Raw genomic sequence first — 54,596 nt, forward strand, 5'->3', positions numbered from 1 at the left:
ACTACATCTCCGACGCGCTGGCGGCTATCGTGGGCGGCATCGGCATCGCGCCCGGTGCCAACATCAACTACGTAACCGGCCACGCCATCTTTGAAGCTACCCACGGCACCGCGCCCAAGTACGCCAACCAGGACAAGGTGAACCCCGGTTCGGTAATCCTCTCCGGCGTAATGATGCTCGAGCACATGGGCTGGAAAGAAGCCGCTGCCCTCATCAACAAAGGCCTCGAAGCCGCCATCGCCAAGAAGCACGTGACCTACGACTTTGAACGCCAGATGGAAGGCGCTACGCTGCTCAAAACGAGCGAGTTCGGCCAGGAAGTTGTGAACAATATGTAGTAGCTTGGCAGCTGCCTAAGCAACAATAGAAACCCCCGCGTCTGCTTTGGCTGGCGCGGGGGTTTTGTTTTAAAATTTGACAGAAAGGCTTATTTAATTATTTTAGCGTCATGCTCTTGCCGCTCAAAATCGGGCGATTCTGTTCAACTGCTTTTCTTCGCCCATGCGTGTCAACGACAAAGGGTTCTGGTTGCTTGTGCTAGTGGCGGTTTGCTTAATAACTAGCGCTTGGCTTCCGGCTCACTACAAGCTCCTATTTGTTCAGGAAACCGGTAACGTTGGGCACAGCCAGACAACGAACGTGGTCCTAATTCTGATGTTGTTTACGCGGTGGCGGTACGCTCTCACGCTCACTATGTTTGTCAGCGGCCTCAGGTTTTTGTTTGGATGCGGTGTGCTGTGGTCTGCATGGAAATATGGAGGTCCACTGTTGGGCTACAGCTTGACAACGCTGCTGCATTTAATTGTGCTGAAAGTGCTGAATGACTCTACTTCCATAGAAGTGTTTTTGAAGCAGCATCCCGCTGATAACCTAGGCAAGCAGCAAATTTGAAGCAACACACGCGAGCCTGGGTTTTGGCACAATTTCCCCAAATGACGCGCGTTACGCGGCGCTAAACTCGCGCCAATACAAGCGGCCGGTATACTCTTACCTCCCGCCGCGCTTCAAATCCCGGAACACGTTATTCAACCCTTCAGCCCAAGTTGGGTGGGCGAAAATCATTTCCTGTAGCTGCTGATACTTAAGCCGCCCGGCCATGGCTACTTCGAGGATGGCCATGATTTCGCCGGCTTCGGAGCCGAGCAGGGTGGCGCCCAGCAGCCGGTCGTCGTTGCCGACGAGTACTTTCCAGAAGCCGCGTGTTTCGCTGGTGTGCTGGGCGCGGCCTATTGCGCGCACCGGCATGGTGGCCACGCGGTAGGGCACGTTCTGTTCCTGGGCCTGGCCTTCGCTCAGGCCAATACGGGCCATGGGCGGGTCGGTAAACACCACGTAGGGGAGGGGCCGCTGGCGGGCCGAGCGTTTGCGGCCGTGCAGCAGGGCGTCGCGCACGATGCGGTAGTCGTCGTAGGCGAGGTGCGTGAACTGCGGGCCGGGGTGAATGTCGCCCAGGGCGTACACGCCGCGCACGTTCGTTTGCAGGTTGTTATTGACCAGGATGTAGCCTTGCTCGTCGGTTTTGATGCCCGCATAGCCCAAGCCCAGCTTGTCCGAATTGGGCTGGCGGCCGGTGGCTACCAGCAAATGGGTGCCGCGCAGGCGCCGCTCGCCCTGGCTGGTATGGGCCGAGAGGGTGAGCTGGCCATCGGCGCCGCGGCTCACGCGGTGGGCGTGCGCGCCCATCACAAACTCGATGCCTTCCTGGCTCAAGACCTCCTGCAGGCCGCGGCAGGCGTCGTCGTCTTCGTGCTCAAGCAGCCGCATTCCTGCTTCCACTACGGTAACTCGGCTGCCGAAACGGCGAAACATCTGGCTGAACTCCAGCCCAATGTAGCCCCCGCCCAGAATGAGCAGGTGCTCGGGCAGTTCCTGAAGGTCGAGCAGCTCGGTGGTGGTGAGGTAGCCGGCCTCGGCCAGCCCTTCCAAGTTGGGCACAGCGGGGCGCGTGCCGGCATTGATAAAAACGAGCGGGGCCGTGAGGTCCTGGGCAGTGCCGTCGGCCAGGGCCACGTGCAGGGTGCGCGGCCCGGTGAAGGCGGCGTGGCCACCGAGCACGGTGATGTTGTCGTGCTTCCTGGTCAGGTTGGCCCGGGTGCCGTTGCGCATGGCGCGCACCACCACGTCTTTGCGGGCCACCGCTGCGGCCATGTCCACCCGAAGGCTGGCGGCATTGGGCACCTTCGGGGCCGCTACGGTGGCAGCAGTGCGGAGCTGGTGCAGGCGCTCGGCGGTGGCAATGAGCGTTTTGGTGGGCGCGCAGCCATAGTTTATGCAGGAGCCGCCCAGGTGGTTTTCTTCGATGAGCACCACGCGGCGGCCGGCATCGGCCAGGGCCGTGGCCAGTGGGTTGCCAGCTTGGCCAGAACCGATGATAATGGCGTCGAAAGCAGTAGCGGACATGAGCACGGCGATAGGTGAATCTCCTAGCTTACATACGGTTCGGCTTGCCTGCGTGGCTAGCCCACTACCAAAATGAGCGGTAATGTCCGGTTTAAACACGAAATTGCGGTATCAGGCGTTGGCTTGCCTATTCTTTACCTATCCCTATTCTATGAAGCACCTGTTGCGCCTTACCCTATTACCTGTCCTCTCGGGCCTCACAGGATGTGCTTCGCTCTACTTTCCGCCGCCGCCGCATGCGCCGCTGCTCACGCACGAAGGCGAGTTCTACGGCGCGGTGAGCACCAACCAGCACAATAACTACGCCATGCAGGGCGCCTACGCCCTCACCAACCACTTGGGCGTGGCCGGCACGTTTTCGTCGCTGCACCGCAACAAGTCGGCTAAAACCGAGAACATTGATTTTGGCGAAGTAAGCCTGGGCTACTTCACGCGCTTGCCCGATAAGCGCGTGCTGGAGGTGTACGTGGGCGGCGGCGGCGGCAGCACCGAGCGCATCGAGCGCGACAACGACCAGGTGACCACCAAAAAGCTGAATGGCAGTCTCTCCAAGGTATTTGCCCAGGTGAATTACGCCCGCAAAAAGAACGACAACCTGCACCTGTTCAAGCACGACTTCCCGCTGACGTATGGCGCTGCGCTGCGTATGAGCTATATGCAGCTCAACGACTTCCACATCAACGACCAGCTGGCTCCGGGCGAAAACAACCTGTTTTTTGAGCCCATCACCTTCACCCGCGTGCAGATAGGCGGCCCCGTGCAATTGCAGCTAATCAGCGGCCAGATTTTCGGCTTCCGTAGCAACAAGTACCTCAAGGCCGCCAACTCGGTTTTCCAAGTGGGCATTGTGGTGAACCTGGGCGGCGACAGCTCGGGGGACAACTAGCCCACAGCTTGAAAACAACCTGATTGGCCATGTAGAGACGCGACACTTCGCGTCTCGGCATCAACGCCGTTATAGAATCGTTCAACTGTCATCGCTCAACGCCGAGACGCGAAGTGTCGCGTCTCTACAAAGGGCAGGTGTAAAAACCACTGAGCGTACCGCACAAAATTGAATAAAAAAGCCCCGGCGTTGGCCGGGGCTTTTTTATTCAATTTTGTGCGGTTGAGCTAACTACGCTACCACAGCCGCTTCCTTGCCGCTCAATACGCGCAGCATGGTTTCTCCGATTTCGGCTGGCGAATCCACCACGTGGATGCCGCACTCGCGCATGATGGCCATTTTAGCGGCAGCCGTGTCGTCGGCACCGCCTACGATGGCACCGGCGTGGCCCATGCGACGGCCGGGAGGTGCAGTCTGGCCGGCGATGAAGCCTACTACGGGCTTCATATTGCCGGTGTCCTTAATCCAGCGGGCGGCTTCGGCTTCCATGCCGCCGCCGATTTCGCCAATCATAACGATGCCCTCGGTTTCGGGGTCGTTCATCAGCATTTCAATGGCCTGCTTGGTGGTGGTCCCGATGATGGGGTCGCCGCCGATGCCGATGGCCGTGGTCTGGCCCAGGCCGGCTTTGGTGAGCTGGTCTACGGCCTCGTAGGTGAGGGTACCCGACTTGCTGACGATGCCGATTTTGCCTTTCTGGAAGATAAAGCCGGGCATGATGCCCACTTTGCACTCGCCGGCGGTCATTACGCCGGGGCAGTTTGGCCCAACCATCGTGATGCCCTGCCGGTCTTTCAGGTAGTGCTTCACGGCAATCATGTCCTTGGTGGGGATGCCTTCGGTGATGGTGATGATGACGCGGATGCCGGCATCGGCCGCTTCCATGATTGCGTCGGCGGCGAAAGCCGGGGGCACGAAAATGATGCTGGTGTCGGCGCCGGCTTTTTCCACGGCTTCGGCCACGGTGTTGAACACGGGACGGCCCAGGTGCTCGGTGCCGCCTTTGCCGGGCGTTACGCCGCCCACCACGTTGGTGCCGTAGTCCATCATCTGCTGGGCATGGAACGAGCCTTCGGAGCCAGTGAAGCCCTGCACGATAACCTTGGAATCTTTATTGACCAGAACGCTCATTCGTAGGTGATTTTGGGAAAATTAATGGAGGAGGGGGCGGTGGCCCGGTTGGGCAACAGCGCTGCAAAAGTAGGGCTTTTTGGGGGCGCGGCAAGGCGCTTTGTTCAATAACCAACCGCTTGGCGTCCTGAGCGCAGTAGAGGACCTTATCGGAGTAGAACAGTTGGCTGCAATTCAATTGGCGTAAGCGCGGTAAAGGGCTTCGCTGCGCGCAGGATGAAAGGCGGCACCCCGCCCCGCCGTCGAAATTCCTACCTTTGTGCCTTCACCCGAAAACTCCCCCACCCAACCTTTTTCAATGTATTTCAACCACGTTATCGAGGCCGTTGGCCACACGCCCCTCGTCAAGCTCAACAAGGTCACCGACGGCATCAAAGGCACCATCCTGGCCAAAGTAGAGTATTTCAACCCCGGCAATTCGGTGAAGGACCGCATGGCCATCCGCATGATTGAGGACGCCGAGAAAGCCGGCCTGCTGAAGCCGGGCGGCACCATCATCGAGGGTACCAGCGGCAATACCGGCATGGGCCTGGCCCTGGCCGCCATTGCCAAAGGCTACAAGACCGTGTTTGTGATGAGCGACAAGCAGAGCAAGGAAAAGCAGGACATCCTGCGCGCCGTGGGTGCCGAGGTGGTGGTGTGCCCCGTAGACGTGGCCCCCGACGACCCGCGCAGCTACTACTCGGTGGCCCGCCGTCTCAACCAGGAAACGCCCAATTCTTTCTACCCCAACCAGTACGACAACCTCTCGAACACCGCCGCCCACTACGAGGGCACCGGCCCCGAGCTGTGGGCCCAAACCGAAGGCAAAATCACGCATTTCGCGTGCGGCGTGGGCACCGGCGGCACCATCTGCGGCACGGCCAAATACCTGAAGGAGCAGAACCCCGCCGTGGTTTCCATCGGCCTCGACACCTACGGCTCGGTATTTAAGAAGTACAAGGAAACGGGTGTTTTCGACGAAAACGAAATCTACCCTTATAAAACCGAAGGCATCGGCGAAGACATTCTGCCCAAGAACGTCGACTTCGACCTGATTGACTTATTCATCAAGGTGACCGACCAGGACGCGGCCGTGATGACGCGCCGCCTGGCCAAAGAAGAAGGCCTGTTTGTGGGCTGGTCGTGCGGCTCGGCCGTGTACGGCGCCCTGGAATATGCCCGCGAACACCTCACCGAGGACGACACCATGGTAATCATCCTGCCCGACCACGGCACCCGCTACCTCGGCAAAATCTACAACGACGACTGGATGCGCGCCCAGGGCTGGTTGTAATTAATGTGGGCTATTGCCGGAATGCGCCGGGGCTGGTATCTTCGTGGAAGCTAGAAATCAAACATTATACATGTCTGCGAATTTGAATCATATTGTACTGGTAGACGACAACGAGACCACTAGCTTCCTCAACAATCGTCTGTTGGGTCGCTTGGCCGTTGCCGACCACGTGAGCACGTTTTCGCGCGCCGATGAGGCGTTTGAGCAGCTCTGGGGCGATGCCGACAACGCCAGCCGCGGCCCCGCGCCCGACCTGGTGTTTGTGGACCTGAAAATGCCCGGCATTTCCGGCTTCGAATTCTTGGAGCTATACAATGCCCTGCCCCAGCCCGTGCAGGACAAAACGGTAATGGCCGTGCTCACCACCTCCATGCACGGCGCCGATACGGCCCGCGTAGCTAAGTACCCCAACGTGGAGTACCTAACCAAGCCCCTCACCGAAGAAAAGATGCGCAAGCTGCTCGAAAAGCGCTTTCAGTAACCCCAGCCAATACGCAGGCACCGCGAAGCCACCCGTATTCAGCTCAACAAATTCAAAGGCCCCGACTCACTCCGAGTCGGGGCCTTTGAATTTTCCCTTAATCTTATCGAACACCCCGTGGAAAAGGCCCTCGTTCTTCTGCTTCAGGATGATGTAGCGCACGGAGAAACCCGTCGGAAACCGGGTCCAGTCGCTGGAATGGAATTCGACGGTGGGCTTGAAGTCGATGGATAGCACCACGGGCACGAACGCAATTTTGTACTCGGCCCCGATGATGCCGTCGAAGCCCCAGAAGTTGCCGTCGTCCTTGTTGGTGCCGAAGTGGGCACCTGCCCCAAGGTAATAATTTAGGCTGGGGCCCAGAATGCCGAAGTGGCGCTCGGCCAGCAAGGTGGCGCTGCGCTCCCTGGTTCCCAGCATGCCCAGCCCTTCCAGTGTGGTGCTGGGCAGCACCAGCTGCTGAATGGTGAGGCCGTAGCTGCTGCCGCCGCTGCGGAAGCCCGCGGCCGTGCGGTACTTCTGGGCCAGGGCCGGCTGGGCGAGGCCGGCCACCAACACTAGCAACAAGGCGGGGCGAGCAGCCCGCCAGCTCAATTTCTGGAAGGGCCGATGCTGCAACTGAAATGGAAACGAGAAAATCATATATAAGGAAGCAATTCTGAGCTGGCCCGCCCGAGTCTTCGCTGGCAATGCCAGCCCGGGTCGGGCCCTACTACGCAGAATTGGTGCGGGAAATTGCTTTTGAGCAGCAGAAACAGCGCTGGGGCGGCTACTCCACGGCGGCTACAAACGCGAACTGCTGCCCGTCAAACAAGCCTTTGTCGCTGAGCTTCAGGTCGGGAATGACCAGCAGCGCCATGAACGAGAGCGTCATAAACGGGGCGCCCAGCGGCGAGCCCAACTGTTTAGCAAGAGCATCAACGGCGGCGTAGGCGCTGGCCACGGCGCGCCCGTCCTGGTCCGACATCAGGCCGGCCACGGGCAGCGGCACCAGAATTTCCTGCCCATCGGCGCCCACGGCGGCCAGGCCGCCTTTGGCGGCAATCACCAGGTTTACGGCGCGGGCCAGGCTGGCATCGTCGCAGCCCACCGCCGTGATGTTGTGCGAGTCGTGGCCCACGCTGCTGGCCAGTGCGCCGTGCTTCAGCCCAAAGCCGCGGATGAAGGCTACGGCCGGGGCCACCTGCGGCTGGTAGCGGTTGATGACGGCCAGCTTGAGGACATCGCCGGCGATATCGGGCACCACCAGGCCGTTTGCTACCTGCGCGGCCATATCTACCCGGGCCGTAATGAGCTGGCCGTCGAAGCACTGAATCACCCGCAGGTTGGGCTGGCCCGCGCCGGGCACTGGCACTTGGAAATCTTTAGCCCGCACGGGCTGGGCGTGAAAGTTATTGACTACGCCCACCGGCGCCGGGGGCAGCAATGACGTTCCGTTTTCGGCCACCAGCACGCCGTTGAGGTAGGTTTGGAGCACCTTGAACTGCTGCAGGTCCGAAACGGTGATGAAGTCGGCGGGGTCGCCTTCGCTCAGCAGGCCCACCGATAGGTTGTAGTGGTTCACGGGGTTTACGCAGGCCACGCGCAGTACCTTGAATACGTCGTGGCCCAGGGCCACGGCCCGTTGCACCAGCTGGTTGATGTGGCCCAGTACCAGCGTGTCGGGGTGCTTGTCGTCGGAGCAGAACATCAGGTTGGCGTAGTGCTCGGGCATCAGCTCAATCAGGGCGTCGAAGTTGCGGGCTGCCGAGCCTTCGCGGATGAGGATTTTCATGCCCACGGCCAGCTTGTCGCGGGCCTCGGCGGCGGTGAAGCACTCGTGGTCGGTGCTGATGCCGGCGCTGGCGTAGTGGGCCGCGTCCTGGCCGCGCAGTCCGGGCGCGTGGCCGTCTACGGGGCGGCCGGCGGCGTGGGCCAGCGCTATTTTGGCCATCACGTCGGCGTCGCGGTGCAACACGCCGGGCCAGTTCATCATCTCGGCCAGGTAGCCGATTTTGGGGTTTTCGAATAGCTTGGCAATGTCGGCGGCCGTGATTTCGGCGCCGGCCGTTTCGAAAGGCGTAGCTGGCACGCAGCTCGGGGCACCAAAGCAGAACTTGAACGGCGAGTGGTGGGCATTTTCCAGCATGTATTCCACGCCCGCCACGCCCAGCACGTTGCCGATTTCGTGGGGGTCCGACACCGTGGCCACGGTGCCGTGCGTCACGGCCAGCCGGGCAAACTCGGTGGGCACCAACAGCGAGCTTTCTACGTGCACGTGGGCATCTACAAAGCCGGGCAGGGCGTAGGGGAGGGCCGCATCCGGAGCCGTGGCGCCGGTGGGGGTGATGCTGGCAATGCGGCCGCCCGCTACCCGAATAGTGGCCGGCTGGATGGAACGGGCAAAGATGTCGACAACGTTGGCGGTGAGCGAGAAATCAGCGGGAGTCATGCGGGAAGCAAATAGTAGTGAAAAGCCGAACGGCTCAGCCCGCAAAGAACCTTAACTTTGAGTAAAATACCTGCCATGAGGAAATCCCCGTCGTTTCTGCTTCTGCTCGTGCTGCTGCTGAGCCTGGGCGCCAGCACCCTGAGCAGCTGTGCCCGCCGCACCACGCAGCAAAAGAAAACCAGCTGGTACAAGCACCACGGCCGCGGCAAAGCCGAGCCTTGCCCTTGCGACCGGTAATGAAAGCAGTGGCCTAAGTTGCATGAAAACACTCTATTCGTTTATCGCTGCAATATGCAGTTTGCTGCTGCTCAGTGCAGGCACGCCAGGCGGCGCAATCAGGCAGCCGCAGGGTGCCCGCTACAAATACGGCCACTATACCCTTGCCAACGGCACCCGCCGCGCGGGGCAGCTGCGCTGCTTTCTGGCCCACGACGACCAGCTGACGAAACTGGAAATTGAGCACAAGAAAGGCGAGATGACGCAAGTGCTGGGCCCCGCCGAGCTACGAAGCGCAGTCATCGGAACCGATTCGATGATAACCATCCGATTGGCCGAAATTGAGGATACGCTCAAGAACAAGCCATTCGTAGACTTGGCGCACGTGGTGATGGTGGGCAAGGCCACTCTGCTGATGCGCCGCGAATTGGTAAAAAACGGCCCCGGCATGATGAATACCGGGGCTAATGGCATGATGATGCCTACAGGAGGAGGCGATACGGAGCTAGCACGGTGGGCCTACCAGAAAGCCGGTGCTTCGCGCAGCTACTTACTCCCCCTCGACGATGAGGAGTTTAAAAAGCTGGTCGCGCCCCTTTTTATCGACTTCCCCCATCTCTGCCAGCGCATTCGCGACGGTGATGCATCGCAGAACGACATCAAAAGAATTTTCTACGCCTACAATCTCAAAGCCGATGTCAATGAAGTCAGCTCCGAGCAAGCGGAAGCGGCGTGCCGCTTTCTTGTCTGGAAATAGCTTCTTGTCTAATCTACTGCTTCTATGCGTCTACCCTTACTGTTTCTGGCTCTGGTGGTGTCATTTGCCGTAATGGCTAAACCGGAACCACAGGTATTCAAAACCGGACACTACCGCTTGGCCGATGGTGTAGTCCGCCACGGCCTGTTGTGCTTGGTTAGCGACAACGAACTGCTGGTGAAAAGTCCTGATTCGACCCAGCCAAAAAAGTACGCAGCCGTGGCCGTGAAGAACTTTGTGATGGCAGCCGATTCTTTCACCGTGCTTCGCGATTTCGATGTTGAGGTGAATGGCGTTGTTACCCGCTATCCCTACTCGATGGTACAGGTATGTGTGGCGGGTAATGCCCTGAAAGTGTACCGCATCGAAGGCCCTATGGACGTGCTCATTACCCAGAAAGACGTCCTCGATAAAAATATTCTCCGTGGCGCAGCAAGTGGCGCCATTGGCATTGCTACCGGCATGATGGCCGATAAGATGAATGGCGTCTCGCCAGGCAATTTCAAGCAGCAAACGCTCTCGCTCTTTTTGATGCAGCAGACGGGCGGGCCGCTGGTTACACTTCAGCCCAAAACCCGTCGGGCGCTCGACGTCGTCAAAGCGACAATTGCCGACGATGCCGAATTGAGCAAATCGTTTCGCACCATGAGTTCAATGACTCTGACCAATGAATCAATTCTGAATGTTTTGACTCACTACCATGCCAGGGCAATAATTAGACAAACCAAGCCATGAGCGAAGTAACGCCCCTCGATTCCATTCTGATTGCTGCCGAACAGGTCCGCGAGCAGCTAAAGCTGAAAGCCTTCGATGCCGAAGGCGTGGCTCATCTGGCCAATTTTATCCAGGCCCAGCGCGGGCTGCTGGGGCCGGCCGAACGGCCGGGCTTTACCATGGCCCTGGGCTGCTTCCTCGGGCAGAGCCTGGTGCAGGTGTACGGGGGCGAATGGGGCACCGGGCGCGACGGTAGCACCGGTATTGGGCTGGCCAACAGATTTTTTTTTAATCCCTTCCATTTAGTCGATGCTCAACTGAATGAGGGAGAAAGCGCCTCCGTGGCGGCCTTTTTTGCCTCTGTGCCGGGCCGTCTGAAGACCCCTCCCGCCGTTCGTAAGAACTGGATTTCGTAATCTTGCGGGGCCAATGGCCGCCCGCGTCGTTATGAAACAACTCGTTATCGCCATTGATGGTTACTCCTCGTGCGGCAAAAGCACCACGGCAAAAGCCGTAGCCGCCGCCCTGCACTACGCTTACGTAGACACCGGCGCCATGTACCGCGCCGTGACGCTGTACCTGCTGGAGCACCACATTCCGTTCGATGATTTGACCCAGGTGGAGCAGGCCCTGCACACGCTGCAAATCAGCTTCCGCCGCAACCGGCGCACGGGCCGCAACGAGGTGTTCCTCGACGGCGTGAACCGCGAGGACGACATCCGCCAGATGGTGATTTCCAACTCCGTGAGCGAGGTGTCGGTTATTCCCATGGTGCGGCATGCCATGGTGGCGCAGCAGCAGCGGATGGGCCGCAAGCGCGGCGTGGTGATGGATGGCCGCGACATCGGCACCACCGTGTTTCCCGACGCCGAAGTGAAGGTGTTTATGACTGCCGACGTGGACGTACGCGCGCAGCGCCGGCAGGCCGAGCTGGCCGAAAAAGGCGAACACGTGGGGCTGGACGTTATTGCCGAAAACCTGCGCAAGCGCGACTACCTCGACTCGACCCGCACCGAAAGCCCCCTGCGCCGGGCCGCCGACGCCGTGCTGCTCGATACCACCCACCTCGTCATCGACGAGCAGGTGGATTTCGTGCTCGAGCGGGTGTCGGCCGCGCTGTTTGCGCCGCACGCGTAGCACTAGAGGTACGTTGAATGTAGAGACGCGACACTTCGCGTCTCGGCGTCCACGCCGTTCGCACGCTGCCATTCAACGACGAGACGCGAAGAGTCGCGTCTCCACATCGTTTTTAAGTGTTTAAGAGCCTGCGGACTCCCGGGTGCGCCAGCAGCTTGAACACCAGCAGCAGAATGCCGCCGGCTTCCATGGCCATGGCTGTTATCAGGATAGCATCGGCGCCGGTCCAGTGACAGATTTTGAATACCATGCCTACCGCGACGGCCACGAGCCCTAGTGCGAGGAGAATAAACGCGTGCTTGACTTTCATAGCGGGTAGAATGAGCAGTAAATATGCGCTTTATCAGCGGATGGTTGCCAGCAGCCGAATATAGCACTGGTTCCGAAAGCTCCGGAAGTTGGGCTAACTTTTGCTGAGTACGCCGGAGCAAAGGCGTACCTTTGCTCCGGCGAACCCCTAGCCGCCGCGCGGTGTTAAACTCCCAGCATGAAGGTCACTATAGATAAGAATTCCGGTTATTGCTTCGGCGTAGAATTCGCCATTCAAATGGCTGAAGACGAACTGGCCCATGGCCAGCAGCTGTACTGTCTGGGTGATATCGTGCACAACCGCATGGAGGTAGAGCGCCTGCACCAGCAGGGCCTGCGCATCATCGACCGTGAGCAGCTGGCTCAACTTCACGACACCAAAGTCCTCATCCGGGCCCACGGCGAGCCGCCGGAAACCTACCAGCTGGCCCTGCAAAACAACCTGGAGCTGATTGACGCCAGCTGCCCGGTGGTGCTCAAGCTGCAAAACCGCGTAAAGCACGCCTTCGACCTGAGCCAGCGTCAGGACGGGCAGATTGTGATTTATGGCCAGCCCGGCCACGCCGAAGTGGCCGGGCTCACGGGCCAGACCGGCAACCGCGCCATCATTGTGATGAACGAGGCCGACCTGGACCAGATTGACTTTGCCCGCCCCGTCACCCTCTTCAGCCAGACCACCAAAAGCACGGCCGGCTTCTATAAGATGAAGGCCCTGATGGAAGCCCGCATTGCGGCGGCCGGCGGTGAGCTGGAAAGCTTCGATGCCAACGACAGCATCTGCCGACAGGTGAGCAACCGCGAGCCCGCCTTGGCCAAATTTGCGGTGGATTACGACGTGGTGCTGTTTGTGAGCGGCCGCAAAAGCTCCAACGGCAAAGCCTTGTTCTCGGTGGTGAATGCCATCAACCCGCGCAGCTACTTCATCGAAAATGAAGCCGAAATCGACGAAGCCTGGCTGGCCGGTGCCCAGTCGGTGGGCATTTGCGGCGCCACCAGCACCCCGCTGTGGCTTATGCAGCAGGTAGCCCAGCGCGTAGAAGGGGTAGGAGAAATGGCATAATAAGCCACTTGAAACATAACAGCAGGGCCCGATGACTCACCAGTCGTCGGGCCCGGCTGTTTAGCGGCTCCGCTACTGCTCGTAGCGCCGGCGGCTCGCGTTGTTAAACGTCACACAATCCACAGTTTCGGGGAAACTCATGGCTGGCCAGCCAGCCGGCGCACGGGAATGGCTGCCGCTTCCTTTTTTTGAGTAGCATAAGTGCCGGTGTTGATGCCGCGGAAGGTCAGGGCTTCGCGCAGCGGCTTACGCTTCAGCAACCCCAACTGCTGCTTGGGAAACCTACTGTGACGCTTCGGCAGCGGCAAGTTGCGGGCCGCATTCAAAAAAGTGTATTTTTAACTAACCATTCCAATTACCCCTTAATTATCAACCTTATGGAACCCCTGAACCGCGACCCCTACCTGTGGCAAAAGGCCAAAGCCCGCGCCAAGTTTCAATCGCACCTCGTGGTGTACGTGCTGGTGAATTCCGGGCTGTGGGTGCTCTGGGCCCTGACCAGCCATCGGCACGACGAACTGGTGCCCTGGCCCGTGTGGCCCACGGTATTCTGGGGCCTGGGCCTAGCGATGCGCGGCGTGGCGGCGTACGGCGGCTTCGGTTACGAGCAGCGCACCCAGCGCGAATACGAGCGGCTGCTGCGCGAGCAGAAAGGCAACGACGCGCAGCGCTTCGCATAACCTCTTCCTTGGGCCCAGGGCCTGCAAATCTGACTGCTATGAGAACGAACCAGTCCCTGTTGTTTGCCGCGCTGCTGGCGGTGTTGTGGATGCTGGCTCCCGCGGCCGCGTGGGCCCAGCCCCCGCCCGGGGCGGTGCCACCACCCAAAGCGGCCGGGAACCTGGCCAACATCAAACTGCCCCAGGGCTTTCGCATTGCCTACTTTGCGCAGAACGTACCTGGGGCCCGCGAGCTAGCCGTGGGGCCCGACGGCACGGTGTACGTGGGCACGAATGCCAATGGCAACAAGGGCAAAGTGTACGCCCTGCCCGACAAAAACCACGACGGCAAAGCCGACGCCGTCATCACCATTGCCACCGGCCTGAACACCCCCAACGGCGTGGCCGTGCGGCAGGGCAGCCTCTACGTGGCCGAAATCAACCGCATTATCCGCTTCGATAACATCGCGGCCAATCTGAAAACGCCACCCAAGCCGGTGGTGGTGTACGACAAGCTGCCCGGCAACCCCTGGCACGGCATGCGCTACATCGCCTTCGGGCCCGACGGCCTGCTGTACGTGCCGGTGGGCGCGCCCTGCAATTCCTGCGAGCCCGAAAAGCCCATCTTTGGCACCATCAACCGGCTGCGGCCCGACGGCACGGGCTTCCAGAACGTGGCCACGGGCGTGCGCAACACCGTGGGCTTCGATTGGCACCCCGTTACCAAAGAGCTGTGGTTTACCGACAACGGCCGCGACATGCTCGGCGATGACGTGCCGCCCGATGAGCTGAACCGGCTGAGCAAGCCCGGTCAGCACTTTGGCTTCCCGTACTACTTCGGCGGCGACGTGCCCGACCCGGAGCTGAGCGCTGGCAAAACGCCCAACATGTACACCAAGCCCGCCCGCAAGCTGGGCGCCCACGTGGCCGCGCTGGGCATGAAATTCTACACCGGCACCAAGTTTCCAGCTCAATACCGCAACCAGATTTTCATTCCCGAACACGGCTCCTGGAACCGGAGCAAGAAAAGCGGCTACCGCATCATGCTGGTGAAGCTGGACCCTACCGGCCGGCAGGCCCTCAGCTACGAGCCCTTTGCGGTGGGCTGGCTGCGGGGCGAGCAAAGCTGGGGCCGCCCGGTGTGCCTGCTCGTGCTGCCCGACGGCAGCCTGCTGGTGTCCGACGACCAGGGCGGCGCGGTGTTCCGAATCTGGTACGCGGGCTAGCCCCGGGCGGGGCCAATGGCGGAGCTTGGGCTGGGGTCAGTACTTTTGACTGCCCAATTGCGCCCGCGCCCTCATTTAGCCCTTGCCTGTGGATATATCGGTTGTCATTCCCATCTACAACGAAGAAGCCAACATTGCCACCCTGCACAGCCGCGTAAAGGGCGTGCTGGAGGGCATGAAGGTGAGCTACGAGCTAATCTTTATCAACGACGGCTCGCGCGACCGGTCGCTGAACCTGCTGCTGGAGCTGGCCGCCCACGACCCGCAGGTGGGCTACATCGATTTGAGCCGAAACTTCGGGCACCAGATTGCCGTGACGGCGGGCCTGGACGTGGCCAAGGGCAACGCCGTGGTCATCATCGACGCCGACCTGCAGGACCCGCCCGAGCTGATTCCGGGCCTGTACGAGAAGCTGCAGGCGGGCTTTGAGGTGGTGTACGCCAAGCGCCGCTCGCGGCAGGGCGAGAGCGTGGCCAAGAAATTCACGGCCCGGCTGTTTTACCGGCTGCTGGCCAGCATCACCCACATTTCCATCCCCGTCGATACCGGCGACTTCCGCATCATCTCGCGCAAGGTGGTGGAGGGCCTGAAGCTGATGCCGGAGCAAAACAAGTTTTTGCGGGGCCAGATTTCGTGGATAGGCTACCGGCAAACCTTTGTGGAGTACGACCGCGCCGAGCGCGCGGGCGGCGAAACCGGCTACACCTACCGCAAGATGATTCGCCTGGCCCTGGACGGCATCACGGGATTCTCGGATGCCCCGCTGAAGGCCGCCACGCTGGGCGGGTTCGTGGTGTCGGGCGTGGCGTTTCTGGTGATGCTCTACACGCTGTATTCGCGCTTTGTGACCCACGACTACCAGCCGGGCTGGGCCTCGCTGATGATTAGCATCCTGTTTTTGGGCGGGGTGCAACTCATTGCCGTGGGCATTATTGGCGAGTACATTGCCCGGCTGTCGGCCAACGTGCGCCAGCGGCCGCTGTACCTGGTTTCCAATACCAACATCGTGTCCTGAGCCTAGCCGGAGGCGGCTATAAGGGCAGCAGTTGGCGCTTTGTGTGCATCTTAGACGTTCCTATGGCTAGCCTCCGTCCTCCCAAGCGCGTCCTCGGTCGGCGCGAGTTGATTGATTTCCCCGACTTTGCCCTCACGGCCATCGAAGCCAAGGTGGACACGGGTGCTTACACCAGCGCCATTCACTGCAGCGACATTCGCATCGAGCCCGACGCCAGCGGCCGGCCCGTGCTGCACGTGCAGCTGCTCGACCCCGAGCACCCCGGCGTGAACGGCCAGCCGCTGGCCTTTGCCGAGTTTGCCCTGCGCGACATTCGCTCTTCCAACGGCGAGGTGCAGGAGCGGTACGTTATTCAGGCGGTGGTGAAACTTTACGGCAAACTTTTTACGGCCGAGTTTTCGCTCTCCGACCGGTCCGATATGAAATATCCTGTCTTGCTGGGCCGCAGCCTGTTGCGGGAAGGACGCTTCGTGGTGGACGTGGCCCGACGCAACCTTTCTTACAAAGCACAGGTTAGGGCAGCTTCCCGGCGTACGCGGCCCTGAAAATCTTTTCGGCCGTAGTTTGGCATCCGTTACCCTTCTCTCCTCACCACCGCCCCTGCATCGTGAAACTGGCTATTCTCTCGCGGGAACCCAAATCCTACTCCACCCAACGGCTGGTGGAAGCCGCCGCCGTGCGTGGGCACCAAGCCGTGGTTATCGACCACATGCGGTGCAACCTCGTGCTGGAAAAAGGGCGGCCAGGCATCCTCTACCACGGCGAAAGCCTGGAGGGGTTCGACGCCATTATTCCGCGCATCGGGGCCTCGGTCACGTTCTACGGCACGGCCGTGGTGCGGCAGTTTGAGATGATGAAGGTGCGCACCGCCGTCGAAAGCCAGGCCATTGTGCGCTCGCGCGACAAGCTGCGCTCGATGCAGATTCTGAGCCGGGCCGGCGTGGGCATGCCCAAAACCGCCTTCACCAACAACTCGGACGACGTGCCGGCCATGGTGAAGCAGGTGGGCGGGGCCCCGGTCATCATCAAGCTGCTGGAAGGCACCCAGGGCCTGGGCGTGGTGCTGGCCGAGTCGGAAAAAGCAGCTCAATCTGTGATTGAGGCGTTTCACAACCTCAAGGCCCGCATCATTGTGCAGGAATTCATTGCCGAAAGCAAAGGGGCCGACCTGCGGGCGTTTGTGGTCGATGGCGAAGTGGTGGGCGCCATGAAGCGCCAGGGCCAGGAAGGCGAGTTCCGCTCGAACCTGCACCGCGGCGGCGTGGGCACGCTGGTAAAGTTGAGCCGCGCCGAAAAGGCTGCCGCCCTGCTCGCCGCCAAGGCTCTGGGGCTGAGCGTGGCCGGCGTGGACATGCTGCAGAGCAAGCGCGGCCCGCTGGTGCTGGAAGTGAACTCCTCGCCGGGCCTGGAGGGCATCGAAAAAGCTACTAAACTGGATATTGCCGGCCGCATCATCGATTTCACGGCGGCGCTGGCCCTCAAAAAGCACAAACGCGCCGCCCTGCTGACGCCCGAAATGGACGGCGACTCCCAGCCCGCCCCGCCGCCCGCACAATAGCCCAACCCGGGCCGTGCCCGCGCCACGCTTTATGAACAAACGATACCTGGTGGTTTTGCTGGCGCTGTTTGCGGTGCTGGATACGATTTTCACTTTTGGGCAGTACTGCCAGCAGCCCCTCGACGGCGACCTGGCGGCCATTGTGGTGCCCAGTGCCTGGTACCGCCCCGTGCTGCACGACCCTTTTGGCTGGGCCGTGCTCACCCAAAATGCCGTTTACGCGGCCCCGAACCGGTTTTTTGCCCACGCCGCGATGGTGGGCTACCTGCGCTACGTGCCCCGCTGGCTGCACGCCGTGGCCTCGCCCATCGACAGCATTTACCTGGCCGGTGCCTTGTTCAAAACCGGCGTGCACGTGCTGCTGCTGGTGCTGCTGGCCGCCTACGTGCGCCTGGGCAGCCCCGGCACCTGGGGCCGCCGCGGGTGGTGGCTGGCCGTGGCGCTGCTGGTGCCCCTGTTCCAAACGGCCGGCTTCTACGGGCAAATGGGCCTTGTGTCGCGCTCGCTGACTTATAGCTTCTTTTATGAGTTTCCGGTGGCGCTGCTGCTGGTGTTGCTGCTGCCGTTTTACCGGGCGGCGTGCCGCCAGCAGCCCGTGCGGCTGGGGTGGCTGCCGGTAGTGGCGTGGCTGGGGCTGGCGGTGGTGCTGGCCTTCAACGGCCCGGTGGTGCCGGCGGCCACGGCAGTGCTGTTTTTTGGCATTGGCGTGCACTGGCTCTGGCAGCAGTGGCAGCGGCAAAAAGGGGAGGGGCCGGGCGGCCCCGTCTGGCTGTCGGGGCAGGCCATGGGGCTGCTGGGGATTTTTGCCGGGCTGTGTGCCTACTCCCTGTTTATTGGGCGCAACAACGCCGAAAACGCGCATCCCTTCACCTTGTGGGAACTGTACCAGCGCGTGCCGCAAGGTATTTTTGATGAGCTAACCAGCAAGTTGGGGCTGCCCTTGCTGGTGGCGTTTGTGCTGAGCAATGCCTGGCTGGTGCGGCGCTTTACGCCGCCATCAGCAGAGGGCCGGCGGGTGCGGCAGGTGCTGCGCTGGGTGGGGCTCTTTGCGGTGGTGTACATCGCGCTGCTGCCCCTGGGCGGCTACCGCCCGTACCGCCCGTATATCCTGCGCAACGACTCCATTTTACCCGTGCTGCTGGGCTTGCTCTTTGCGTACGCGCTTTCCACAGTGTATTTGCTGCAGCAGCTGCCGGCGCGGTCCCGCCGCTGGTACGTGGGGGCGGTGTGCGTGCTTTCGTTCATCTTCATCAATGCCGACCGCCGCCTGTGGCTGCGCGACGGCAACGCCTGCGAACGGCAGGCCCTGGCGCAGCTCGCCGCCGCGCCGGCCGGCGTGGTGCGCCTGCCCGCCGACTGCACCGTGCTGGGCTGGCTGCCGATTACCGATTTCCGGCAGTCGGCCTACAATGCGGAGCTGCTCTACTACTGGGGCGTCACGCCCGGCCGCCGGCTGTATTACCAGTAAGCCCAGGGCCCGGTATTTTGCCGTTATTTGCAAAAATCCGGTTTTCCTGTGCCCCAAGCTGCGTCCTCGTTTCACCTCAACGGCCTCACCATTCACCCCGGCGAGCAGGTGCTCACGCGGCTGGTGATTTCGAAGCTGCCTTCGGGCACGGTGATTGACGTGCCGGTGCACGTGATGCGCGCCACCGAGCCCGGCCCCACGCTGCTGCTCATGGCCGGTATGCACGGCGACGAGGTCAATGGCATCGAAACCATTCGGCGGCTGGTACGCCGCGAGCTGCTGCAGCCGCTGCGGGGCAGCATCATTGCCATTCCCATTCTCAACATCTACGGGTTTCTGAATTTCAGCCGCGACGTGCCCGATGGCAAGGACGTGAACCGCTCGTTTCCGGGATTTCCGCGCGGGTCGCTGGCCGGACGGGTGGCCCACCGCTTCATGCGCGAAATCATGCCCCTGATTGACTACGGCATCGACTTTCATACCGGTGGCGCGGCCCGCGCCAACTTCCCGCAAGTACGCTGCCTGCTGGGCGTCGACGATGAAGTAGACGCCATGGCGGAGGCCTTTGCGGCCCCGTTTACGCTGCACGCGGCCCTGCGGCCGGGCTCCCTGCGGGAGTCGGCCCACCGCCTCGGCAAGCGCATCATCGTGTATGAAACTGGCGAAAGCCTGCGGCTCGATGAGACCGGGATAGAAGAGGCCCTGGCCGGGACCCTGCGCGTGCTGCACCACCTGGGCATGGCCCCCGCGGCCCCGCCACCTTCGCGGCCCGGCATTGTGTGCCGGCGCCATACCTGGCTGCGGGCCCGGTTTGCTGGGCTGTTTCGGGCCCACGTCGAAAACGGCCAGTACCTGGAGAAAGGGCAGGTGTACGGCTCTGTGGCCGACCCCTACGGGCAGCAGGCCGTGCGGCTGGAGTCGCCGGTGAGCGGCTACGTTATTGGGCTGAACTACATGCCGGTGGTGAACCAGGGAGACGCGCTGCTCCACATTGCCGTGCCCGAATAAGTGCCGCGACCAGCCATGGACTTTTCCTTCTTTGCCTGACGGGTGCGACTGTGCCACCTGCGGGCTCCGGTTGGCCGGACTTCACCGCGTACTGCACTTGCCCAGAAGGGCGAACGGCGCAATAAGTGCCGGTACGCGGTAATGGGCCCGGATTGGGCTAGTTAGTGTTAGCTCAGGCCAGCGGCTTACTTTTACAAATTATTCACTTGTTGTTTCCATGAAAAACCCCGTTCAGACAACCCTTAACATCGTGCTGCTGCTGGCTGTGGCCGTTTTGTATTTCCTGCATTTCAGCAGCCGCGTGGTCGCCCCGGCCATTGCCACCGACAAATCCACCGCCGTCATGGCCTCGCCCGAGCTAAACACGGCCGATACCACCGCTGCCAAAACCACCACTACCACCACTGGAGCCACCGCCGCGGCTCCGGCTCCCAGCACCGAGGAAAAAATTGTCTATGTGGAGTCCAGCAAGATGCTTGATGGCTACCAGGGCATGAAGGATGCACGCAAAGCCTTTGAGGGCAAAGCCCGCAACTGGGAGCGCCAGAACCAAGGCATGCTGACCAGCTTTAAATCTGCAGTGGAGGCTTACCAGAAGCAGGCGCCCACCCTCAGCCCCGAGCAGCGCGCCGCCTCCGAGCAGCGCCTCCAGGCCCAGCAGCAGGAAGTAGGCCAGAAGCAGCAGCAGCTGCAAGCCCAGGCCCAGGAGGAAGAAGCCAAGCTCACCCAGAGCGTGCTTGAGAGCGTGAACAAGAAAGTAGAAGCCTACGGCAAAACACACGGCTACAAGATGATACTGATTGCTGCTCCCAGTGGCACCATCGCCTATGGCCGAAAGGACCTCGACATCACCGCTCCGGTGCTGACTTACCTGAACGCCGAGTACCGCAAGAAGTAAGGCGGGCGGGAGAACCTCACCCCTGCCGGGCACGGCCCCTCTCCATCAGAGAGGGGAGCCACGGCATCGCGGTGCTGTCATTGCGAGGCGGCACGACGAAGCAATCCGTCCTGGTCTCAGCGACTAACCTCCTAATGTGAAAAGCCCCGGTACTGCGCAGTACCGGGGCTTTTTCTATCAAAGGGCTTTACCACATCTCAGGGCTAGTCGCAGGGAGAGGACGGATTGCCGCATTCCGCTGCGCTCCATTCGCAATGACAATTACCGTCTGACTCCCCTCTCCGCGGGAGAGGGCCGGGGGTGAGGTGCCCACGAGTGCGATATCAACCCCACTACTCCGCAAAGCATTTTTGCTGGTAGTAATCCAAGGCATTAAACCCGGGCAAAGGCGTCTTGTCGAAGTCAGTAAAATACCCAGTGTTTGAATTAGCCTGCTTTATCCAATGAAAACCCGTTCGTTTCTGTTGCTGCTAGCCTTGCTGCTAACTGGCCCGTTGGTGGCCACTAGCCCGACCCAGGCTCAGGTGATAGTGCGGGGTGGCTACTACAGCCCACCACCGCGTGCTTACTATGGCCCCCGCTACTTCCCGCCGCGGCCGGTGGTAGTGTATGCTGTGCCGCCACCCCCGGTGGTAATTGTGCCGGCGCCCTATTACGCACCTCGGGTTTATTATGCGCCCCGGCCGTACTACGGTTCGCGCGGCCGCCACTACGGCCGTCGCTGGTAACCGGTTGGTATTCTCTCGAAGAGCTGAAAAAGCCCTGCTACTGAGTAGCAGGGCTTTTTTGTGGCTGACGAAGTTGGGTGTTGGGCTGGGGCGTGGGGCCGGCTAGCTGCACGTGGCTGGGTCGTTGGTTTTGGCGTAGGTTTGGCTCAATTTCGGCCCGCAACTTTCTGTTTTGGCTTCCGCCCCCGCTCTTTCACCAACTCCCACTTACCACCGGCCGCGGTGGGTATTGCCCATCATTGTGTTTGCGCAGTTTGCCTGCACTTCGCTTTGGTTTGCCGGCAATGCCGTGCTGCCCGATTTGCTGCCGGACCTGGTGCCCGATGCCTGGCTGCGAAGCGCGTCGCTGGGCGAGATGGTATCGGCGGTGCAGCTGGGGTTTATTGTGGGCACGCTGGTTTTTGGGCTGCTGCGGCTGGCCGATAGGGTGGCGCCGGCTCGCCTGTTCTTGCTGTGTGCCGTGGCCGGTAGCCTGACCAACGCGGGGCTGTTGCTGCCGGGGCCCACGCCGCTGGTGGTGCTGGGGCTGCGCTTCGCCACCGGCCTTTGCCTGGCCGGCATTTACCCGGTGGGCATGAAAATAGCCGCCGATTACTACGAAAAGGGCCTGGGCCGGGCTTTGGGCTATTTGGTGGGGGCGCTGGTGCTGGGCACCGCGCTGCCCCACCTGCTGCGGCTGCTGGCCGCCGATGTGGAGTGGAAAGCCGTGGTGCTGGCTACCTCCGGCCTGGCGCTGGCGGGCGGCCTGCTGCTGTGGGCCCTGGTGCCCAACGGGCCGTACCGGCGGCCCGGGGCGCGGCTACAGCTGGGCACGGCGTGGCAGGTATTCCGGGAGCGGCCGTTTCGGCGGGCGGCGTTGGGCTACTTTGGGCACATGTGGGAGCTGTACACGTTTTGGGCTTTTGTGCCGCTGCTGCTGGTCACGCACGCCCGGCTGCACCCCGAGTCAGGGCCGTTTGGCCCTGGCTGGGCCTTCGGGCTGATTGCGGCTGGGGCGCCGGCCTGCGTGGTGGGTGGCTACCTGGCCCAGCGCTTCGGCAGCCTGCGCACGGCCCGGGCGGCGCTGGCGGTATCGGGCGCCTGCTGCCTGCTCAGCCCGCTGCTGCTGGCCTTGCCGCGGCCCGCTTTTGGGGTGGCGGTGCTGGTGTGGGGCATGGCCGTGGTGGCCGATTCGCCGCAGTTTTCGGCGTTGGTGGCACAGCGGGCTCCGGCTACGGCCACGGGCACGGCCCTCACGCTGGTTACCTGCCTGGGGTTTGCCCTCACCATTGTCAGCCTGCAGAGCTTCGCCGCGCTGCAGGCGCACGCAGATGCGCGCTACCTGTTTCTGCTGCTGGCGCCCGGCCCGCTGCTGGGGCTGCTGGCTACGCGCACTGCCGGGCCCCAAAATGCGGACGACAGCAGGCGCTAGCTGCTCAATTTTGCTTAATCTTACGGCAACTAAACCCGCGTTGGGTTCCTGCTTGATTTCTTGCATGAAACAATTGTATTTGCCCCTGTGCGCCGCCCTGCTGCTGGCCGGCTGCAACCAGACTGCTCCCGTTACTTCTGCTCCTGCCGCGGCGGCCCCCACGGCCCAGGCGCCAGCCGTAACCCCCGCGGAAACCGCTCGTCCCGATTCGGCCATTGCCGCCGATACTGCGCCGGCTGCCGATGGCGTAGCGGCAGCCCCGGCCGCCGCCCCCGCGTTGCGCGAAGCCGAGACGCTGAAAATGTCGTTCAAATTCAAGCCCGCGCCGAATCCCGACGACCCCAACCACCCCAAAACCAGCGCCCACCTCGTGCTGCAGGGCGCCAAGCCCCTCGATATTGACCTGGGCAAGTTTGCGGCCCTGCCCGATGTGGTGGATGCCACCAAAGCCAAGCTCGCCGGCTTTCCCGGCGGCATGCTCATGGGCTTCCGCAGCTACCACGCCTCGTCGGGCACCAGCTCCGACCTGGCCGTGCTGAGCGTGGACGGCCACCGCCTGCGCGTGGTGCAGCGCCGGGTGGAAGAAACTGCCACCGAGCCGGGCCAATTCGAAACCGCCCGCGAAATTCCGTTGCCAGCCAACACCGTGGTCGTGGCTGCGCCTTTGGCCCCAACGGCCAAAAAGTAGCTCAACCCAGGCGCACGCAACTCAATAACGCCGGTCCATTCTCCGGCGTTATTGAAGCCGCCGCTGCAAAATTGAATTGGGCTAACTGGTTTTTAATTTGTAGGTTAGGGCATGGATACAACAACCCTCCTTGCCCCGATGAAGGGGGCCGTGCGCCGCGAAGTAGGCGGTGTGCAAGTCGATGTGGTGAAAACCGGCAATGCGCGCGTTAAGCGCATCGTGTACCCCAAGGGCTTTCGCTGGTCCAGCAACCTGAAGGACATTGTGGGCACCCCCATGTGCATGCACGCCCACGTGGGCTTCCTGGCCAGCGGCGAAATCGACATTCAGTACGCCGATGGCACCATTGAGCGGTTTGTGGCGCCGCAGGCCGTGGCCATTGCGCCCGGCCACGACGGCTGGGTGGTGGGCACGGAGCCAGCCATCCTCATCGAGTTCGACTTCGAGGGCGAAACCGTGGAGCGCATGGGCGTGAAGCGCGACTAGGCCACCGAATCAGGCACCAGCACGCGCAGCGCGCCCGGCCGGATTTCCACGTCCACGCGGGTGGTTTTGCCCCGGTATTCGCCGTCTACCTGAAAGTCGACGGGGCGGGTGATTTCCAGGCTCACCGTGGTGGTACTGAATATTTCCACCGCGGTGGGGTTGAAGGGCTGGAAGCGCCAGAACATTTTCAGTAGCTCGCGGCCCACCAGGCGGCGCAGCACCACCACCTCAAACCGGCCGTCGGACACGTCGCCGTTGGGGTTGATGGTGGCGCCCGTGCCGTACACGCGGGCGTTGGCCAGCACCACCATAAAGGCGGTGCGCTCCACCTGCTCGTGGTCGCACTGAATGCGCACCCGCATCAGGCGCCGCCGCAGCAGCGACCAGAACGCGGCCCGCGCGTAGCCCAGCATGCCGCGCCAGTTCTGGTTTTGGGCATAGCGTACGAGCTGGGCGTTGAGGCCAATGTCGCTCAGGTGCAGGCAGAGGTCGGTGCCGTTGAGGTAGAGCACATCCACGGCTTTTTCGGTGCCGTGCACGGCGATGCGCAGCGCCTCGGTGGGGGCGGAGGGCAGGTTCAGCTCCTTGGCCATGCCGTTGGCCGAGCCAGCAGGCAGCACGGCCAGGGGCAGGTTGGCAGCAATGGCCTCGGCGGCCACAATTTTCACGGTGCCATCGCCGCCCACGGCCACCAGGCGGTGGGGGCGCTGGCTGGCGATGCGGGCCTGCAAGGCGGGACCATCGTCGTGGCCGGTGAGGGTGAGCACCTCGGCGGTGTGGGGCAAGGGCGCAAAGTAGTCGGCGATGGTGGTGGCCCAATCGGTCTTCTCCGCGCTGCCCGAGGCGGGATTCACGACGAACAGAAAGCACAGGGACGAAGGGGAGGGCATATGCGGCGGGGAAGTGGCGGGGCGCAAGTTGAGCTGAGGTTACGGTTAATTCCAGCAAAACCCATCTAACTCATCTTCTTCGCCGTAACGGTTTTTCTGGCCTCGCAGCCGAACATCTCTTTCCCGATGACCGAAAAACTCCTGGCCCGGCTCCGCCTCACCCGGCGGCCCACCCTCAAGCTGTACCGCGGCTTCGGCAGCCCCGGCTGCGTGGTGGTGCAGGGGCACGCCTTCCGGCAAAGCCCACTGCCGCGCACCCATTACCGGCCCAATTTCTGGGCCAACGCCTGGGGCCTGCTGCGCCTGTTTATAGTGCGGCCCTGGGCCGAGGTGCCCGTGCGCGTGACCGTGGCCGGCCACACCGCCGGCGCCCGCACCGATGCTGACGGCTTCTTCCGCCTGGAAATACCGCTACCCACGCCGCTGCCAGCCGGCTGGCACCCGGCCACCGCCGAGCTGCTCGACATTGACACCGGCACCCCGCTGGCCCATGCCACCGCCGAGGTGCACGTGCCCTACGAAACACCCCTCGCCTTTATTTCCGACATCGACGACACCTTTCTGGTCTCGCACTCGGCCACGCGCTGGCAGCGGCTGTGGGTGCTGCTGAGCCGCAATGCCCGCAGCCGCGCGCCCTTCGCCGACGTGGCGGCCCACTACCAGTGGCTGGCCCAGGCCGGCCCCGCCACGCCCGAGCGGCCCAACGCCTTTTTCTACGTTTCGAGCAGCGAGTGGAACCTCTACGATTTCATTCTGGAGTTTACGGCCCACAACCACCTGCCCAAGGGTGTGTTCCAGCTCAGCCAGCTCAAGCGCCTGAGCCAACTCCGGCACACCGGCCAAAACAAGCACGCCACCAAGCTCGACCGCATCGTGCGCATTCTCGAGGCCTGCCCCGGCCAGCGCTTCGGCCTGCTCGGCGACGACTCCCAGCAGGACCCGGGCATCTACGCCGAAGTAGTGAAGCACTTCCCCGGCCGCATCCGGGTAGTGTACCTGCGGCAGGTGCACGCCGGGGGCCGCCCCGCCGCCGAGGCTGCCCTGGCCCAAATCCGCCAAGCCGGCGTGGAAACGTGCTACTTTGAGCACAGCCGCGACGCGCTGCGGCACTCGCAGGAAATGGGGCTGTGAGTGAGCGGACTACTGGCGTTCCACGAAGGTCAGGCGGTTGCTAAACGGGTCGGTGACGGTCATTTCCATGGCCGTTGGGTCGTAGGAAGGCGTCACAATGCTGGGTTTGTTGTACTTGTAATCTTTTGCCTCCAGCTGGCGGTGAAAGGCATACAATTCCTGGAAATCATCGATGAATACCCGGGCCCCTGGCGAGCAGTCGCCGGAGTGTTCCGAAAGGTGCAGCGTGATGTCGCCGCGCGCAATTTGCAGGTAGGCGGGGCTGCCTTCCGGCCGGTGCTCCCACTCTATCCGGAAGCCGAGCCACGTCATGTAAAACTCCCGGGCCTTGTCGTAGTCAAAAATTCGGAGTATCGGAATTACATGCGCCACGTCGAGTCTTTTTATGATTTGAGGGTTGCCACTAGCCTGCTGCCGGGCAATGGGCTTGGGGCAGTAAGCTACAGATAGTTTCGGGTTATTACTGCGGTCCAGTTTGGGGTTCTACTGCCGCACCCGCTGCTGGCGTTTCAGGAAGTAGTGCCAAGCGGTAGCCCCCAGCAGCAGGGTCGCGCCGAGCAGCATGGTGCTGGTCATGGTGCGCAGCGAAACGGGGTAGAGCAGGCTGCCGATAACCACAACGCCGGCTCCCAGCCACCACAGCAGCTCCACGGGCCGCGGGGCGGTTTGCAGGCGCTGGGCGCGTAGTGCCGGCGCATCGGCGGGCGGGTAGAGCAGCCACTTCAGCCGCGGGTAGTCGTGCAGCAGCAGGCCCAGGTTGAGCACCAAGAAGCCGGTGGTGAGAAAGGGCGTGCCCACCCAGTGCTGCGACCAGGTGAGGAAGATGATGTTGAGCCACATGGGCACCAGCAGCACCGCTCCCAGCAGCGCAAACCGGCCCGAGAGCAGCAACAGCCCAATCAGCAACTGTGCCACCCCAATAAATTGGGCAAAGATTTCGAGGCTGTACTTGGCTAGAAACGCGTGGTTCATTGGCGGGCCCATCAGCCCGGGGATATGGTTGTCGGAGAGCTTGTAGAGCCCGCCGCCCAGCATGAGCGCGCCCAGCAAAAGCCGGCTGCCGAGTACGTACACGCGGCGCCATGGCCCACCGGCCACCAGGCCCACGCCGGTAGCCACCACCGGCAGCAGAATGCAGAGCGCGTAAAACAGGGCCGGAGCAATATTCATGAGGAGCAGGCTAAAGCAGATAAAGTAACTCTTGGGCTCAGTGGCCGGCTGCAATAGTATATTATCTGTTTCTAATATTCAACAAAAAGCCCCGCCAGAATCTGGCGGGGCTTTTTGTTGTTTTGGCTCAACAAACATTGCTTCGTTGCAAATCGACTGTCATGCTGAATAGAACATCATGTTGAGCTGGCGTCTGTCATGCAGAGCGCAGCGAAGCATCTTGTCACCGCAGAAGAAATCGTTGAGCCTTGATAAGATGCTTCCTTCGTCAGCATGACAAACGGCGCTCTGCATGACAGGCGGAAGCTAGAGTTGGGCTAGAACGTGTAGCGCAGGCTGATGGCGGCGTCGTTATAAAAGCCGGTGTAGCCGTTGAAGACGTCGAAGAAGGGCTTGTAGTCAACGCCCACTACGAACGGCAGGTCCTGCAGCTTGTATTCCAGGCCCAGAATCAGGTCGGCGCCGAAGGCTACGTACGTGGCGTCGTCGTAGCGGTAGTCACCGTGCACGAGGTAGTAGTTGTTGCCGTGGCCCTTGTAGTAGTACCGGTCATCGGCGAAGTAGTAGCGACCTTGGTAGGCTCCGGCGTGGAAACCGGCGCCATAGTAGAACTGCAGGCCTTTAGCATCCGGAACGCCGATATGCTTCTCGCCCAGCACCGTGAGGCGGGCACCGCGGGCTTTGTACTCTGTCGTGAGCAAACCTTCGATGGCCACCCCGTTCTTACCGCTCAGGAAGTGTTTGATGGTAAGTCCCGAAGAGTAGCCGCCGCCGCGCAGACCAATACCGGTGTTATACCCCGAATTGCTGCTGCCACCGCCGCCACTGCTTTTCTTTTTGGATTGAGCCTGGGCCATGAAGCCCGGCAGGAGGAGCAGGAGGAAAAGAAACCTGAACTGTATGTTTTTCATGTAAAGCTGAATGGTAATGGACTAGTATTTGGACAAAACTAAGCCATTCGCGCTAAACTTTCTGCGTTGCCCGGGCTTCTGCCGCTATTTCATCCGACAAATGCACCCGCACGCCGCCGCCATCGTCTTCGGCAGCGTGCAGCATGGCCGCAGCCACGGCATCCGCGGTTACGGGGCGGTATTTCTGCAGCGGGCCGCGCAGCAAGGGGCTCAGCACCCGCAGCAACACAGCCCCCAGCCGCTCGCCCAGGCGGGGCTGCGGCCGCTCGCCCAGCAGCAGCGACGGCCGGAAAATGTGGATGGCCCGGAACGGCACCTGGCGTACCGCTTCCTCCATTTCGCCCTTCACGCGGCTGTAGTACACCCGCGATTCGGGGTCGGCCCCGAGGCTGGATATCACCATAAACTGCGCCGCGAAATTGCCCGCCGTGAGCGCCGCCAGCGTCACCACGTACAGGAAATCCACTTTGTAGAAGGCTTCCTTCGAGCCAGCCTGCTTCATAGTGGTGCCCAGACAGCAAAACACGTCGTCGGCAATGAGCTGCAGGCGCACGTCTTGCAGCTTGTCTAAGTCGGTCACCACCTGCGTCAGCTTGGGGTGCTGCAGCGGCAGTGGCTTGCGCCCCACCACAATTACCTTGGCGTAGCGCTCCGATTCCAGCAGCAGCGGCAATAAGTGCGAACCAATAAGGCCCGTGGCCCCGGCGAGTAAAGCTGTTTTGCGCATAAGTAGCAGAGTGCAGAACGAAAAAACTCCCCTCCTTACCAAGGAGGGGATGTTGCCGCTGAAGCGGCAACGGGGGTGGTTGAGCCGTTGAACGACACCCGAACGACTTGCTAAGAACGACTAATCAAGCGCAGGGTTGACGGGCCTGCTAAATCGAGTCCTTTAACTAACGTTCTGCCATCGTTCAACGGCTCAACCACCCCGTTTTCGCTGCGCGAAAACATCCCCTCCTTAGCTTCGCTGACCTTCGGTTGGTAAGGAGGGGAGCTTCTTTGCTCTATTTCAACACAGTTGCTTCTGGCTCAAGGAGAACCAAGCCCTGGCGGAAAAGGGCACCCAGGGCTTTCTTAAACACCTTTTTGCTCATGCCCACGCGGCGGTACACGTCTTCGGCCAGGCTTTTGTCGCCGAGGGGCAGGCGGCCGCCGGGGGCGGCCTGAATGGCTTTGAGCAGCGTGTCCGTGGCCGATTCTACTTCGCCGTAACCTTCTTTTTGGAGGCGCACGTCGAGCTTGCCGTCGGCGCGCACTTGGCGCAGGAAGCCGGGCAGCTGCTCGCCCAGGCGCAGGGGGCGGAATACTTCGTTGTGAAACAGCAGGCCCTGGTGGGTGCCGTTCACGATGACGGGGTAGCCCAACTCGGTTTCGTCGGCCACGAGCAGGCGCACGGCATCGCCGGGCTCGCCGGGGAAGGGCTCGTTGCTCAGGAACTGCTTCCACTTGGTGGAGGCCACCAGCCGGTCGCTTTCCTCGTCGAGGTACACGTACACCAGCACGCGGTCGCCGGTGCGCAGGTCGCGCCGCTGGTTGCGGAAGGGCAGGAGCAGGTCTTTTTCGAGGCCCCACTCCAGGAACGCGCCGGCCGGGCCGTGGTCGCGTACGGTGAGCGCGGCAAAGGAATTCACCAGCGCCAGCGGCCGCAGGTTGGTGGCAATGAGGCGGTCTTCGGAGTCGCGGTACACAAATACGCGGACGATGTCGCCCACGCGGGTGCCGGGCTCCACGTACTTATTGGGCAGCAGCAGGTCGCCGTCGTCGGAAGTCAGGTACAGGCCGACGCTGGTTTCGCGGGCTACTTCGAGGTCGTTGTAATCGCCGAGGAGGAGGCTGGCCATCGGGTAAAAAGTAATTAGGTGGAGGGCAAAGGTCGGGGCTACGGCACGGAAAGCCATGCGGCGGATTGGCGCAGCCCAACGAGCCCAACTTCAGGCAGTGGGCTAGCGGGCCTGTGGCACCGGTTGTACGCCGGCCTGAGCCAGGAGGTCGAGCACCTGCCGCTCAATCAGGTCGCGCACCTGGCGAAATTCGGCCGGCTCCAGGTGCTTGGGGTCCGATATCTGCCAGTCGAGGCGGTGCTTGGCCGCAATGAACGGGCAAGCGTCGCCGCAGCCCATAGTCACCACGTAGTCGAATTCCATGTCGCGCACCTCGTCGAGAGATTTGCTGGCGTGAGCGTTCAGGTCGTAGCCCAACTCGGCCATGGCCGCAATGGCTTTGGGGTTGATAACCCCGGACGGCCGCGAGCCGGCGCTGTAGGCCGCTACCTGCCCGCCCCCGTGCAGGGTGGCAAAAGCCTGCGCCATCTGGCTGCGGTTGGCGTTTTCGATGCACACAAAAAGGAAGCTGGTCATGGGGTCGAGGGGGTATCAAGGGTTGGTTTAAGTTGCAATAATCGGTCGAAGGCCACGGCCAGCAGCGCGCCGGCCAGTGGAGCCACTACATACAGCCAGGCATCAGTCAGATGCCCGCTGAGCAAGGCCGGCGCGAAGGAGCGGGCCGGGTTCATGGAAGCGCCGGTGAGGGGCCCAGCCACCAAGGCTTCCAGCCCCACGGTGGCCGCGATAGTGAGGCCCGCCAGCAAACCCTCTTCCTTAGCCCCGGCCGTGACGCGTAGAATCACGAGCATCAGCCAGAAGGTGAGGGCCAGCTCAATTCCAAACGCTTGGCTGGGGCCGTGCGCCGGCAGGGTGGCGCCCAGGGTAGAGCCTTCGGTGGCCAGCAGCTTTACCAGGCCGCTACCCGCCAGCGCGCCCAGCAGCTGGGCGCCCACGTAGGGCAGCACCCGCGCCCCCGGAAAGCGCCCGGCCGCCCAGAAGGCCACGGTCACGGCCGGGTTCACGTGCGCGCCGCTCACGGCGCCCAGGCTCTGAATCAGCACCAGTACCACCAGCCCAAAAGCCGCCGCTACGCCGCCGTGGCCCAGAGCGTGGGTCTGCTCGTTCACCACGGCCGCCCCGGTGCCAAAGGCCAGCAGCACGGCCGTGCCCAAGGCCTCGGCCAGCAGGCAGTGGCGCAGCGGAAGCTTCACGAAGCGAGCGGGGCCGCGCCCACTACCGCGCTGCGGCGCTCGAGCAGCAGGGTATCGCGCCACTGCCCGTGCAGCTGCCCAATCCGCTCGCGCCGGCCCACTTGCCGGAAGCCATTGGCCTCGTGCAAGTGCACGCTGGCCGCGTTTTCCGGGAAAATGCCGGCTTGCAGCGTCCACAATCCGTTTTGCTCAGATTCCGTTACCAGGGCTGCCAGCAAGGCTCGTCCCACGCCCTGCCCGCGGGCGCCATCGGCTACGTACACGCTCACCTCGCCCACGCCCGCATACACGCAGCGCCCCGAAACGGGAGTTAGTGCGGCCCAGCCCAATACCGTTTCCGGCTCAGCATCCGCTACGGCCACCAGCCGGCAGGTGGGTAGGTGGCTGCCATTCCACTCTTCCCAGGTGGGCGGCTCGGTGGCGAACGTGGCATTGCCCGTGGCCATGCCTTCGGCATAAATGGTGCGCACGGCAGGCCATTGGGCAGCAGTCATGGGCAGGATTTTCATGGGTAAATTGAGCTGAAAGGTGATTGGTGTTTGCCTTATTTGGGTGAGCATCTCTCACATTATTTGTCCCGCAAATTCTCTGTCATGCTGACGAAGGAAGCATCTTATCGCCGCTAAACGAGCCGTCCGGGCGTGAGAAAATGCTTCCTTCGTCAGCATGACAGACACTTGATGGACGTCGAACAGATGACTGTCGGCTGATTAGCAGCAGCCTCCGCCAGGCGTGCATGCGGTGGCTGTGGCCGTAGCGGGCGCCGCTTCAACGAGCGTGAAAGCCATGGGTGCAGTCGTTAGCACTTCTTCCGCGGCTGGGGCGGCTTGCTTGGCCGGCGCGATGCAGCACTGGCTGTTCCCGCTGGCGGAGTCATACTCTTCCTGGTAGCGCGGGTCGTTGAACTCGGCGTCGGCGTGGAAGTAGTACACTTCCCACTCCACGCCATCGGGGTCGTTTACCCAGAACTTGTCTTGCTTGGCGTAGCAGCAGCTGGTGCCCATTTCCTCGCGGCTCACCAGGCCGGCCTTGCGGGCCACGGCCAGGCGCTCGTCCAGTTCCTCCACCGTTTCTACCTGGAAGCCCAGGTGGCCGAAGTGGCTTTGCACGCGGTCGGGGTTCTCCACGAAGGATATAATCAGCGAGGGCTTGTCGAGCACGTACTTGGCGTAGCCGCGCTTAATCTTGGCGGCCGGCTGCCCAAAAAAAGCCGTGTAGAAGTTGACCGTGGCGGTCAGGTCGGACACGTACAGCGAGACGTGCATGCGGGGAAAAACAGAAGCTTCCATGACGTGTAAGGGATAAGATGAAAGGAGAAAAGGGGAGGGGGATTCTAGCAGGCGCAGCCGGCCGCAGGCAGCGGCAACTCGGCCAATAGGTTGCCGAGGAGCTGGCGGGCGCGGTCCCAGCCGGCCCGGTCGATGCAGTAGCACACGCGCGGGCCGTCGACTTCGCCCTGCACCAAGCCGGCCGCTTTCAGCTCTTTGAGGTGCTGCGACACGGTGCTTTGCGAGATGGGCAGCTCCATTACCAGCTCGCCGCACACGCACGACTGCCGCTGGGCCAGCAGCTGCAGGATGGCCACCCGCGCCGGGTGCCCCAGGGCTTTGGCGATAACTGCGATTTCTTGCTCGGCGGCGGTGAACTGCTCGCGTTTGTGGAAAGCCATACAGAAAGATATTTCGTTTATCGTCGATTAACGATGATAAATGTATGGCTTCAATTAGCCCTAGGCAAGTGTTTGCTTAGAATTTTGTGGAAATGTGCAATAAAACCGTTGAAATATAGTAGTTGTTCAAATTAGCTAAGTGCAAAAGGTACAAAAAGATAATATTGAAATGTGAGGGCAAGAGTTATATATTGCATCATCAATTGCATCCATTTGAAGCCAAATGCAATCCGTAGCTCTATCAACATATTCTATCTTACTATTTAGCTATTCCACTGAAAAGACAATTTGCTTAAATCCAGCTTCTGGAGAAATTCGTTGTTAATTCATAGAATGAATTTTTGACTTGCTTTTGATTCTTAACTTAAACCTCTACTAGCATGCTTCAATCTTTACGCTTCCATGCATTTCTGGCTTTCATCGCCTTATCTGGGGTAGTAGCCAAAGGGCAGACCCTGGCTCAGGTGAGCTCCAAAGTGGCAACCCCGGCGGCAGCCCCGGCGGCCACACCAGGTACCCTGGCTGTGCCCATGACGGCAATGCAGCCCGCCGTATACCCCGATTCGGTGTACATCAACCCCGAGGTGCGCCCCCAGTTCGTGGGTGGCGACAAAGCCTTCACCGCTTACCTCACCAAGTCGATTCGTTACCCCGCCCAGGCGATACAGCGCCACATTTCCGGTAAGGTGTACGTCAACTTCGTACTCAATGCCGAGGGCAAAGTGCAGGATGCGCACGTGGTGCGTGGCCCCGGCAACGGCCTTAATGACGAGGCTCTGCGCCTGGTGTGGCTGATGCCCGCCTGGGAGCCCGGCCGCGTAAACGGCCAGCCCGTGCGCGTGGCTTGCACTGTGCCCATCTCCTTCAATACAGAGCGGTAGAAGGCACTTTCTAAGAAAACAAGAACGGGGTAGAGGCCGCACGCTTAGCAATGAGCGTGAGGCCTCTACCCCGTTTTTATTTCGGCACCCTGCCCTTACTGGTACTGCCCCGTGCCGGGCTGGCCCAGCCCAAAGTCGGTGAAGGTGACGGTTTCGCGCGAGGTCTCGAACAAGCGCACGCCGGTGGCCGAGTTCAGGCCGCGCGGGTAGTAGCCAATCAGTAGTTGGAAGGTGCGCAGGGCCGTAAACTCGTTGCGGAAGCGCAGGCCCAGCCCGAAGCCAGTATAGGGCGCGCCGCTGAAGGGCGAGCCACCCCGGGGCCGGTCGCTCACCCAGGCCGCATCGGCAAAGGCAATGCCTGCCAGCCGGAAGCCCAGCAGCGAGAGCGGTGTAAACAGCGTGGTTTCGTAGTTGACCACAAAGCGGCTGGTGGCCGCAATGGGCTGCCCCGGCGAGAAGCCGCGCAGGCCGCGCTCGTTGGTGATGCCCTGTAGGAACTCGCCTGGCCGGCGGTTGAAGCCCACGGTGGCCCGGCTGCTCAGGAAGTGCCGGTACTGCCAGTTGCCGAAGTGGTAGAGCTTGGTAAACGAGGTGAATTCGGTGGACAGCAGGCCTTGTTCCCACTTGTGGTCTTTCAGCAACTGGTACGTGCCCAGGTCGGCGGCGGCGTATAGGTAGCCGCTGCCCGTGCTGAATCCGGCCGCTGCCAGGCGCACGTCCATGTAGCGGCGCGGCACCACGCTGTTGAGGTCGTAGCCGGCCGTGAAGCTGAGCAGCGTGCCGGTGGGCACGTCTTCGGTGCGGCCAAAGCCAAACAGGTACCGGTCCTTATAGTAGCGGCGCACGGAATAGCCTACCGTGCCCAGCAGCAGGGTGCTGTTGCGGAAGTTAGGCGGGTTTTGCAGCACCAGGTCGGGGTCGGGCTGCGGAATGGTGCTGTAGGCGGTGTGGTACACCCGGGCCGAGAGAATCACGCGGCCGGGGTTTTCGTAGCCCAAGTCGTAGGAGCGCAGGCGCAGGGCCCGGCCCACCCAGGCATCCTGCACGGTGTAGCGCAGCGGGTGGTAGCGGTAGGGCTCGCCCGGGGGCGGGGCGGTGAAGGCGATGTTCTGGCTGTAGCTGTTCAGGTTGAGCGCCCCCGCATACCGGGCCCGGGGCGAGTAGAAGTCGCGCTGCACCGACACCCCGCCCGAGCGGTAGTTGTACTCGTTGCGGTAGCGGGCCTGAGCATACACAAAGTTGCGAAACGGCGCCGTGTAGCTGCCCTCGTACGACCATTGCTGGGGCTGTTCGTGGTTTTCGGTGCTCAGGCCGCGCCCGTAGCGGTAGGCATTCTTGAGCTGGTGGCCCTGGCCCAGAAAGTTCTCGTCGCCGAAGGTGATGAGGCCCGACGTGGCCGAGCCCAACTCGTAGCCGGCCGTGATGCTGAACACGTCGGTGGTGAGCACCTCAATGTCGACGCTGTCGCGGGTGGTGGTGAGTTCGTTCACCAGCACGCGGGCGTCCAGGATTTCGGGCGTTTGGCGCAGCAGGCGTTCCGATTCGGCCAGGGCCTGGGGCTCCAGCGGCTGCCCCGGCCGGAACAGCAGCACCTGCCGCACCCGGGAGCGGGCGGTTTTGATGTGGAGCGTGTTGCCCGACTTTTCCCAAAACGTGCGCGGCACCTTGGTCGAGTCGGTGAGGCTGTAGCCGAAGGCGTCCAGGGTGCGGATGTCGACGCGCCGCACAATTTTGAAGTTGTGGCGGTCGAACTGCCGGTCCAGCAGCACGGCGTCGAGGCCGGCCTGCTCTTCCTTGCGCTGGGTGAAATTGAACAGCGCCGAGACGGCGCGGCCGGCAATGGTCTTGCGGCGCGAGTAGGCTTTGAGGCGGTTGATGACCCGCTCTTCGTCGAAGCGCTGGCGGAGGGAGTCGGCGCGGTGGGGCAGGATTTCCTCGCTGGCCTTGAGGGAGTCGGGCGGCACGGCCGAGCGCGGGTCAAACGTCTGCGCCTGAGCCGCGCGGGCGCCCAGGCCAAGCCAAACAAAGACCAACAGGACACAACCGCGAAAGCTCATAATGGGGCGCAACGCTGCAAATTACGAAAAGGAGCCGGGGCCAGCGTATACACGCCACTTCTTTGCTAAAAAATCAGCATTGGACTATCATTTCTTTTTCAAGAAAAAGAAACTATTACCAAAAAAATTAGCTTAACACTTTGCGTCTATATGGCCGCTGTTAACTACTTTTAAGGCGGAAAGCCAGCCATTCCTCATGAACGAGCGCATTCAAGAGAAACTAAGCATATTAGCCGATGCCGCGAAGTACGATGCTTCGTGCAGCAGCAGCGGTGGCAAGCGCAAAAACGAGAACAAGGGCCTCGGCAACGCCGAGGGCATGGGCATCTGCCACAGCTACACCGAAGACGGCCGCTGCGTGAGTTTGCTCAAGATTCTGCTTACCAACCACTGTATTTTCGACTGCGCCTACTGCGTGTCGCGCCGCTCCAACGACGTGAAGCGCGCCGCCTTCACCGTGGACGAAGTGGTGGACCTGACCATCAACTTCTACCGCCGCAACTACATCGAAGGGCTATTCTTGAGCTCCGGCATTTTCTCGAGCCCCGACTACACCATGGAGCGGCTGGTGCGCATTGTGAAAAAGCTGCGCACCGAGCACAAGTTCAACGGCTACATCCACGTCAAGACCATTCCGGGCGCTTCGGAAGAATTGATTCAGGAAGCTGGCCTCTACGCCGACCGCCTCAGCGTAAATATTGAGCTGCCCTCGGAGCTGGCCCTCACCACGCTGGCGCCGGAGAAGAACTACCAGGAAATCCTGACCCCCATGGGCCAGATTCGGGACGGCATTGCTCAGAATAAAGAAGAGAAGGCCCTGTTCAAGAAGGTGCCTTCTTTCGCCACGGCCGGCCAGACGACGCAGCTCATCGTGGGCGCCAGCGCCGAAACGGACCTGCAAATCATCAAGCTCACCGACTCGCTCTACCAGGGCTACGGGCTAAAGCGCGTGTACTACTCCGGCTACATCCCTGTGACCGACGACGCCCGCCTGCCGCAGGTGACGCAGCCGCCCGTAATCCGGGAGCATCGCCTGTACCAGACCGATTGGCTGATGCGCTTCTACGGCTTCCACGCCGACGAAATCCTCGACCCGGCCCACCCGCACCTCGACCTTGAGATTGACCCCAAGCTGGCCTGGGCCCTGCGCAACCGCCACGTCTTTCCGGTGGACGTGAACACGGCCGAGTACGAAATGATACTGCGCATTCCCGGCGTGGGCGCGCGCTCGGCCAAAAAAATCGTGGCCGCCCGCCGCTTCACCACCCTCAACATGGAAACTCTCCGCCAGCTGGGCGTGGTGCTCAAGCGGGCCAAATACTTCCTTACCTGCCAGGGCGAGCACCAGCCCATCATCGGCGAGCTGAGCGAGCAGCAGGTGCGCCGCCAGATTCTGTTCGGCGCCGGCTCGGTGCGTTCGGCCCTGGTCACGCAGCAGCTCGACTTATTCGCCCAGGCTTCCTAATCGACATGAACTACGACCTCCTTTTTTCGAACGGCCCCTCGCCGCTGCAGAAAAGCAGCCTGGGCGGCGTCCAGCACGACATTTTTTTCTCCGTTATGAAAGTTATTCACCGCCAGCCCCAGCCCGCTCGCACCCCGGCCTCCGATAAAGTAGCCCGCCTCTCGTGCTGCTGCCGCATCAGCGAACTCATGCCCTTGGTGCGCCAGATGCACGACGATGCCCGCGCCCGGGCCATGGCGCGCATGGCCGACGGCGACGCCCAGCAGGCCGCCTAGCGCAACTTCCGGGCACCGGCGCCGGTATTGGGCTCATGGCTTACCCCGTCGAACACCAGCAGGTGCCCACCAACGGCTTGCAGCTGCACGTGGCCCAAAGCGGGCCGGCCGCCGGGCCGCTGGTGTTGCTGCTGCACGGCTTTCCGGAGGGCTGGTACGCGTGGCGCTACCAGCTGGGCCCCTTGGCCCAGGCGGGTTTCCGGGTGTGGGCGCCCGACCAGCGCGGCTACAACCTCAGCGCCAAGCCCCACCACGTGCAGGACTACACCATCGACAAGCTAGCCGCCGATGTCCTGGGGCTAATGGACGCCGCCGGCGCGCAAACCGCCGCCGTGGTGGGCCACGACTGGGGCGCGGCCGTGGCCTGGTACCTGGCGGCGCACCACCCGGCCCGCATCCACCGCGCGGCGGTGCTCAACGTGCCCCACCCGCAGGTGCTGGCCCAGGCCCTGCGCAGCAACCCCCGTCAGTTTGCCAAAAGCTGGTACGTTTTCTTCTTTCAGTTGCCGTGGCTGCCCGAGGGCCTGGCGCGGCTCCGCAACTGGTGGGCCGCCCGCCAGGCCCTGCTGCGCACCAGCCCCGACGGCGTGTTTAGCCACCAAGACCTGTACACGTACCGGGAGGGGTGGAGCCAGCCCCGTGCCATGCGCAGCATGATAAACTGGTACCGCGCAGCCGGCCGCTTCGCGGGCCAGCTCGGTAAAACCGGCCGCGTGCAAGTGCCGGTGCACATTATTTGGGGCGAAAACGACGCTTTCCTGGAAGCCGACCTGGCCCGGCAGAGCCTGCACCTGTGCGATGAGGCCCGCCTCACGTACCTGCCCGCCAGCCACTGGGTGCAGCACGAAATGCCCGATGAAGTAAACGAGCTGCTGCTCAATTTTCTGAAATAGCCCCCTGCCGATGCCCAACCTCACCCCGCTGCGCCGCCCGGCGCCGGCCCCCGCTCCGCCCACGGCCGGGGCCCGCCGGCCGGCGCCGGTGCTATCTGGCGCACCGCGCGACTACACCTACGACGGCACGTTTGAGGGCTTGCTCACGGTGCTGTTCACCATTTACGACGGCAAGGCCGCGCCCAACAGCATTCAGCCCGAAGCCGCGGTGCAGGGCGGGCTGTTTGCGCCGGCTGCGCCCATCGAAACCAGCGAAGCGCTGGCAGCCCGCGTGTGGGATGGCCTGCTGAAAACCATGGACGCCGAGGCGCGCACCCGCTTGTTCCATGTATTTCTGAGCGAGCAGCCCGACCGCGAGCTGCTCATTTTCCGGTACGTGGACCTGACCCTGCGCACGCCCGTGGACATCTCCACTAACTATGCCGATGCCAGCGTGCGCCGCGTGCAGCGCCTGGCCCAGCAGATGTTCCGCGAAAAGCACCGCATGGAAGCTTTCGTGCGCTTCGAGAAAACCACCGACGACCTGTTTCACGCCACCATCGAGCCCGATTTTGACGTGCTGCCGCTCATCGCCGCCCACTTCACCAAGCGCTACGCCGACCAGCGCTGGCTGATATATGACCGCCGCCGCCACTACGGCCTCTACTACGACCTGACCCGCACCGACGTGGTGCAGTTTGAGGCTACCCAGGCGCCAAAGTCCACCCAGCTATCGGCCACTGTGCTCGACGAGCGGGAGCCGCTATTCAAGCTGCTGTGGCAGGCATATTTCGACCACGTGAACATTCCAGAGCGCAAAAACCTGAAGCTGCACCGCCGCCACATGCCGCTGCGCTACTGGAAATACCTGAGCGAAAAACAGCCCCGTGAAATGCGTTTTGAGCCCATTAAGAACAAGCGCCCGCCTACGGACCCTAACTTGCGGCTCGAATAGGGCCCCTGGGCTTTGTTTCAGTGCAGGGCTGCTGAGTAACGACAGCGACTGGCGCATCTATTCTTATATCACTAAGCAGCATAGTTCATGGGTAGCATATTGGTTTTTGGGGCTTCGGGTCAATTGGGGCAGTGCCTGGCGCACGTGGCGCAGGAGCGGAACACGCCCGGCATGGTGTTCTTGTCCGAAGAGCAGGCCAATATTCTTAACCCCGCCGGCCTGGCGGCCGTTTTTGCTGAGTACCGTCCGGCCTACTGCATCAACTGCGCCGCCTACACGGCCGTGGACAAAGCCGAAGACGAAATTGAGCTGGCCCGCAAAATAAACCGCGACGGCGTGGCCAACCTCAGCCAGTTGTGCGGGGAGTATGGCACCGTCCTCATCCAGATTTCGACCGACTTCGTCTTCGCCGGCACCGGCAACCAGCCCCTGGTAGAAACCGACGAAGCCGCGCCCATCAGCGTCTACGGCCTCACCAAGCTGGAAGGCGAGCAGGTAATTCCTGAATACACCAGCAAGTATTTCATCCTGCGCACCAGCTGGCTGTACTCCGAATACGCCAACAACTTCGTGAAAACCATGCTCAAGTTGGGCCGGGAGCGCGAGGAGCTCAAGATTATTTGGGACCAGCTAGGCACGCCCACGTACGCCATCGACTTGGCCGGCTGCATCCTCTCCATCATCGAAACCGGGAGCCAAGAATTCGGCCTCTACCACTACAGCAATGAGGGCGTCACGTCTTGGTACGATTTCGCTACGGCCATTTTCGAGCTGAGCGAAACGGCTGTGCGCACCGTTCCCATTCGCACGGCGGAATACCCCACCAAGGCTACACGCCCCACGTATTCGGTGATGGACAAGACCAAGGCTAAAACCCAGCTCGGCGTGGCCATTCCGCACTGGCGCCACAGCCTGCAGGTGTGTTTGGGGCGGCTGGACTAGTTGAGCGGGCGCAACCGCACTATCGCGGAACCTCACCCCCGGCCCCTCTCCCGCGGAGAGGGAGGGACACGGCGGCGTGGTTGTAGCGCGGACTCTGTAGTCCGCGTCCCAGGCGGACACCCGAACGGCGCAGGGACGCGGACTACAGAGTCCGCGCTACACTCGTCCGGCTTCCCTATCCCAAGGTGAGGTTCTCTGCGCTGGGCTCTATTTCCTGCTCACGCCCGCCCATAGCGCCGGCTCACCAGCAGCGCTACCGCCGTCAGAGTCCCGCCCACCGCGCACACGCCGGGCCAGCCGCCGTGCACCCAGGCCAGCCCGCCCAGAATTGAGCCCAAGGAGCCGCCGGTAAAGTAGGCCGTCATGTACACCGTGTTGAGCCGGCTGCGGGCCTCGGGCACCAGCGAGAATATCATCGACTGGTTGGAAATGTGCGTGGCCTGCACGCCCACGTCGAGCAGGATGACCCCAATTACCAACCCCGCCACATAGAGGCCGCCGAAACCCAGAATGGCGTAAGCGACCAGCGCTAGCACGATGCCCATTGCAATGGTATAATCTGGTCCTTTGGTGTCGGCGGTTTTGCCAGCTAGGGGCGCCGCCAGGGCTCCAAAAGCGCCAATCAGGCCGAAGAAGCCAGCCACATCGCTGCCGTAGTGGAAAGGGGCGCCTTCGAGGTAAAACGCCAAGGTGGTCCAAAACACGCTGAAGGCGGCAAACAGGCTGGCACCTACCAGCGCGGCGCGTCGTAGCGGCACCTGCTCACGGGTGAGCGTGAGCAGCGACTTCATCAGCGAGCCATAGGAACCGGTGAACGTGGGCTGGTCGGTGGGTAGTTTCCAGGCCAGCAGGGCGGCGAGCAACACCATGAGGCCAGCCCCGATTTCAAACATGGCGCGCCAGCCCAGGTGCAGGCCCACGTAGCCGCTCACGGTGCGCGAAAGCAGGATGCCGATGAGCAAGCCGCTCATCACGCGGCCCACAATGCGGCCGCGGCTGGCTTCCGGGGCCAGGTGCGCGGCCATGGGCACCAGCAGTTGCGGCACCGCGGAGAAAATGCCAATGAGCACGCTCGCGCCCGCCAGCACCGCAAAGCTGGGGGCCCAGGCGGCCAGGCCCATGCACAGGGCCGCGCCCAGCAGCATAAGCAGCATCATGCGCTTGCGCTCCAGCTTGTCGCCCAGCGGCACCACAAACAGCATCCCCAGCGTGTAGCCTATCTGCGTAGCCGTAGCCACCAGGCTGGCACTGCTGTCCGAAAGATGGAACGTGCGGCCGATGGCGGCGAGCAGCGGCTGATTGTAGTAAATATTGGCCACCACCAGTCCGCAGGTTATGGCCATGAGCCACACCAGCGCATTGTCTAGCAGGTGCGGAGCTGGTGTTTCGGTAGGGGAGGCGGTGGTAGGAGAAGTAGTGGGAATAGATAAAGGCGTATTCTCAACGAGGGATTCTTTCATGTAAGCTAGCGAACGGTTCTAAAGCTGCGCAGGACGCAGAAGGGGCTAACAGCGAAAACCCGCCAATGGTTACGCCTGCACCATAACCTGCCGATGGCCCCTGCGTTCAACCCACCATGAGCCGAGGATTTGTAAAAGAGGATGACTCCCAGCAGCCACCCATTATTCCGCCGCGGGCGGCGCTGCCGCCCGACACGCCCAACTATGTCACGCCCAACGGCCTCGAGCAGCTCCGCGCCGAGCTCACAGCCCTGGAAGCCGAGCGTGCCCAGGCCGAGGGCAACCGCGACAATGACACCGACCGCACCCACCGGCTGTCGCTCTACAACGGCCGCATTGCCCTGCTTACCGAGCGCATTACCAGCGCCAAAGTGGTAGACCCGCACACGCAGCCACCCAAGGAAGTGCGCTTCGGCGCCACCGTCGCGCTGCGCACGGTGAGCGGGGGCACCCCGGGGTCGCCGTCCGCCAAGGCCGGTTTTGAGCGGAAGTTTACCATCGTGGGCGTCGACGAAGCCGACTTGGCCGAGGGCAAGGTAGCGTTTGTGGCGCCCATTGCCCGGGCGGTGCTGGGCGCCAAGCTGGGCAAGACCGTGACCTTAAAGCTGGGCCCCAAGGAAGAAGTGGTGGAAATTGTAGGCATCAGCTACGCAGACGCGTAATTTAGCCTCTGCGCGGCCCATTGCCGCGCCGGCTGTACTGCATGATTGTTTATAAATCGACCGATTGGTGGGAAGCCCTGCGCCATCTGCGCTCCTCGGGCATCATCCGCCTCCTGCTGAAGCGCGTGCTGTGGGTGGGGCTGTACGCTACCGTGGTTACGGCCGGGGCGGTGCAGTTCAACCTGCTGAATTTCACCGTTGACAAGGAGTTTTTTACTTTCCTGGGCATCATGCTCAGCTTGCTGTTGGCGTTCCGGACCAATTCGGCCTACGACCGGTTTTATGAAGGACGCCGGCTCTGGGGGCAGCTCGTGAATAACTGCCGCAACCTGGCCGTGCTGCTCCACGCCCGCCTCCCGGCCGAGGACTACGCTAACCGCACGTACCTAGCCCAGCTCCTGTCCAACTTCCCCATTGCCCTGGATGGACACCTGCGGGGAGGCGTACGATTTCATAAGCTGGGCGAGGCCCACAGCGGCTATGTGGAGCAGCTGCGGCAGGTTAGCCATGTGCCGTCGCGCATTGCGGCTCAACTGCAGGAATTCTACGAACAGCTGCTGCAAGAGGGCCTTATTCTGCCCACGCACCTCCTCACCATTCAGCGGCACCACGAAGTGCTACTGGACGTGGCCGGCGCCTGCGAGCGGATTAAAAGCACGCCCATTCCTTTTTCCTACAGCTACTTCATCAAAGGATTTATCTCGGTATTCATCGCCATCATGCCCTTCAACCTGCTCGATACCTACGAGTACATGACGGTGCCCATCACCATGTTTGGCGCCTACGCCCTGCTGGGCGTGGAGATGATAGGCGACGAAATTGAAGACCCCTTCGGCAAAGACAGCAACGACCTGCCGCTCACCCAGCTCTCTAACCGCATCCGGGCTAATGTGCACGAAATCCTGGGAGTGGCCCTGCACGAGGACGTGAAAGGACTTGCCGACGTGCCGTATAGCGTGGTGTTTTAACCTCACCCCCGGCCCCTCTCCAATAGAGAGGGGAGCCCGATGCGGTACCTTGCCTCTGCACAGATGTAGGGGCGGGGCTTGTCCCCGCCAGGTCGTCTGCGCCGCTTCAACGATTCCGGGTAACGAGCGGGCAGGGGCAAGCCCCGCCCCTACGTCGGCTGGTGTCTCTCTTCGAGGGAATAGAGGTGAGGTCCGCGTTAAGCCACCATCTGCCTCTTATAAGCCCCGGGCGTCACGCCCTCGTACTTCTTAAACAGCGCCTGGAAGTAGGAGATGTTGTTGAACCCTGCCCGCATGCACACCTCGGCCACGCTGGCCAGCGGGTGGCGCAGCAGTCGCTTGGCCTCGCTCAGCCGCTCGCGGATGATGAACTCCACCGGCGTAATCCCAAACTCGCGCTTGAACACCCGGAAAAACGTGGCCTTGCTCATGCAAGCCAGCGCGCTGAGTTTATCAATGGATAAATTTTCCGCCAAGTGCTGCTTGATGTAGTCGACCACGGCAGCGAAGCGGTGGGAGGTGAGGTAGCGGGCGTAGTCGTGGAAAATGAGCTGGCGGGCCTGGGTTTGCATCAGGCGCACGAGTAGTTCCTGCAGGGTGAAGCTGGCCAGCACGTCCTTGTTGGCGTCGGTGGTGCGCGACACGGCTACGAGGCGGCCCAGCGTATCGGTGAGCTCGGGGGTGTTGGTGAGGTGGGCGTATTCGGGCTGCTGCAGGTTCCAGGGCTGGTGGGCCTCGGCGCGGGGGTACCGCTCGTTGAGCAGGTCCACGGTGTGGCGGATGGTGTCGGGCGCTATGGCCACGGCCAGGCACTGGGTGGGCTGGCACAGACAGGCCTCCGGGAAGTCAATTTCCATCAGCTCGTCCTTGTCCACCACCACCGACTCGCCGGGCAGGTAGTCGAAGGCGGCGCGGCCGGGCAGGTGCATCACTTTTTTGCCGCGCAGCATGGTGGTCAGGGCCAGGCCATCGAGGCGCAGCTGCACGCGGTGGGCCGCCTGGTGGGTTTCAAAAACGTTGAGCTCAAATCCATCAAGGGAGTACACGGTGCGGTTTTCGACGAGGCTGTGCAGGCGCTCGACGGTGAGCGGGGCAACGGCGGCGGGGATATGGACGCGCGTGGGCATGGGTGGGATTTGGGTTAACCCCGGCGCTTGGGACGCCAAGGGAGAAGGACAGGGCAGAAAGGCGCAACCGTAGCCCCAGATGGGGGTGCTTGCTCCGGCAAGTTGCGATTATTCCCGCACACTTTAAGACAATACCACAACCCGCCAAAAGGTTATTCAGAGACCTTTACCATCCAACTAACCCACTCAACCTTTTCTTTTTACATCGTCATGGCTGAAACCCTCGAAGCAACCTCCACCGTGGTGGAGCGTCCCAAATTCAAATCTCACTACGACAATTTTATCGGCGGCAAATGGGTGGCCCCGGTCAAAGGCCAGTACTTTGAAAACCCCTCACCCATCGATGGCAAGGCCTTCTGCCAGGTGGCCCGCTCCACCAAGGAGGACATTGAGCTGGCGCTGGACGCCGCCCACGAAGCCTTCAAAACCTGGGGCAAGGCCTCGGCCACCACGCGCAGCAATGTGCTGCTGAAAATCGCCGACATTATGGAGGCCAACCTGGCCCACCTAGCCGCAGCCGAAACCGTGGAAAACGGCAAACCCATCCGCGAAACCATGGCGGCTGATTTGCCGCTGTGCATCGACCACTTCCGCTACTTCGCCGGCGTGATTCGGGCCGAAGAGGGCTCGGCCACCGAGCTGAACGAAACCACCCTGTCGCTCGTGATTCAGGAGCCGCTGGGCGTGGTGGGTCAGATTATTCCCTGGAACTTCCCGCTCCTGATGGCCACCTGGAAGCTGGCCCCCGCCATTGCCTCGGGCTGTTGCGTGGTGATGAAGCCCGCCGAGCAAACCCCCGCCAGCATCATGATTCTCATGGAGCTGATTCAGGACGTGGTGCCCGCCGGCGTGATAAATGTGGTGAACGGCTTCGGCCTGGAAGCCGGCAAGCCCTTGGCCAGCAACAAGCGCGTGCAGAAGGTGTCCTTCACCGGCGAAACCACCACCGGCCGCCTCATCCTGCAATACGCCGCCGAAAACATCATACCCGTGACCATGGAGCTGGGCGGCAAGTCGCCGAACATCTTCACCAAATCGGTGATGGATGCCGACGACGACTTCCTGGATAAGTGCCTGGAAGGTGCAGCCATGTTTGCCCTCAACCAGGGCGAAATCTGCACCTGCCCCTCGCGCCTGCTCATCCACGAAGACATTTACGACGAGTTTATGCCGCGCCTCATCGAGCGCGTGAAGGCCATCAAACTCGGCCACCCGCTCGACCCCAGCACCATGATGGGCGCGCAGGCCTCGAACGACCAGTACGAGAAAATCCTGAGCTACCTGGAAATCGGCAAGGCCGAAGGTGCCGAGGTGCTGGTGGGCGGCGACGCGCACTTCCACGACCACCCTGAGCTGGCCAACGGCTACTACATCAAGCCCACCATCTTCCGGGGCCACAACAAAATGCGGATTTTCCAGGAGGAAATCTTCGGCCCGGTGCTGTCCGTCACCACGTTCAAAGACAACGATGAAGCCATCGAAATAGCCAACGACACCCTCTACGGCCTCGGCGCCGGCCTCTGGAGCCGCGATGCCCACGAGCTGTACACGATGCCCCGCGCCATTCAGGCCGGCCGCGTGTGGGTGAACTGCTACCACGACTACCCCGCCGGCGCCCCCTTCGGCGGCTACAAGGCCTCCGGTTTTGGCCGCGAAAATCACAAGATGATGCTCGCCCACTACCGCCAGACCAAGAACATGCTCATCAGCTACAGCAAGCAGAAGCTGGGCTTCTTCTAGGCCGAAATTGGGCTGAGCTGATGGGTTCCATTGGCGAATAATCAGGAACGTCATGCTGAGCTTGTCGAAGCATCTCTACCTCAATACTAATTAAGATTAGTTGAGCAGTAGAGATGCTTCGACAAGCTCAGCATGACGCCCTGGTTTTGCGCATTCTCACCGCCAAGAGTCTTTTAAGCAGTAGGTTGCGTCTTTACAAAACGGTTCTACCAATCCATGAAGATGAAGCGTTTACTGTTGCCCTTTTCGCTACTAGGTTGCATCTCCATTGCTCAGGCTCAGCTTTTGCCGGTGCCCGGCGGCAAGAACCCGGATTGGGTGCTGCTGAAAACCGAGGCCCGGCCTTACGATGCGCAGGCCCTCACGCCACCTCCGGCCACCGACGCCATGCCCAACGCCGCCCAAAAAAGCATCTCGAGCATTGGCGACCACCAGTACTATTGGGATGCCCAGCGCCAGCTAGCCTACGATTGGGTTAGCCGCGGCAGCAGCAAGGCGCCGTTTATGCTGGTGAACGTGCGCGAGCAGCGCAAAGACGTGGTGTATGTCTACCGCCGCGCCACGGTTAACGGCAAGCCAAATTACCTGCCTGGCCAGCGCAATCCCACCAACTAACTTCTCAAACCATGGCTACGCCCCGCGTCCTCGTTACCCAAGCCGCTGAGGCTACCATTGACCTTTTGCGCGACGAAAACGGCCCGCTCATGTTCCACCAAAGCGGCGGCTGCTGCGACGGCTCCTCGCCCATGTGCTTTGCCAAGGGCGAGTTCCGCATCGGCGGCAACGACGTGTGGCTGGGCCAGATTCACGGCTGCGACTTCTTCATGAGCACCAGCCAATTCGAGTACTGGCAGCACACCCAGCTCACCGTAGACGTCACGAAGGGCCGGGGAGCCAGCTTCTCGCTGGAAATCCCGCTCGGCGTGCGCTTTCTGATTCGCTCGCGCCTGTTCACCGAGGAAGAATCCAAGGACATGGCCCCGGTGCTGCAAGGCGAGGAGTACCTCGAGTCGCAGGCCTAGCGCCGGAGCCGCCACAGGTCCACGGTTTTGTCGGAGCTGGCGCTGGCCAACCACTGGCCGTCGGGGCTGTAGGCCACGTCGTAGGCATCGTCGGTGTGTTGGGCCAGGGTTTGTAGCAGCTGGCCGGTAGCCACGTCCCAAATCCGCACCGTCACGCCTTTGTTGGTGGGGGAGAGGCCCAGGAAATGCTGCGTGATTTCGCCCAGGGCCGTTTTGTCGCGGTAAGCTCCGGCTAGTTGCTTGTCGTCGGGGCTGAACTCGAGGGAATACACGCATTCCGAATCGCCCTTAAATGTGCGCAGCAGTCGGCCCGTGGCCATATCCCAGAGTCGGATGCTTTTGTCGTCGCTGGCGCTGGCCAGTTGCCGGCCATCGGCGGTGAAATCCACGTTCAACACGGCTTCCGTATGCCCGGTGAGGGTGCGGAGCAATTGCCCACTGGCGGTATCCCAAATTCGAATGTCGTTGTCGAAGCTGCTGCTGGCCAGCGAGCGGCCATCGGGGCTGAATTTTACGCCCCACACGTTGAGCCGGTGGCCGGGCAAGCTGCGAATCAGCGTGCCGCTGCCCAGGTTCCAGAGCTTCACGAGCTTGTCTTCGCCCGCGCTGGCCAGCGTGCGCCCGTCGGGGCTGAACGTCACGGCCCAGACCGTGCCCTCGTGCCCGGGCAAGGTGCTGAGTAGCCGGCCATCGGCTACCTGCCACAAGCGGATGACGTGGTCGTAGCCCCCGCTGGCCAGCGTCTTGCCATCGGGGCTGAATTCGAGGGTGGTGACCCCGGTTGGGTGTTTCAAATTGAGCAGCACTTGGCCCTGCTTGTTCCACACCTTCACAGTGCTATCGATGCTGCCGCTGGCCAGCAGCGCGCCATCGGGGCTGAATTTGACTTCCCAGATGTGGGCTTTGTGCGCTGAGAATATGGTGTGCAATTGAGCTAGCCCACCTTCCACTTGCTGGGGTTTTTGCCCCCAATAACCGTATGCCAGTGCCCCCACCAGGAGCAGCACAAGGGCTAGAATAATGGTTAAGATGCGTCTGAAGGCGCGGGGCTTTGAGGAAGAGTTTGACATGAGATAAGGAAGACAGTTTTGCAGAAAAGAGAGAGTGTGTACTGCGAAGCTAGCATTGGTAGAACTACTTTTTATCAGTTGTTACTAAAGCTGATTTCAGCCCAATAAAAAAGCCCGGTCCACTTGGGGCCGGGCTTTTTTATTGGGCTGAAAGTCAGGGTTACTTCACGGCCGTCTGCTTGACGAGCGTCACCGTTTTTGGGTTCACCGTGATTTCCTCCAGCCGCTTGGCCACGGCCGGCGACATACTTTCCTGGAAGCGGCCGCCCAGGTGCTTGGATAGAAATTTCTCAGAGGCCGCCAGCATGGCCATGTTGTTCACGGGGCGGGCAAAGCCGTGGCCTTCGTCGGGGGCGAGGAGGTACTGCACGGGGTAGTTGCGGTCGCGCAGGGCCACTACTATCTGGTCGGCCTCGGCCTTGTTCACGCGCGGGTCGTTGGCACCCTGCACCACCAGCAGCGGCGTTTTGATTTTATCGGCGGCGGTCAGCGGCGACATGCGCGCCAGCTCGGCTCGGCCGGCTTCGGTGCCGGGGTCGGCCATTCGGGCGTACATCTGCTTGCGGCCGGCCTCCCAATAGGGCGGAATGGCGTTCAGCAGCGTCATCAAGTTGGAAGGCGCCACAATGGCCACGCCAGCCGAGTACACGTCGGGGGTGAATGCTACGCCCGCCAGCGTGGCGTAGCCGCCGTAGGAGCCGCCCATGATGCCCACCTTTTTGGGGTCGGCAATGCCTTGGGCGATGAGGTACTTTACGCCCCAGGTCAGGTCGTCCTGCATTTTGCGGCCCCACTCGCCGTTGCCGGCGTTCAGGAATTTCTTGCCGTATCCGGTGCTGGCGCGGAAGTTGGGCGACAGCACCGCGTAGCCGCGGTTGGCCAGGAACTGGTGCATGGCGTTGAAGCCGTACGTGTCGCGTGCCCAAGGACCGCCGTGGGGCACTATCATCACCGGCAGGTTCTTGGCGGCTACGCCCTTGGGTAGGGTGAGGTAGGCTGGAATTTCCAGGCCGTCCGACGACTTGTAACGCACCACCTTCATGTCGGCCAGGTCACTAGACTTCAGCTTGGGCCGGGTTTCGTACTGCTTGGTGAGCTGCTTGGTCTGGCGGTCGAAGAGGTAGGCCACCGAGGGCTGCGTAGCCGAGTTGGCCGAGAGCAGCCACAGCCGCTCGTCGGTGGTGTTGGACACCGGGTATACGTCGAGACCGCTGAGCTTGGCGCTGGCCATTTTGAAGTCCTTTTCAAACTCCTTGTCTTTCCACACGCGGCGCATCCGGTCGTCCTCGAAGCTCACGAAAATGGGTTCGTGCGTCTTCTCCGAGATGGCCAGGTTACCCACGTCCACGCGCTTCTGTGGGTCGGCCTGGAAGGGCTCTTCCTTGCCGGTGGCGGGGTCCATCAGCACGATTTCGGCCAGGTTGCGGCCCTGGCCCATGTTCGTGACCATGTACACCCGCTTGTTGTCTTTGGCGAAAGACACGACGTTGCTCTGCTCGTCAATCGAGGTCTTGTAGAACGGCGTCAGCTTGTCGCCTTCCACGCGCAGCCATTCGGTGCTGCCGTCCGGATTCGAGCGCGAGGCCAGTCGCAGCTGGTCGTTCCAGTCGAATTCCCAGGCGCCGATGCGGTCATTGTTCTGGCGCACCAGGGTTTTCTCGCCGGTTGTCAGGTTTAGCTTGTAGAGGTCGTGCCACGCCTTGTCGCGGTCATTCAGGCCGATGTAGAGCGTATTGGGGTCGGTGAGCGGCACATTCACCACCTGCACCCGCACACCCTTGAGGCCGGTGAGGTCGCGGGCCGTGGGCACGGCCTGGCCGGCGGGCAAAGTCTCGGCCGGATTCACGGCGTAGATGTTGAAGTTTTCGTCGCCGCCCTTGTCCTGGCTGTAAAGCAGGTACTTGCCGTCGCGGCTCCAGAAGTAGCCGCGCACCGGGCGGGCCTGGTCGTTGGTCATGGGCCGGGCCTTGTCGAAGGGCTCGTTCAGGCCCTTCACCCAGATGTTGCGGGTGCCATTATAGGGCTTGATGAAGGACAGGAACTTGCCATCGGGCGAGAGCTGGGCGCCCGAAATCTCGGGGTCGCCAAACAGCAGTTCGCGGTCGATGAGCGGCGGCTGCGCGCCGGCTTTGGGGGCTTGCGCCACGCTCGGGAGCGGAGATGCCAAGGTCAACAGTAGCCCCAGGCAGAGCAAAACTTGTTTCATAAGTAAGCAGAAAAAGGTGAAAATGAGAGCCGAATGTATGCAAAAAGGACCGTGCAGCCAGCGCTGCACGGTCCTTTTCATCAATTATTTACGAATTTATTTCTTCTGATAAGCCTATTATTCCTGGAAGTGGTACAAGAACGTGATGATGCCGGTATAGGCGGGCTTTTTCGAGTCCAGGATTTCGAGGGTTACCTGTAGGCGGGCTTTGGCAATGCCGCGCAGGTTGGCCAGCGAGAGCAGGGAGGCGCGCAGACGCACCTGGCTGTTCACGGTTACGGCTTGGTTGAAGCGCAGGCTCTCGATTTCGTAGTTCACCTGCATCTTCAGGTTCTCAATGGTCACGATTTGCTGCCAGAGGTAGGGCAGGAGCGATACCGTGAGGTAGCCGTGGGCAATGGTAGCCTTGAACGGCGACTCGGCCTGGGCCCGCTCGGTATCCACGTGAATCCACTGGAAGTCGAGCGTGGCGGCGGCAAACTGGTTGATTTGCTCCTGGGTGATGGTGTGGAACCCGGAAACACCCATTTCCTGGCCCACACAGGCTTCGAGTTCGGCGAGGCTGCGAATGGTAAGTTTGCTCATAAGTGGCGATTAGATTGCGGATGAAGGGCCGCAAACATACGCCGCTTCAGCTTAGCCGTTGCGGCCAAATACCCGGCGCAGCAGCTCGGTGGTGCGGGCCACGGGGTTCTCGCGGATGTTGGCCTCTTCCTGGGCAATGAGCGTGAACAGGCCGTCGACGGCTTTGCCGGTGGCGTACTGGTTCAGGTCGGGCTGCACGGGCGTCACCAGCGGAATCTGGTTGTAGCGGGTGGCCAGGTCCGTGTAGTAGCGGGTGGCGCCCACTTTGTCCAGGCTCTGCTGCATAATGGGCGTGAAGGCGGCGGTGAGCTGGCTGGAGGTGGTGCGCTTCAGGTACTGGGTAGCGGCGTCCTTCTGGCCCGTCAGGATGTTCCAGACGTCGGAAAACGTCAGGCTTTTGATGGCGCTGATGAAAATGGGCTTGGCGCTGCGGGCCGCATCTTCGGCTCCGCGGTTCAGCGACAGCTCAAACTTGTCGACCTGGCTGCCCAGCCCAATGGTGCGCAGGGTGTTGGCCACGCGCTGGGCATCGGGCGGAAACGGAATGCGGATGAGGCGGTTCAGGTAGAAGCCGTCGGTTTTGGAAGCCTGGTCGGCACCCTTGCCAATGCCTTGTAGCAGCGCCTCCTTGAGGCCGCTGGCGGCTTCGGTATTCGAGAGTCCGCCAATGGCGGTGCTGCCCGTGCTGCTGGTACCGGTTGGCGTTTTGATGCCGGTGGGCAGCTTAAGGTCTTTGAGGCTGGGGAAACGGAACTGGGCCGAAGCGCTGAACGAGAGGCCCGACAAGAGCAACAGGGCGGCGAGGGAGCGGATTTTCATGGATGCAAAACGGACGGAGGCGGTGGGAGCCGGAGAAATTGAGCTGAATTGGGCAACCCGATTCAGCTCAATTTCTGGCTGCTTTATCCCGTTATGCAAGTGCCGTGCCGTATCTGCTGGGTTCCGCTCGTCGAGCCTGTCATGCAGAGCGCAGCGAAGCATCTTCTTACCGCTGAACAAATCGTTCGAACGTGAGAAGATGCTTCGCTGCGCTCTGCATGACAGACGACTTGATTACATAGCTGGAGACATGTTCGCAGCTCAATTATGGCTCAACTACAGCCGGGCCAGCCGGCCGCCGTCTACGCGGATTTCAGCGCCTTGCACAAATTGGGCATCGTCTGAAGCCAAGTAGGCAATGATGGCGGCTACGTCTTCGGGGCGGCCCACGTCGGCTTTATTCACGACTTCGACGCCGCTTTTAATGTTGGGGTTTTCCCAGAGCATGGGCGTGTCGATGGCGCCGGGCAGGATGACGTTGGTGCGAATGCCTTTGGCCTTGCCTTCCAGCGACGAGGAGCGGGTAAGCGAGAGCATGGCGGCTTTGGCCGCCGCGTAGGGCGCCACCAGCGGGCTGGTTTCGATGGCGTGAATGCTGGCCACGTTCACGATGGCGCCGCCGGGCTTCATGTGCAAAAAGGCCTGCTTGGTGAAGTAAAAAGCCCCGAGCAAATCCACGTTCAGAATGCGCAGCCAGTCGTCGCCGGTCAGCTCTTCCAGCGCTTTGAACTGCATCAGGCCCGCGTTGTTCACCACCGCGTCGAGGCGGCCGAAGCGCTCCAGGGTACCGGCTACGGTGGCTTCTACCTGCGCTTCGATGGCCACATTGCAGAGGCTGGCCCACACCTCGGGGGCGCCGGCGGCCTGGACTTCGGGCACGGCGGCATCGAGGTTGGCCTGGTTGTAATCGGCGATTACGATGCGGGCGCCTTCGGAGGCAAGGCGTTTGGCCACAGCCAGCCCAATGCCGCTGGCGCCGCCCGTGACGATGGCGGCTTTATCCTGAAATCTCATGTGATGGGGAAAGTAGGCGGGGGTTAGGATTCGACGGTGGCGTTGGCCTCGGCCGTGGTTTTATCGGCGCTGGATGCTTTTACTTCTTCTTTTTGCTTGTTGGCCCAGGCGGTCTGGCTGTCTTTGGGCATCACGATGGGCACCTGCAGGCACACGCTGTGGGTGGGCAGCACCTGGTCCCAGCCGGCGATGAGCTGCTTGTAGGCCATGCCCACGGGCCGCACGTTGCGGTCCAGGTCGTACAGCCCCACGGGGTTTACGTGGCCGTTGCTTTCGCGCAGGGCGGTGTCCCAGTCCACCTGGTCGGTGAGGGAGTACCAGGTGAAGCCGATGACGGGCACGCCGTCGTTGCGCACGCGCAGCACGTTGGCCCATTCCTTCCACAGCCAATTCACCGATTCGTCGCCCTTGGGGCCTTGGTTGAGGTTGGTTTCGGTGTGCATTACGGGCAGGCGGTAGCGGTCGTGGTACTGCCGGGTAATGACGTGGTAGCCAAATATCTCGCCCGAGGCCCGGGTGCTGCCATCGGGCGATACGCGGTGCTCGTTGGTGTAGTAGTAGTCATTGCCCATGATGCAATGGTGCTTCAGGTTGTTGTGCAGGAAGAAGTGGTATTCGTCCTTGGTCATCCCGTTTTCGGTGAGGTACTCGTACATGTCCGAGTTCACGCGCCGGCCATAGTTCAAATCCAGCGACAGAAAGCGCTTCGAATTCATGGTTTCGGCCGGGCCGATGGCGGCCGGGTTTTCGGCATGGAAATATTCCGATGACTCGCTCTGAATAAAAATGGCGTCGGGCCGCACCTCCAGAATAGAGCGCATGGCCAGCACGTTGGCCTTCACAATGTGCTTGAGCGCCGTCACGAAGGCCTTGTCGCTGCTGAGCTGCTCGTTCCACCAGCCGTAGCGGGCCGAAAACTGCGCGCAGATGTACATCTCGTTCACCGGCGTGTACAGCTGCACCCACGGAAACCGCGTGGCGAAGGCCTTGGCGTACTGCCCAAACAGCTCCGGAAAATCCGGATTCTGGAAGTTGCCCATCCAGTCGGGCACCCCAAAGTGGCACAAATCGACAATGGGCGAGATGTTGCGGCGCAGCAAGTCCTGAAACGTGACATCGGCAAACGACCAGTCGTATTTGCCCGGCCCCACAAAGGCGGTGTGAATGGGCGGCCCGTAGCGCAAAAACCGAATGCCCAGTTCCTGGACCAGGTCGAAGTCCTTTTGCCAGAACTTGTAGTGGCCGCATTTTTCCAGCTCATCCACGCGCACTTTGCCGTTTTGGATGGTGGGGTTACTGTTTTCGATGCCGGTGGCAAACAGAAATTGAGGGCCCATAAGAGCAAAGTGGGGAAGTAGCCGGATGAAGTGCCAGCCGCTGCGGCCCGCACTTGCAAGGGTACTCAATTCAGCGCTTCTGTGTTGCGTACCGCCCGGCTTAGAGGTCGTACATTTCCAGAATCGCGAGTTGGGCATCGAAGCGGTACACGTGGACGCCGCCAGTCACGATTTCCAGCCCCACTACCTGGGTTTCGCTCAGGTGCTCGAGGTACATGCGCAGCCCGCGCAGGGTGTTGCCGTGCGAGACAATCAGCACATTCTTATCGGCGCGAAGCTGCGGCGCGATTTCGGCCTCGAAGAATTCTACGGCCCGGGCCCGGGTCTGCTTCAGGCTTTCGCCGTTGGGCGGGGCCACGTCGTAGCTGCGGCGCCATTCGTCTACCTGCGC

General features: G+C 61.7%; 59 protein-coding genes and 1 pseudogene (2 of these 60 running past the window's edge). 34 read left to right on the forward strand and 26 right to left on the reverse strand.

The genetic code is table 11. The annotated features are described in order from the left end of the window. Positions 1–338, forward strand: partial view of an NADP-dependent isocitrate dehydrogenase gene (icd, locus tag LJ738_RS00985; protein ID WP_227784458.1) — the final stretch only. Its footprint begins 928 nt before the window's first position; 338 of the gene's 1,266 nt are visible here — the last part of the coding sequence; its start codon lies beyond the left edge, outside the window; it ends in the stop codon at positions 336–338. 649 nt (positions 339–987) lie between these two features. Here icd and LJ738_RS00990 read toward each other — a convergent pair. Next, entirely contained in the window at positions 988–2,400 is a 1,413-nt protein-coding gene (locus LJ738_RS00990; protein WP_227784459.1) for a mercuric reductase, read from the reverse strand. A 151-nt stretch (positions 2,401–2,551) separates the two neighbouring features. Here LJ738_RS00990 and LJ738_RS00995 point away from each other — a divergent pair, with 151 nt between their 5' ends. After that, entirely contained in the window at positions 2,552–3,286 is a 735-nt protein-coding gene (locus LJ738_RS00995) for a hypothetical protein (protein WP_227784460.1), read from the forward strand. 231 nt (positions 3,287–3,517) lie between these two features. Here the strand turns inward: LJ738_RS00995 and sucD are convergent, their stop codons facing one another. Further along, positions 3,518–4,417 (reverse strand): succinate--CoA ligase subunit alpha, encoded by a 900-nt coding sequence (gene sucD, locus LJ738_RS01000; RefSeq protein ID WP_227784461.1) that lies wholly within the window; start codon positions 4,415–4,417, stop codon positions 3,518–3,520. 298 nt (positions 4,418–4,715) lie between these two features. On the opposite strand from sucD, the pseudogene LJ738_RS01005 reads away from it, so the two are divergent. Next, positions 4,716–5,690, forward strand: a pseudogene (locus LJ738_RS01005) (PLP-dependent cysteine synthase family protein); the annotation flags it as partial. Positions 5,691–5,775: 85 nt separating this feature from the next. Next, positions 5,776–6,174: a response regulator gene (locus LJ738_RS01010; RefSeq protein WP_227784462.1), complete on the forward strand. Its 399-nt coding sequence runs from the start codon at positions 5,776–5,778 to the stop codon at positions 6,172–6,174. 66 nt (positions 6,175–6,240) lie between these two features. Here the strand turns inward: LJ738_RS01010 and LJ738_RS01015 are convergent, their stop codons facing one another. Both LJ738_RS01015 and ade read right to left on the reverse strand, forming a co-directional pair. Continuing rightward, positions 6,241–6,816, reverse strand: a complete 576-nt coding sequence (locus LJ738_RS01015) for a hypothetical protein (RefSeq protein ID WP_227784463.1) — start codon at positions 6,814–6,816, stop codon at positions 6,241–6,243. Between the two features lie 127 nt (positions 6,817–6,943). Then, positions 6,944–8,605: an adenine deaminase gene (gene ade / locus LJ738_RS01020; protein WP_227784464.1), complete on the reverse strand. Its 1,662-nt coding sequence runs from the start codon at positions 8,603–8,605 to the stop codon at positions 6,944–6,946. Between the two features lie 75 nt (positions 8,606–8,680). Between ade and LJ738_RS01025 the strand changes: the two genes are divergently transcribed. Genes LJ738_RS01025 through cmk form a run of 5 tightly spaced genes read left to right on the forward strand, consistent with a single transcriptional unit; the run spans position 8,681 to position 11,429 of the window. After that, positions 8,681–8,842, forward strand: a complete 162-nt coding sequence (locus tag LJ738_RS01025; RefSeq protein WP_227784465.1) for a hypothetical protein — start codon at positions 8,681–8,683, stop codon at positions 8,840–8,842. 22 nt (positions 8,843–8,864) lie between these two features. After that, on the forward strand, positions 8,865–9,578 hold the full coding sequence (locus LJ738_RS01030) for a hypothetical protein (protein ID WP_227784466.1): 714 nt from the start codon (positions 8,865–8,867) through the stop codon (positions 9,576–9,578). A 24-nt stretch (positions 9,579–9,602) separates the two neighbouring features. Then, positions 9,603–10,313 (forward strand): hypothetical protein, encoded by a 711-nt coding sequence (locus tag LJ738_RS01035; RefSeq protein WP_227784467.1) that lies wholly within the window; start codon positions 9,603–9,605, stop codon positions 10,311–10,313. Further along, positions 10,310–10,708 (forward strand): hypothetical protein, encoded by a 399-nt coding sequence (locus LJ738_RS01040; RefSeq protein WP_227784468.1) that lies wholly within the window; start codon positions 10,310–10,312, stop codon positions 10,706–10,708. The genes LJ738_RS01035 and LJ738_RS01040 overlap by 4 nt, the downstream gene beginning before the upstream one ends. A 31-nt stretch (positions 10,709–10,739) precedes the next feature. Then, positions 10,740–11,429 (forward strand): (d)CMP kinase, encoded by a 690-nt coding sequence (gene cmk, locus LJ738_RS01045; RefSeq protein WP_227784469.1) that lies wholly within the window; start codon positions 10,740–10,742, stop codon positions 11,427–11,429. 112 nt (positions 11,430–11,541) lie between these two features. Here the strand turns inward: cmk and LJ738_RS01050 are convergent, their stop codons facing one another. Further along, complete coding sequence (locus tag LJ738_RS01050) at positions 11,542–11,739, reverse strand: hypothetical protein (protein ID WP_227784470.1); 198 nt, start codon at positions 11,737–11,739, stop codon at positions 11,542–11,544. Positions 11,740–11,916: 177 nt separating this feature from the next. Between LJ738_RS01050 and LJ738_RS01055 the strand changes: the two genes are divergently transcribed. From LJ738_RS01055 to LJ738_RS01115, 13 genes are all read left to right on the forward strand, one after another. Continuing rightward, positions 11,917–12,798, forward strand: coding sequence for a 4-hydroxy-3-methylbut-2-enyl diphosphate reductase (locus LJ738_RS01055; RefSeq protein WP_227784471.1), 882 nt, complete (start codon positions 11,917–11,919; stop codon positions 12,796–12,798). A 377-nt stretch (positions 12,799–13,175) separates the two neighbouring features. After that, a complete protein-coding gene (locus LJ738_RS01060) occupies positions 13,176–13,478 on the forward strand; it encodes a 2TM domain-containing protein (protein ID WP_227784472.1) in 303 nt (100 codons plus the stop codon). 38 nt (positions 13,479–13,516) lie between these two features. Next, a complete protein-coding gene (locus LJ738_RS01065; protein ID WP_227784473.1) occupies positions 13,517–14,683 on the forward strand; it encodes a PQQ-dependent sugar dehydrogenase in 1,167 nt (388 codons plus the stop codon). An 88-nt stretch (positions 14,684–14,771) separates the two neighbouring features. Continuing rightward, positions 14,772–15,698 carry a glycosyltransferase family 2 protein gene (locus tag LJ738_RS01070; protein WP_227784474.1) on the forward strand — a complete coding sequence of 309 codons (927 nt, stop codon included), beginning with the start codon at positions 14,772–14,774 and terminating at the stop codon, positions 15,696–15,698. Positions 15,699–15,760: 62 nt separating this feature from the next. Continuing rightward, the gene (locus LJ738_RS01075; protein WP_068188492.1) at positions 15,761–16,243 is read left to right on the forward strand and encodes an ATP-dependent zinc protease family protein; all 483 of its coding nucleotides are present in this window, start codon (positions 15,761–15,763) and stop codon (positions 16,241–16,243) included. Positions 16,244–16,305: 62 nt separating this feature from the next. Next, entirely contained in the window at positions 16,306–17,256 is a 951-nt protein-coding gene (gene rimK / locus LJ738_RS01080; protein WP_227784475.1) for a 30S ribosomal protein S6--L-glutamate ligase, read from the forward strand. A gap of 31 nt (positions 17,257–17,287) precedes the next feature. Beyond that, positions 17,288–18,724 carry a hypothetical protein gene (locus LJ738_RS01085; RefSeq protein ID WP_227784476.1) on the forward strand — a complete coding sequence of 479 codons (1,437 nt, stop codon included), beginning with the start codon at positions 17,288–17,290 and terminating at the stop codon, positions 18,722–18,724. 48 nt (positions 18,725–18,772) lie between these two features. Beyond that, entirely contained in the window at positions 18,773–19,732 is a 960-nt protein-coding gene (locus LJ738_RS01090) for a succinylglutamate desuccinylase/aspartoacylase family protein (RefSeq protein ID WP_227784477.1), read from the forward strand. A 217-nt stretch (positions 19,733–19,949) separates the two neighbouring features. Continuing rightward, positions 19,950–20,630: an OmpH/Skp family outer membrane protein gene (locus LJ738_RS01095; protein WP_227784478.1), complete on the forward strand. Its 681-nt coding sequence runs from the start codon at positions 19,950–19,952 to the stop codon at positions 20,628–20,630. 443 nt (positions 20,631–21,073) lie between these two features. Next, entirely contained in the window at positions 21,074–21,358 is a 285-nt protein-coding gene (locus LJ738_RS01100; RefSeq protein WP_227784479.1) for a hypothetical protein, read from the forward strand. Between the two features lie 172 nt (positions 21,359–21,530). Beyond that, entirely contained in the window at positions 21,531–22,769 is a 1,239-nt protein-coding gene (locus tag LJ738_RS01105) for an MFS transporter (RefSeq protein ID WP_227784480.1), read from the forward strand. A 64-nt stretch (positions 22,770–22,833) separates the two neighbouring features. Then, entirely contained in the window at positions 22,834–23,457 is a 624-nt protein-coding gene (locus LJ738_RS01110; protein ID WP_227784481.1) for a hypothetical protein, read from the forward strand. A 111-nt stretch (positions 23,458–23,568) separates the two neighbouring features. Further along, complete coding sequence (locus LJ738_RS01115) at positions 23,569–23,943, forward strand: cupin domain-containing protein (protein ID WP_227784482.1); 375 nt, start codon at positions 23,569–23,571, stop codon at positions 23,941–23,943. Here the strand turns inward: LJ738_RS01115 and LJ738_RS01120 are convergent. Then, positions 23,940–24,833, reverse strand: a complete 894-nt coding sequence (locus tag LJ738_RS01120) for a diacylglycerol/lipid kinase family protein (protein WP_227784483.1) — start codon at positions 24,831–24,833, stop codon at positions 23,940–23,942. The genes LJ738_RS01115 and LJ738_RS01120 overlap by 4 nt on opposite strands. 126 nt (positions 24,834–24,959) lie before the next feature. Between LJ738_RS01120 and LJ738_RS01125 the strand changes: the two genes are divergently transcribed. Continuing rightward, positions 24,960–25,964, forward strand: a complete 1,005-nt coding sequence (locus LJ738_RS01125) for an App1 family protein phosphatidate phosphatase (protein WP_227784484.1) — start codon at positions 24,960–24,962, stop codon at positions 25,962–25,964. 9 nt (positions 25,965–25,973) lie between these two features. Here the strand turns inward: LJ738_RS01125 and LJ738_RS01130 are convergent, their stop codons facing one another. The 10 genes from LJ738_RS01130 to LJ738_RS01175 all read right to left on the reverse strand — a co-directional run bounded on the left by LJ738_RS01130 (position 25,974) and on the right by LJ738_RS01175 (position 32,748). Continuing rightward, positions 25,974–26,438, reverse strand: a complete 465-nt coding sequence (locus tag LJ738_RS01130; protein ID WP_262907540.1) for a glyoxalase superfamily protein — start codon at positions 26,436–26,438, stop codon at positions 25,974–25,976. A 9-nt stretch (positions 26,439–26,447) separates the two neighbouring features. Then, positions 26,448–27,134 (reverse strand): DoxX family membrane protein, encoded by a 687-nt coding sequence (locus LJ738_RS01135; RefSeq protein WP_227784485.1) that lies wholly within the window; start codon positions 27,132–27,134, stop codon positions 26,448–26,450. A 317-nt stretch (positions 27,135–27,451) separates the two neighbouring features. Further along, complete coding sequence (locus LJ738_RS01140) at positions 27,452–28,045, reverse strand: hypothetical protein (RefSeq protein WP_227784486.1); 594 nt, start codon at positions 28,043–28,045, stop codon at positions 27,452–27,454. Positions 28,046–28,097: 52 nt separating this feature from the next. Beyond that, positions 28,098–28,772: an NAD-dependent epimerase/dehydratase family protein gene (locus tag LJ738_RS01145; protein WP_227784487.1), complete on the reverse strand. Its 675-nt coding sequence runs from the start codon at positions 28,770–28,772 to the stop codon at positions 28,098–28,100. A 277-nt stretch (positions 28,773–29,049) separates the two neighbouring features. Next, on the reverse strand, positions 29,050–29,886 hold the full coding sequence (locus LJ738_RS01150; protein WP_227784488.1) for a CvfB family protein: 837 nt from the start codon (positions 29,884–29,886) through the stop codon (positions 29,050–29,052). 102 nt (positions 29,887–29,988) lie between these two features. Beyond that, positions 29,989–30,402, reverse strand: a complete 414-nt coding sequence (locus LJ738_RS01155) for an arsenate reductase ArsC (protein WP_227784489.1) — start codon at positions 30,400–30,402, stop codon at positions 29,989–29,991. Beyond that, positions 30,399–31,079: an MIP/aquaporin family protein gene (locus LJ738_RS01160; RefSeq protein WP_227784490.1), complete on the reverse strand. Its 681-nt coding sequence runs from the start codon at positions 31,077–31,079 to the stop codon at positions 30,399–30,401. Before LJ738_RS01160 ends, LJ738_RS01155 begins: the two co-directional genes overlap by 4 nt. Next, on the reverse strand, positions 31,076–31,588 hold the full coding sequence (locus tag LJ738_RS01165; RefSeq protein ID WP_227784491.1) for a GNAT family N-acetyltransferase: 513 nt from the start codon (positions 31,586–31,588) through the stop codon (positions 31,076–31,078). Before LJ738_RS01165 ends, LJ738_RS01160 begins: the two co-directional genes overlap by 4 nt. Before the next feature lie 201 nt (positions 31,589–31,789). After that, the gene (locus LJ738_RS01170; RefSeq protein WP_227784492.1) at positions 31,790–32,368 is read right to left on the reverse strand and encodes an ArsI/CadI family heavy metal resistance metalloenzyme; all 579 of its coding nucleotides are present in this window, start codon (positions 32,366–32,368) and stop codon (positions 31,790–31,792) included. A 44-nt stretch (positions 32,369–32,412) separates the two neighbouring features. After that, on the reverse strand, positions 32,413–32,748 hold the full coding sequence (locus LJ738_RS01175) for an ArsR/SmtB family transcription factor (protein ID WP_227784493.1): 336 nt from the start codon (positions 32,746–32,748) through the stop codon (positions 32,413–32,415). A gap of 380 nt (positions 32,749–33,128) precedes the next feature. On the opposite strand from LJ738_RS01175, the gene LJ738_RS01180 reads away from it, so the two are divergent. Next, positions 33,129–33,629, forward strand: a complete 501-nt coding sequence (locus LJ738_RS01180; RefSeq protein WP_227784494.1) for an energy transducer TonB — start codon at positions 33,129–33,131, stop codon at positions 33,627–33,629. A 95-nt stretch (positions 33,630–33,724) separates the two neighbouring features. Here LJ738_RS01180 and LJ738_RS01185 read toward each other — a convergent pair whose 3' ends face one another. Further along, on the reverse strand, positions 33,725–35,662 hold the full coding sequence (locus LJ738_RS01185) for a BamA/TamA family outer membrane protein (RefSeq protein ID WP_227784495.1): 1,938 nt from the start codon (positions 35,660–35,662) through the stop codon (positions 33,725–33,727). A 220-nt stretch (positions 35,663–35,882) separates the two neighbouring features. Between LJ738_RS01185 and LJ738_RS01190 the strand changes: the two genes are divergently transcribed. From LJ738_RS01190 to rfbD, 5 genes are all read left to right on the forward strand, one after another. Next, positions 35,883–37,151: a putative DNA modification/repair radical SAM protein gene (locus LJ738_RS01190; protein WP_227784496.1), complete on the forward strand. Its 1,269-nt coding sequence runs from the start codon at positions 35,883–35,885 to the stop codon at positions 37,149–37,151. 5 nt (positions 37,152–37,156) lie between these two features. Beyond that, a complete protein-coding gene (locus LJ738_RS01195) occupies positions 37,157–37,426 on the forward strand; it encodes a hypothetical protein (protein ID WP_227784497.1) in 270 nt (89 codons plus the stop codon). Positions 37,427–37,461: 35 nt separating this feature from the next. Further along, positions 37,462–38,319: an alpha/beta fold hydrolase gene (locus LJ738_RS01200; protein ID WP_227784498.1), complete on the forward strand. Its 858-nt coding sequence runs from the start codon at positions 37,462–37,464 to the stop codon at positions 38,317–38,319. A gap of 10 nt (positions 38,320–38,329) precedes the next feature. Further along, positions 38,330–39,253, forward strand: a complete 924-nt coding sequence (locus LJ738_RS01205; RefSeq protein ID WP_227784499.1) for a TIGR03915 family putative DNA repair protein — start codon at positions 38,330–38,332, stop codon at positions 39,251–39,253. Positions 39,254–39,340: 87 nt separating this feature from the next. After that, positions 39,341–40,195: a dTDP-4-dehydrorhamnose reductase gene (gene rfbD / locus LJ738_RS01210; RefSeq protein ID WP_227784500.1), complete on the forward strand. Its 855-nt coding sequence runs from the start codon at positions 39,341–39,343 to the stop codon at positions 40,193–40,195. A 218-nt stretch (positions 40,196–40,413) separates the two neighbouring features. On the opposite strand, the gene LJ738_RS01215 is transcribed toward rfbD, so the two are convergent. Further along, positions 40,414–41,655: an MFS transporter gene (locus LJ738_RS01215; RefSeq protein ID WP_227784501.1), complete on the reverse strand. Its 1,242-nt coding sequence runs from the start codon at positions 41,653–41,655 to the stop codon at positions 40,414–40,416. Positions 41,656–41,771: 116 nt separating this feature from the next. On the opposite strand from LJ738_RS01215, the gene LJ738_RS01220 reads away from it, so the two are divergent. Beyond that, the gene (locus LJ738_RS01220) at positions 41,772–42,317 is read left to right on the forward strand and encodes a GreA/GreB family elongation factor (protein WP_227784502.1); all 546 of its coding nucleotides are present in this window, start codon (positions 41,772–41,774) and stop codon (positions 42,315–42,317) included. 41 nt (positions 42,318–42,358) lie between these two features. Beyond that, a complete protein-coding gene (locus LJ738_RS01225) occupies positions 42,359–43,285 on the forward strand; it encodes a bestrophin family protein (RefSeq protein ID WP_227784503.1) in 927 nt (308 codons plus the stop codon). Between the two features lie 197 nt (positions 43,286–43,482). Here the strand turns inward: LJ738_RS01225 and LJ738_RS01230 are convergent, their stop codons facing one another. Beyond that, on the reverse strand, positions 43,483–44,412 hold the full coding sequence (locus LJ738_RS01230) for a helix-turn-helix transcriptional regulator (RefSeq protein ID WP_227784504.1): 930 nt from the start codon (positions 44,410–44,412) through the stop codon (positions 43,483–43,485). A gap of 210 nt (positions 44,413–44,622) precedes the next feature. Between LJ738_RS01230 and LJ738_RS01235 the strand changes: the two genes are divergently transcribed. The 3 genes from LJ738_RS01235 (at position 44,623) to LJ738_RS01245 (ending at position 47,174) form a co-directional block, all read left to right on the forward strand. Further along, on the forward strand, positions 44,623–46,152 hold the full coding sequence (locus LJ738_RS01235) for an aldehyde dehydrogenase family protein (RefSeq protein ID WP_227784505.1): 1,530 nt from the start codon (positions 44,623–44,625) through the stop codon (positions 46,150–46,152). 222 nt (positions 46,153–46,374) lie between these two features. Continuing rightward, positions 46,375–46,767: a hypothetical protein gene (locus LJ738_RS01240; RefSeq protein WP_227784506.1), complete on the forward strand. Its 393-nt coding sequence runs from the start codon at positions 46,375–46,377 to the stop codon at positions 46,765–46,767. 11 nt (positions 46,768–46,778) lie between these two features. Further along, the gene (locus LJ738_RS01245) at positions 46,779–47,174 is read left to right on the forward strand and encodes a DUF779 domain-containing protein (RefSeq protein WP_227784507.1); all 396 of its coding nucleotides are present in this window, start codon (positions 46,779–46,781) and stop codon (positions 47,172–47,174) included. On the opposite strand, the gene LJ738_RS01250 is transcribed toward LJ738_RS01245, so the two are convergent. The 7 genes from LJ738_RS01250 to LJ738_RS01280 form a co-directional block, all read right to left on the reverse strand. Next, on the reverse strand, positions 47,171–48,181 hold the full coding sequence (locus LJ738_RS01250; protein ID WP_227784508.1) for a WD40 repeat domain-containing protein: 1,011 nt from the start codon (positions 48,179–48,181) through the stop codon (positions 47,171–47,173). The two genes, LJ738_RS01245 and LJ738_RS01250, sit on opposite strands and share 4 nt — an antisense overlap. A 223-nt stretch (positions 48,182–48,404) precedes the next feature. Further along, a complete protein-coding gene (locus LJ738_RS01255) occupies positions 48,405–50,450 on the reverse strand; it encodes a S9 family peptidase (protein WP_227784509.1) in 2,046 nt (681 codons plus the stop codon). A 117-nt stretch (positions 50,451–50,567) separates the two neighbouring features. After that, positions 50,568–51,035 (reverse strand): MaoC family dehydratase, encoded by a 468-nt coding sequence (locus LJ738_RS01260; protein ID WP_227784510.1) that lies wholly within the window; start codon positions 51,033–51,035, stop codon positions 50,568–50,570. A gap of 51 nt (positions 51,036–51,086) precedes the next feature. Further along, positions 51,087–51,854, reverse strand: coding sequence for a DUF4197 domain-containing protein (locus LJ738_RS01265; protein ID WP_227784511.1), 768 nt, complete (start codon positions 51,852–51,854; stop codon positions 51,087–51,089). Positions 51,855–52,130: 276 nt separating this feature from the next. Next, positions 52,131–52,868, reverse strand: coding sequence for an SDR family NAD(P)-dependent oxidoreductase (locus LJ738_RS01270; RefSeq protein WP_227784512.1), 738 nt, complete (start codon positions 52,866–52,868; stop codon positions 52,131–52,133). A gap of 23 nt (positions 52,869–52,891) precedes the next feature. Next, positions 52,892–54,205 (reverse strand): family 1 glycosylhydrolase, encoded by a 1,314-nt coding sequence (locus LJ738_RS01275; protein WP_227784513.1) that lies wholly within the window; start codon positions 54,203–54,205, stop codon positions 52,892–52,894. A 100-nt stretch (positions 54,206–54,305) separates the two neighbouring features. After that, positions 54,306–54,596 carry the 3' portion of a 2,3-bisphosphoglycerate-dependent phosphoglycerate mutase gene (locus tag LJ738_RS01280; protein ID WP_227784514.1) on the reverse strand. It continues 315 nt past the right edge of the window, so the window shows 291 of its 606 coding nt (coding positions 316–606); its start codon lies beyond the right edge, outside the window — the gene reads right to left on this strand; it ends in the stop codon at positions 54,306–54,308.

The sequence above is a fragment of the Hymenobacter plasmatis genome (assembly GCF_020711255.1).
GTDB lineage: Bacteria > Bacteroidota > Bacteroidia > Cytophagales > Hymenobacteraceae > Hymenobacter.

What these genes read in the sequence shown, in the direction of transcription:
- LJ738_RS00990 (WP_227784459.1), bottom strand. Translation starts at nt 2,400, where the DNA reads ATGTCCGCTACTGCTTTCGACGCCATTATCATCGGTTCTGGCCAAGCT.
- LJ738_RS00995 (WP_227784460.1), top strand. Translation starts at nt 2,552, where the DNA reads ATGAAGCACCTGTTGCGCCTTACCCTATTACCTGTCCTCTCGGGCCTC.
- sucD (WP_227784461.1), bottom strand. Translation starts at nt 4,417, where the DNA reads ATGAGCGTTCTGGTCAATAAAGATTCCAAGGTTATCGTGCAGGGCTTC.
- LJ738_RS01015 (WP_227784463.1), bottom strand. Translation starts at nt 6,816, where the DNA reads ATGATTTTCTCGTTTCCATTTCAGTTGCAGCATCGGCCCTTCCAGAAA.
- ade (WP_227784464.1), bottom strand. Translation starts at nt 8,605, where the DNA reads ATGACTCCCGCTGATTTCTCGCTCACCGCCAACGTTGTCGACATCTTT.
- LJ738_RS01025 (WP_227784465.1), top strand. Translation starts at nt 8,681, where the DNA reads ATGAGGAAATCCCCGTCGTTTCTGCTTCTGCTCGTGCTGCTGCTGAGC.
- LJ738_RS01030 (WP_227784466.1), top strand. Translation starts at nt 8,865, where the DNA reads ATGAAAACACTCTATTCGTTTATCGCTGCAATATGCAGTTTGCTGCTG.
- LJ738_RS01035 (WP_227784467.1), top strand. Translation starts at nt 9,603, where the DNA reads ATGCGTCTACCCTTACTGTTTCTGGCTCTGGTGGTGTCATTTGCCGTA.
- LJ738_RS01040 (WP_227784468.1), top strand. Translation starts at nt 10,310, where the DNA reads ATGAGCGAAGTAACGCCCCTCGATTCCATTCTGATTGCTGCCGAACAG.
- cmk (WP_227784469.1), top strand. Translation starts at nt 10,740, where the DNA reads ATGAAACAACTCGTTATCGCCATTGATGGTTACTCCTCGTGCGGCAAA.
- LJ738_RS01050 (WP_227784470.1), bottom strand. Translation starts at nt 11,739, where the DNA reads ATGAAAGTCAAGCACGCGTTTATTCTCCTCGCACTAGGGCTCGTGGCC.
- LJ738_RS01055 (WP_227784471.1), top strand. Translation starts at nt 11,917, where the DNA reads ATGAAGGTCACTATAGATAAGAATTCCGGTTATTGCTTCGGCGTAGAA.
- LJ738_RS01060 (WP_227784472.1), top strand. Translation starts at nt 13,176, where the DNA reads ATGGAACCCCTGAACCGCGACCCCTACCTGTGGCAAAAGGCCAAAGCC.
- LJ738_RS01065 (WP_227784473.1), top strand. Translation starts at nt 13,517, where the DNA reads ATGAGAACGAACCAGTCCCTGTTGTTTGCCGCGCTGCTGGCGGTGTTG.
- LJ738_RS01075 (WP_068188492.1), top strand. Translation starts at nt 15,761, where the DNA reads ATGGCTAGCCTCCGTCCTCCCAAGCGCGTCCTCGGTCGGCGCGAGTTG.
- LJ738_RS01085 (WP_227784476.1), top strand. Translation starts at nt 17,288, where the DNA reads ATGAACAAACGATACCTGGTGGTTTTGCTGGCGCTGTTTGCGGTGCTG.
- LJ738_RS01095 (WP_227784478.1), top strand. Translation starts at nt 19,950, where the DNA reads ATGAAAAACCCCGTTCAGACAACCCTTAACATCGTGCTGCTGCTGGCT.
- LJ738_RS01100 (WP_227784479.1), top strand. Translation starts at nt 21,074, where the DNA reads ATGAAAACCCGTTCGTTTCTGTTGCTGCTAGCCTTGCTGCTAACTGGC.
- LJ738_RS01110 (WP_227784481.1), top strand. Translation starts at nt 22,834, where the DNA reads ATGAAACAATTGTATTTGCCCCTGTGCGCCGCCCTGCTGCTGGCCGGC.
- LJ738_RS01115 (WP_227784482.1), top strand. Translation starts at nt 23,569, where the DNA reads ATGGATACAACAACCCTCCTTGCCCCGATGAAGGGGGCCGTGCGCCGC.
- LJ738_RS01120 (WP_227784483.1), bottom strand. Translation starts at nt 24,833, where the DNA reads ATGCCCTCCCCTTCGTCCCTGTGCTTTCTGTTCGTCGTGAATCCCGCC.
- LJ738_RS01125 (WP_227784484.1), top strand. Translation starts at nt 24,960, where the DNA reads ATGACCGAAAAACTCCTGGCCCGGCTCCGCCTCACCCGGCGGCCCACC.
- LJ738_RS01135 (WP_227784485.1), bottom strand. Translation starts at nt 27,134, where the DNA reads ATGAATATTGCTCCGGCCCTGTTTTACGCGCTCTGCATTCTGCTGCCG.
- LJ738_RS01140 (WP_227784486.1), bottom strand. Translation starts at nt 28,045, where the DNA reads ATGAAAAACATACAGTTCAGGTTTCTTTTCCTCCTGCTCCTCCTGCCG.
- LJ738_RS01145 (WP_227784487.1), bottom strand. Translation starts at nt 28,772, where the DNA reads ATGCGCAAAACAGCTTTACTCGCCGGGGCCACGGGCCTTATTGGTTCG.
- LJ738_RS01150 (WP_227784488.1), bottom strand. Translation starts at nt 29,886, where the DNA reads ATGGCCAGCCTCCTCCTCGGCGATTACAACGACCTCGAAGTAGCCCGC.
- LJ738_RS01155 (WP_227784489.1), bottom strand. Translation starts at nt 30,402, where the DNA reads ATGACCAGCTTCCTTTTTGTGTGCATCGAAAACGCCAACCGCAGCCAG.
- LJ738_RS01165 (WP_227784491.1), bottom strand. Translation starts at nt 31,588, where the DNA reads ATGAAAATCCTGCCCATGACTGCTGCCCAATGGCCTGCCGTGCGCACC.
- LJ738_RS01170 (WP_227784492.1), bottom strand. Translation starts at nt 32,368, where the DNA reads ATGGAAGCTTCTGTTTTTCCCCGCATGCACGTCTCGCTGTACGTGTCC.
- LJ738_RS01175 (WP_227784493.1), bottom strand. Translation starts at nt 32,748, where the DNA reads ATGGCTTTCCACAAACGCGAGCAGTTCACCGCCGCCGAGCAAGAAATC.
- LJ738_RS01180 (WP_227784494.1), top strand. Translation starts at nt 33,129, where the DNA reads ATGCTTCAATCTTTACGCTTCCATGCATTTCTGGCTTTCATCGCCTTA.
- LJ738_RS01190 (WP_227784496.1), top strand. Translation starts at nt 35,883, where the DNA reads ATGAACGAGCGCATTCAAGAGAAACTAAGCATATTAGCCGATGCCGCG.
- LJ738_RS01195 (WP_227784497.1), top strand. Translation starts at nt 37,157, where the DNA reads ATGAACTACGACCTCCTTTTTTCGAACGGCCCCTCGCCGCTGCAGAAA.
- LJ738_RS01200 (WP_227784498.1), top strand. Translation starts at nt 37,462, where the DNA reads ATGGCTTACCCCGTCGAACACCAGCAGGTGCCCACCAACGGCTTGCAG.
- LJ738_RS01205 (WP_227784499.1), top strand. Translation starts at nt 38,330, where the DNA reads ATGCCCAACCTCACCCCGCTGCGCCGCCCGGCGCCGGCCCCCGCTCCG.
- rfbD (WP_227784500.1), top strand. Translation starts at nt 39,341, where the DNA reads ATGGGTAGCATATTGGTTTTTGGGGCTTCGGGTCAATTGGGGCAGTGC.
- LJ738_RS01215 (WP_227784501.1), bottom strand. Translation starts at nt 41,655, where the DNA reads ATGAAAGAATCCCTCGTTGAGAATACGCCTTTATCTATTCCCACTACT.
- LJ738_RS01220 (WP_227784502.1), top strand. Translation starts at nt 41,772, where the DNA reads ATGAGCCGAGGATTTGTAAAAGAGGATGACTCCCAGCAGCCACCCATT.
- LJ738_RS01225 (WP_227784503.1), top strand. Translation starts at nt 42,359, where the DNA reads ATGATTGTTTATAAATCGACCGATTGGTGGGAAGCCCTGCGCCATCTG.
- LJ738_RS01230 (WP_227784504.1), bottom strand. Translation starts at nt 44,412, where the DNA reads ATGCCCACGCGCGTCCATATCCCCGCCGCCGTTGCCCCGCTCACCGTC.
- LJ738_RS01235 (WP_227784505.1), top strand. Translation starts at nt 44,623, where the DNA reads ATGGCTGAAACCCTCGAAGCAACCTCCACCGTGGTGGAGCGTCCCAAA.
- LJ738_RS01240 (WP_227784506.1), top strand. Translation starts at nt 46,375, where the DNA reads ATGAAGCGTTTACTGTTGCCCTTTTCGCTACTAGGTTGCATCTCCATT.
- LJ738_RS01245 (WP_227784507.1), top strand. Translation starts at nt 46,779, where the DNA reads ATGGCTACGCCCCGCGTCCTCGTTACCCAAGCCGCTGAGGCTACCATT.
- LJ738_RS01255 (WP_227784509.1), bottom strand. Translation starts at nt 50,450, where the DNA reads ATGAAACAAGTTTTGCTCTGCCTGGGGCTACTGTTGACCTTGGCATCT.
- LJ738_RS01260 (WP_227784510.1), bottom strand. Translation starts at nt 51,035, where the DNA reads ATGAGCAAACTTACCATTCGCAGCCTCGCCGAACTCGAAGCCTGTGTG.
- LJ738_RS01265 (WP_227784511.1), bottom strand. Translation starts at nt 51,854, where the DNA reads ATGAAAATCCGCTCCCTCGCCGCCCTGTTGCTCTTGTCGGGCCTCTCG.
- LJ738_RS01270 (WP_227784512.1), bottom strand. Translation starts at nt 52,868, where the DNA reads ATGAGATTTCAGGATAAAGCCGCCATCGTCACGGGCGGCGCCAGCGGC.
- LJ738_RS01275 (WP_227784513.1), bottom strand. Translation starts at nt 54,205, where the DNA reads ATGGGCCCTCAATTTCTGTTTGCCACCGGCATCGAAAACAGTAACCCC.